Source organism: Saccharolobus solfataricus (genome assembly GCF_900079115.1).
In the GTDB taxonomy this organism is placed as follows: domain Archaea; phylum Thermoproteota; class Thermoprotei_A; order Sulfolobales; family Sulfolobaceae; genus Saccharolobus; species Saccharolobus solfataricus.
On the sequence record NZ_LT549890.1, the window covers coordinates 517,648 to 574,067 of the forward strand.

The 56,420-nt window shown below is 34.9% G+C and carries 70 protein-coding genes (2 of these 70 only partly in view); 38 read left to right on the forward strand and 32 right to left on the reverse strand.

The window, feature by feature from the left end; translation table 11 throughout:
- A protein-coding gene (locus SSOP1_RS02970) for an NAD(P)/FAD-dependent oxidoreductase (protein ID WP_009991100.1) crosses the window boundary here: on the reverse strand, positions 1–749 show its 5' portion. It extends 124 nt beyond the left edge of the window; only the first 749 of its 873 coding nucleotides appear in the window; its start codon is at positions 747–749; its stop codon lies beyond the left edge, outside the window.
- 44 nt (positions 750–793) lie between these two features.
- A complete protein-coding gene (gene speD / locus SSOP1_RS02975) occupies positions 794–1,165 on the reverse strand; it encodes an adenosylmethionine decarboxylase (protein WP_014511582.1) in 372 nt (123 codons plus the stop codon).
- A 114-nt stretch (positions 1,166–1,279) separates the two neighbouring features.
- On the opposite strand from speD, the gene SSOP1_RS02980 reads away from it, so the two are divergent.
- Together SSOP1_RS02980 and SSOP1_RS02985 are read left to right on the forward strand one after the other, a co-directional pair.
- Positions 1,280–1,567, forward strand: a complete 288-nt coding sequence (locus tag SSOP1_RS02980; protein ID WP_009991103.1) for a DUF211 domain-containing protein — start codon at positions 1,280–1,282, stop codon at positions 1,565–1,567.
- Positions 1,557–2,528, forward strand: coding sequence for a TIGR00269 family protein (locus tag SSOP1_RS02985; RefSeq protein WP_009991105.1), 972 nt, complete (start codon positions 1,557–1,559; stop codon positions 2,526–2,528). The genes SSOP1_RS02980 and SSOP1_RS02985 overlap by 11 nt, the downstream gene beginning before the upstream one ends.
- Here the strand turns inward: SSOP1_RS02985 and SSOP1_RS02990 are convergent.
- The gene (locus SSOP1_RS02990) at positions 2,504–3,028 is read right to left on the reverse strand and encodes a cob(I)yrinic acid a,c-diamide adenosyltransferase (protein ID WP_009991107.1); all 525 of its coding nucleotides are present in this window, start codon (positions 3,026–3,028) and stop codon (positions 2,504–2,506) included. The two genes, SSOP1_RS02985 and SSOP1_RS02990, sit on opposite strands and share 25 nt — an antisense overlap.
- An 82-nt stretch (positions 3,029–3,110) precedes the next feature.
- Here SSOP1_RS02990 and leuS point away from each other — a divergent pair, with 82 nt between their 5' ends.
- Positions 3,111–5,945 carry a leucine--tRNA ligase gene (gene leuS, locus SSOP1_RS02995; RefSeq protein WP_009991108.1) on the forward strand — a complete coding sequence of 945 codons (2,835 nt, stop codon included), beginning with the start codon at positions 3,111–3,113 and terminating at the stop codon, positions 5,943–5,945.
- Here leuS and SSOP1_RS03000 read toward each other — a convergent pair.
- Positions 5,929–6,528 (reverse strand): hypothetical protein, encoded by a 600-nt coding sequence (locus SSOP1_RS03000; RefSeq protein WP_009991109.1) that lies wholly within the window; start codon positions 6,526–6,528, stop codon positions 5,929–5,931. The genes leuS and SSOP1_RS03000 overlap by 17 nt on opposite strands.
- Before the next feature lies 1 nt (position 6,529).
- Here SSOP1_RS03000 and hisC point away from each other — a divergent pair, with 1 nt between their 5' ends.
- From hisC to serS, 11 genes are read left to right on the forward strand one after another with little or no spacing between them, the layout of a single operon-like run.
- Complete coding sequence (gene hisC, locus SSOP1_RS03005; protein WP_009991110.1) at positions 6,530–7,660, forward strand: histidinol-phosphate transaminase; 1,131 nt, start codon at positions 6,530–6,532, stop codon at positions 7,658–7,660.
- Positions 7,638–8,498, forward strand: coding sequence for an ATP phosphoribosyltransferase (hisG, locus tag SSOP1_RS03010; RefSeq protein WP_009991112.1), 861 nt, complete (start codon positions 7,638–7,640; stop codon positions 8,496–8,498). The genes hisC and hisG overlap by 23 nt, the downstream gene beginning before the upstream one ends.
- 1 nt (position 8,499) lies before the next feature.
- Positions 8,500–9,198 (forward strand): 1-(5-phosphoribosyl)-5-((5-phosphoribosylamino)methylideneamino)imidazole-4-carboxamide isomerase, encoded by a 699-nt coding sequence (gene hisA / locus SSOP1_RS03015; RefSeq protein WP_009991113.1) that lies wholly within the window; start codon positions 8,500–8,502, stop codon positions 9,196–9,198.
- Entirely contained in the window at positions 9,191–9,772 is a 582-nt protein-coding gene (gene hisBd / locus SSOP1_RS03020) for an imidazoleglycerol-phosphate dehydratase (RefSeq protein ID WP_009991115.1), read from the forward strand. Before hisA ends, hisBd begins: the two co-directional genes overlap by 8 nt.
- Complete coding sequence (gene hisF, locus SSOP1_RS03025) at positions 9,769–10,524, forward strand: imidazole glycerol phosphate synthase subunit HisF (protein ID WP_009991116.1); 756 nt, start codon at positions 9,769–9,771, stop codon at positions 10,522–10,524. Before hisBd ends, hisF begins: the two co-directional genes overlap by 4 nt.
- Positions 10,521–11,717: a histidinol dehydrogenase gene (gene hisD / locus SSOP1_RS03030; RefSeq protein WP_009991117.1), complete on the forward strand. Its 1,197-nt coding sequence runs from the start codon at positions 10,521–10,523 to the stop codon at positions 11,715–11,717. The genes hisF and hisD overlap by 4 nt, the downstream gene beginning before the upstream one ends.
- Positions 11,710–11,994 carry a phosphoribosyl-ATP diphosphatase gene (gene hisE / locus SSOP1_RS03035; RefSeq protein WP_009991118.1) on the forward strand — a complete coding sequence of 95 codons (285 nt, stop codon included), beginning with the start codon at positions 11,710–11,712 and terminating at the stop codon, positions 11,992–11,994. Before hisD ends, hisE begins: the two co-directional genes overlap by 8 nt.
- On the forward strand, positions 11,991–12,590 hold the full coding sequence (gene hisH / locus SSOP1_RS03040; protein ID WP_009991119.1) for an imidazole glycerol phosphate synthase subunit HisH: 600 nt from the start codon (positions 11,991–11,993) through the stop codon (positions 12,588–12,590). Before hisE ends, hisH begins: the two co-directional genes overlap by 4 nt.
- Before the next feature lie 2 nt (positions 12,591–12,592).
- Positions 12,593–12,955, forward strand: a complete 363-nt coding sequence (gene hisI, locus SSOP1_RS03045; protein ID WP_014511583.1) for a phosphoribosyl-AMP cyclohydrolase — start codon at positions 12,593–12,595, stop codon at positions 12,953–12,955.
- 26 nt (positions 12,956–12,981) lie between these two features.
- Positions 12,982–13,380: a metal-sulfur cluster assembly factor gene (locus SSOP1_RS03050; RefSeq protein WP_009991123.1), complete on the forward strand. Its 399-nt coding sequence runs from the start codon at positions 12,982–12,984 to the stop codon at positions 13,378–13,380.
- A 25-nt stretch (positions 13,381–13,405) separates the two neighbouring features.
- Positions 13,406–14,779, forward strand: coding sequence for a serine--tRNA ligase (gene serS, locus SSOP1_RS03055; RefSeq protein ID WP_009991125.1), 1,374 nt, complete (start codon positions 13,406–13,408; stop codon positions 14,777–14,779).
- A 2-nt stretch (positions 14,780–14,781) separates the two neighbouring features.
- Here serS and SSOP1_RS03060 read toward each other — a convergent pair whose 3' ends face one another.
- The 12 genes from SSOP1_RS03060 to pyrB form a co-directional block, all read right to left on the reverse strand.
- A complete protein-coding gene (locus tag SSOP1_RS03060) occupies positions 14,782–16,302 on the reverse strand; it encodes a B12-binding domain-containing radical SAM protein (RefSeq protein ID WP_009991127.1) in 1,521 nt (506 codons plus the stop codon).
- Positions 16,303–16,343: 41 nt separating this feature from the next.
- Positions 16,344–16,583, reverse strand: coding sequence for a hypothetical protein (locus SSOP1_RS03065; protein ID WP_009991129.1), 240 nt, complete (start codon positions 16,581–16,583; stop codon positions 16,344–16,346).
- Between the two features lie 189 nt (positions 16,584–16,772).
- Positions 16,773–17,123: an RPA12/RPB9/RPC11 RNA polymerase family protein gene (locus SSOP1_RS03070; protein WP_009991130.1), complete on the reverse strand. Its 351-nt coding sequence runs from the start codon at positions 17,121–17,123 to the stop codon at positions 16,773–16,775.
- Complete coding sequence (locus SSOP1_RS03075; RefSeq protein ID WP_009991131.1) at positions 17,123–17,596, reverse strand: Lrp/AsnC family transcriptional regulator; 474 nt, start codon at positions 17,594–17,596, stop codon at positions 17,123–17,125. The genes SSOP1_RS03070 and SSOP1_RS03075 overlap by 1 nt, the downstream gene beginning before the upstream one ends.
- 54 nt (positions 17,597–17,650) lie before the next feature.
- Complete coding sequence (locus SSOP1_RS03080; protein ID WP_009991132.1) at positions 17,651–18,259, reverse strand: MarC family protein; 609 nt, start codon at positions 18,257–18,259, stop codon at positions 17,651–17,653.
- Entirely contained in the window at positions 18,256–18,567 is a 312-nt protein-coding gene (locus SSOP1_RS03085) for a hypothetical protein (protein WP_009991133.1), read from the reverse strand. Before SSOP1_RS03085 ends, SSOP1_RS03080 begins: the two co-directional genes overlap by 4 nt.
- Positions 18,564–18,863 carry a hypothetical protein gene (locus SSOP1_RS03090; protein ID WP_009991135.1) on the reverse strand — a complete coding sequence of 100 codons (300 nt, stop codon included), beginning with the start codon at positions 18,861–18,863 and terminating at the stop codon, positions 18,564–18,566. Before SSOP1_RS03090 ends, SSOP1_RS03085 begins: the two co-directional genes overlap by 4 nt.
- A 1-nt stretch (position 18,864) precedes the next feature.
- Positions 18,865–19,737 (reverse strand): dihydroorotate dehydrogenase PyrD, encoded by an 873-nt coding sequence (pyrD, locus tag SSOP1_RS03095; RefSeq protein ID WP_009991136.1) that lies wholly within the window; start codon positions 19,735–19,737, stop codon positions 18,865–18,867.
- Positions 19,734–20,903 (reverse strand): dihydroorotase, encoded by a 1,170-nt coding sequence (pyrC, locus tag SSOP1_RS03100; protein ID WP_029552570.1) that lies wholly within the window; start codon positions 20,901–20,903, stop codon positions 19,734–19,736. Before pyrC ends, pyrD begins: the two co-directional genes overlap by 4 nt.
- A complete protein-coding gene (locus SSOP1_RS03105) occupies positions 20,866–21,492 on the reverse strand; it encodes a hypothetical protein (protein WP_009991141.1) in 627 nt (208 codons plus the stop codon). The genes pyrC and SSOP1_RS03105 overlap by 38 nt, the downstream gene beginning before the upstream one ends.
- Positions 21,489–21,968: an aspartate carbamoyltransferase regulatory subunit gene (gene pyrI, locus SSOP1_RS03110; RefSeq protein ID WP_009991142.1), complete on the reverse strand. Its 480-nt coding sequence runs from the start codon at positions 21,966–21,968 to the stop codon at positions 21,489–21,491. The genes SSOP1_RS03105 and pyrI overlap by 4 nt, the downstream gene beginning before the upstream one ends.
- Entirely contained in the window at positions 21,961–22,872 is a 912-nt protein-coding gene (gene pyrB / locus SSOP1_RS03115; RefSeq protein WP_009991143.1) for an aspartate carbamoyltransferase, read from the reverse strand. The genes pyrI and pyrB overlap by 8 nt, the downstream gene beginning before the upstream one ends.
- Before the next feature lie 63 nt (positions 22,873–22,935).
- Here pyrB and pyrE point away from each other — a divergent pair, with 63 nt between their 5' ends.
- The 3 genes from pyrE to SSOP1_RS03130 all read left to right on the forward strand — a co-directional run bounded on the left by pyrE (position 22,936) and on the right by SSOP1_RS03130 (position 24,812).
- The gene (pyrE, locus tag SSOP1_RS03120) at positions 22,936–23,523 is read left to right on the forward strand and encodes an orotate phosphoribosyltransferase (RefSeq protein ID WP_009991146.1); all 588 of its coding nucleotides are present in this window, start codon (positions 22,936–22,938) and stop codon (positions 23,521–23,523) included.
- On the forward strand, positions 23,510–24,178 hold the full coding sequence (locus SSOP1_RS03125) for an orotidine 5'-phosphate decarboxylase / HUMPS family protein (protein ID WP_009991148.1): 669 nt from the start codon (positions 23,510–23,512) through the stop codon (positions 24,176–24,178). The genes pyrE and SSOP1_RS03125 overlap by 14 nt, the downstream gene beginning before the upstream one ends.
- Positions 24,179–24,404: 226 nt before the next feature.
- Positions 24,405–24,812 (forward strand): hypothetical protein, encoded by a 408-nt coding sequence (locus SSOP1_RS03130; protein WP_029552571.1) that lies wholly within the window; start codon positions 24,405–24,407, stop codon positions 24,810–24,812.
- Here the strand turns inward: SSOP1_RS03130 and SSOP1_RS03135 are convergent.
- The 4 genes from SSOP1_RS03135 to SSOP1_RS03150 form a co-directional block, all read right to left on the reverse strand.
- On the reverse strand, positions 24,796–25,806 hold the full coding sequence (locus tag SSOP1_RS03135; RefSeq protein WP_009991151.1) for a PhoU domain-containing protein: 1,011 nt from the start codon (positions 25,804–25,806) through the stop codon (positions 24,796–24,798). The two genes, SSOP1_RS03130 and SSOP1_RS03135, sit on opposite strands and share 17 nt — an antisense overlap.
- A 17-nt stretch (positions 25,807–25,823) precedes the next feature.
- Positions 25,824–26,330 (reverse strand): cell division protein CdvB3, encoded by a 507-nt coding sequence (cdvB3, locus tag SSOP1_RS03140; RefSeq protein WP_009991153.1) that lies wholly within the window; start codon positions 26,328–26,330, stop codon positions 25,824–25,826.
- A 52-nt stretch (positions 26,331–26,382) separates the two neighbouring features.
- Positions 26,383–26,700, reverse strand: a complete 318-nt coding sequence (locus tag SSOP1_RS03145; protein ID WP_009991154.1) for a winged helix-turn-helix domain-containing protein — start codon at positions 26,698–26,700, stop codon at positions 26,383–26,385.
- Positions 26,701–26,777: 77 nt separating this feature from the next.
- Complete coding sequence (locus SSOP1_RS03150) at positions 26,778–27,170, reverse strand: hypothetical protein (protein ID WP_009991155.1); 393 nt, start codon at positions 27,168–27,170, stop codon at positions 26,778–26,780.
- Between the two features lie 35 nt (positions 27,171–27,205).
- Between SSOP1_RS03150 and SSOP1_RS03155 the strand changes: the two genes are divergently transcribed.
- Positions 27,206–27,835: a tRNA(Phe) 7-((3-amino-3-carboxypropyl)-4-demethylwyosine(37)-N(4))-methyltransferase gene (locus SSOP1_RS03155; protein ID WP_009991156.1), complete on the forward strand. Its 630-nt coding sequence runs from the start codon at positions 27,206–27,208 to the stop codon at positions 27,833–27,835.
- Here the strand turns inward: SSOP1_RS03155 and SSOP1_RS03160 are convergent.
- From SSOP1_RS03160 to metG, 3 genes are read right to left on the reverse strand one after another with little or no spacing between them, the layout of a single operon-like run.
- On the reverse strand, positions 27,773–28,399 hold the full coding sequence (locus tag SSOP1_RS03160; protein WP_009991157.1) for a 7-carboxy-7-deazaguanine synthase QueE: 627 nt from the start codon (positions 28,397–28,399) through the stop codon (positions 27,773–27,775). The two genes, SSOP1_RS03155 and SSOP1_RS03160, sit on opposite strands and share 63 nt — an antisense overlap.
- Positions 28,380–29,378, reverse strand: a complete 999-nt coding sequence (locus tag SSOP1_RS03165) for an NOG1 family protein (protein WP_009991160.1) — start codon at positions 29,376–29,378, stop codon at positions 28,380–28,382. Before SSOP1_RS03165 ends, SSOP1_RS03160 begins: the two co-directional genes overlap by 20 nt.
- The gene (metG, locus tag SSOP1_RS03170) at positions 29,372–29,728 is read right to left on the reverse strand and encodes a methionine--tRNA ligase subunit beta (protein ID WP_009991161.1); all 357 of its coding nucleotides are present in this window, start codon (positions 29,726–29,728) and stop codon (positions 29,372–29,374) included. Before metG ends, SSOP1_RS03165 begins: the two co-directional genes overlap by 7 nt.
- Before the next feature lie 97 nt (positions 29,729–29,825).
- Here metG and purC point away from each other — a divergent pair, with 97 nt between their 5' ends.
- The 15 genes from purC (at position 29,826) to lysX (ending at position 46,977) form a co-directional block, all read left to right on the forward strand.
- On the forward strand, positions 29,826–30,527 hold the full coding sequence (purC, locus tag SSOP1_RS03175; RefSeq protein ID WP_009991162.1) for a phosphoribosylaminoimidazolesuccinocarboxamide synthase: 702 nt from the start codon (positions 29,826–29,828) through the stop codon (positions 30,525–30,527).
- Between the two features lie 10 nt (positions 30,528–30,537).
- Entirely contained in the window at positions 30,538–30,792 is a 255-nt protein-coding gene (purS, locus tag SSOP1_RS03180; protein WP_009991163.1) for a phosphoribosylformylglycinamidine synthase subunit PurS, read from the forward strand.
- Positions 30,789–31,463 carry a phosphoribosylformylglycinamidine synthase I gene (gene purQ, locus SSOP1_RS03185; RefSeq protein ID WP_009991164.1) on the forward strand — a complete coding sequence of 225 codons (675 nt, stop codon included), beginning with the start codon at positions 30,789–30,791 and terminating at the stop codon, positions 31,461–31,463. Before purS ends, purQ begins: the two co-directional genes overlap by 4 nt.
- Positions 31,454–33,583, forward strand: a complete 2,130-nt coding sequence (gene purL, locus SSOP1_RS03190; protein ID WP_009991165.1) for a phosphoribosylformylglycinamidine synthase subunit PurL — start codon at positions 31,454–31,456, stop codon at positions 33,581–33,583. The genes purQ and purL overlap by 10 nt, the downstream gene beginning before the upstream one ends.
- Positions 33,576–34,928, forward strand: a complete 1,353-nt coding sequence (purF, locus tag SSOP1_RS03195; RefSeq protein ID WP_009991166.1) for an amidophosphoribosyltransferase — start codon at positions 33,576–33,578, stop codon at positions 34,926–34,928. Before purL ends, purF begins: the two co-directional genes overlap by 8 nt.
- A gap of 5 nt (positions 34,929–34,933) precedes the next feature.
- Positions 34,934–36,139, forward strand: a complete 1,206-nt coding sequence (locus SSOP1_RS03200) for an amidophosphoribosyltransferase (RefSeq protein ID WP_009991167.1) — start codon at positions 34,934–34,936, stop codon at positions 36,137–36,139.
- A gap of 5 nt (positions 36,140–36,144) precedes the next feature.
- Positions 36,145–37,584: a phosphoribosylamine--glycine ligase gene (purD, locus tag SSOP1_RS03205; RefSeq protein WP_009991168.1), complete on the forward strand. Its 1,440-nt coding sequence runs from the start codon at positions 36,145–36,147 to the stop codon at positions 37,582–37,584.
- On the forward strand, positions 37,578–38,549 hold the full coding sequence (gene purM / locus SSOP1_RS03210) for a phosphoribosylformylglycinamidine cyclo-ligase (RefSeq protein WP_009991170.1): 972 nt from the start codon (positions 37,578–37,580) through the stop codon (positions 38,547–38,549). Before purD ends, purM begins: the two co-directional genes overlap by 7 nt.
- Positions 38,550–38,605: 56 nt before the next feature.
- Positions 38,606–39,061: a hypothetical protein gene (locus SSOP1_RS03215; RefSeq protein ID WP_009991171.1), complete on the forward strand. Its 456-nt coding sequence runs from the start codon at positions 38,606–38,608 to the stop codon at positions 39,059–39,061.
- A 92-nt stretch (positions 39,062–39,153) separates the two neighbouring features.
- On the forward strand, positions 39,154–39,291 hold the full coding sequence (locus tag SSOP1_RS03220; RefSeq protein ID WP_009991172.1) for a ribbon-helix-helix domain-containing protein: 138 nt from the start codon (positions 39,154–39,156) through the stop codon (positions 39,289–39,291).
- Between the two features lie 88 nt (positions 39,292–39,379).
- A complete protein-coding gene (locus SSOP1_RS03225; protein WP_173645063.1) occupies positions 39,380–40,555 on the forward strand; it encodes an argininosuccinate synthase in 1,176 nt (391 codons plus the stop codon).
- Positions 40,555–41,889 (forward strand): argininosuccinate lyase, encoded by a 1,335-nt coding sequence (argH, locus tag SSOP1_RS03230; protein ID WP_014511588.1) that lies wholly within the window; start codon positions 40,555–40,557, stop codon positions 41,887–41,889. The genes SSOP1_RS03225 and argH overlap by 1 nt, the downstream gene beginning before the upstream one ends.
- Positions 41,873–42,976, forward strand: coding sequence for a glutamine-hydrolyzing carbamoyl-phosphate synthase small subunit (carA, locus tag SSOP1_RS03235; RefSeq protein ID WP_009991178.1), 1,104 nt, complete (start codon positions 41,873–41,875; stop codon positions 42,974–42,976). Before argH ends, carA begins: the two co-directional genes overlap by 17 nt.
- Complete coding sequence (gene carB, locus SSOP1_RS03240; RefSeq protein WP_009991180.1) at positions 42,973–46,128, forward strand: carbamoyl-phosphate synthase (glutamine-hydrolyzing) large subunit; 3,156 nt, start codon at positions 42,973–42,975, stop codon at positions 46,126–46,128. Before carA ends, carB begins: the two co-directional genes overlap by 4 nt.
- The gene (gene lysX / locus SSOP1_RS03245) at positions 46,129–46,977 is read left to right on the forward strand and encodes a lysine biosynthesis protein LysX (protein WP_009991181.1); all 849 of its coding nucleotides are present in this window, start codon (positions 46,129–46,131) and stop codon (positions 46,975–46,977) included.
- Here lysX and SSOP1_RS03250 read toward each other — a convergent pair.
- Positions 46,958–47,551, reverse strand: coding sequence for a translin family protein (locus SSOP1_RS03250; protein WP_009991182.1), 594 nt, complete (start codon positions 47,549–47,551; stop codon positions 46,958–46,960). The genes lysX and SSOP1_RS03250 overlap by 20 nt on opposite strands.
- A gap of 67 nt (positions 47,552–47,618) precedes the next feature.
- Between SSOP1_RS03250 and SSOP1_RS03255 the strand changes: the two genes are divergently transcribed.
- A complete protein-coding gene (locus SSOP1_RS03255; protein WP_009991183.1) occupies positions 47,619–48,593 on the forward strand; it encodes a 3-hydroxyacyl-CoA dehydrogenase family protein in 975 nt (324 codons plus the stop codon).
- 16 nt (positions 48,594–48,609) lie between these two features.
- On the opposite strand, the gene SSOP1_RS03260 is transcribed toward SSOP1_RS03255, so the two are convergent.
- Together SSOP1_RS03260 and SSOP1_RS03265 are read right to left on the reverse strand one after the other, a co-directional pair.
- The gene (locus SSOP1_RS03260; protein WP_009991185.1) at positions 48,610–49,146 is read right to left on the reverse strand and encodes a cupin domain-containing protein; all 537 of its coding nucleotides are present in this window, start codon (positions 49,144–49,146) and stop codon (positions 48,610–48,612) included.
- 101 nt (positions 49,147–49,247) lie between these two features.
- Positions 49,248–49,799: a VIT1/CCC1 transporter family protein gene (locus tag SSOP1_RS03265; RefSeq protein ID WP_009991186.1), complete on the reverse strand. Its 552-nt coding sequence runs from the start codon at positions 49,797–49,799 to the stop codon at positions 49,248–49,250.
- A 49-nt stretch (positions 49,800–49,848) separates the two neighbouring features.
- On the opposite strand from SSOP1_RS03265, the gene SSOP1_RS03270 reads away from it, so the two are divergent.
- Together SSOP1_RS03270 and SSOP1_RS03275 are read left to right on the forward strand one after the other, a co-directional pair.
- Positions 49,849–50,250, forward strand: a complete 402-nt coding sequence (locus tag SSOP1_RS03270; protein WP_009991187.1) for a hypothetical protein — start codon at positions 49,849–49,851, stop codon at positions 50,248–50,250.
- Positions 50,251–50,336: 86 nt separating this feature from the next.
- On the forward strand, positions 50,337–50,825 hold the full coding sequence (locus SSOP1_RS03275; RefSeq protein WP_009991188.1) for an adenosine-specific kinase: 489 nt from the start codon (positions 50,337–50,339) through the stop codon (positions 50,823–50,825).
- Here SSOP1_RS03275 and SSOP1_RS16130 read toward each other — a convergent pair.
- Positions 50,754–51,206, reverse strand: coding sequence for a DUF309 domain-containing protein (locus SSOP1_RS16130; RefSeq protein ID WP_009991190.1), 453 nt, complete (start codon positions 51,204–51,206; stop codon positions 50,754–50,756). The genes SSOP1_RS03275 and SSOP1_RS16130 overlap by 72 nt on opposite strands.
- A 61-nt stretch (positions 51,207–51,267) precedes the next feature.
- On the opposite strand from SSOP1_RS16130, the gene amrS reads away from it, so the two are divergent.
- Complete coding sequence (gene amrS / locus SSOP1_RS03280; protein WP_009991191.1) at positions 51,268–52,323, forward strand: AmmeMemoRadiSam system radical SAM enzyme; 1,056 nt, start codon at positions 51,268–51,270, stop codon at positions 52,321–52,323.
- On the opposite strand, the gene SSOP1_RS03285 is transcribed toward amrS, so the two are convergent.
- Complete coding sequence (locus tag SSOP1_RS03285; RefSeq protein ID WP_009991192.1) at positions 52,316–53,074, reverse strand: enoyl-CoA hydratase/isomerase family protein; 759 nt, start codon at positions 53,072–53,074, stop codon at positions 52,316–52,318. The genes amrS and SSOP1_RS03285 overlap by 8 nt on opposite strands.
- A gap of 72 nt (positions 53,075–53,146) precedes the next feature.
- On the opposite strand from SSOP1_RS03285, the gene SSOP1_RS03290 reads away from it, so the two are divergent.
- Positions 53,147–53,698 (forward strand): hypothetical protein, encoded by a 552-nt coding sequence (locus tag SSOP1_RS03290; protein WP_009991193.1) that lies wholly within the window; start codon positions 53,147–53,149, stop codon positions 53,696–53,698.
- On the opposite strand, the gene cyoE is transcribed toward SSOP1_RS03290, so the two are convergent.
- The 4 genes in view from cyoE to SSOP1_RS03310 are tightly spaced (at most 35 nt apart) and all read right to left on the reverse strand, a layout consistent with a single transcriptional unit that may run on beyond the window.
- A complete protein-coding gene (gene cyoE / locus SSOP1_RS03295; protein WP_009991195.1) occupies positions 53,690–54,547 on the reverse strand; it encodes a heme o synthase in 858 nt (285 codons plus the stop codon). The two genes, SSOP1_RS03290 and cyoE, sit on opposite strands and share 9 nt — an antisense overlap.
- A 35-nt stretch (positions 54,548–54,582) precedes the next feature.
- A complete protein-coding gene (locus tag SSOP1_RS03300; RefSeq protein ID WP_009991197.1) occupies positions 54,583–55,527 on the reverse strand; it encodes a homoserine dehydrogenase in 945 nt (314 codons plus the stop codon).
- Positions 55,524–56,198 (reverse strand): B3/B4 domain-containing protein, encoded by a 675-nt coding sequence (locus SSOP1_RS03305; RefSeq protein ID WP_009991198.1) that lies wholly within the window; start codon positions 56,196–56,198, stop codon positions 55,524–55,526. The genes SSOP1_RS03300 and SSOP1_RS03305 overlap by 4 nt, the downstream gene beginning before the upstream one ends.
- Positions 56,185–56,420: the 3' portion of a CopG family ribbon-helix-helix protein gene (locus SSOP1_RS03310; protein WP_009991200.1), read on the reverse strand. It continues 166 nt past the right edge of the window; the window shows 236 of its 402 coding nt (coding positions 167–402); its start codon lies beyond the right edge, outside the window; the stop codon is at positions 56,185–56,187. Before SSOP1_RS03310 ends, SSOP1_RS03305 begins: the two co-directional genes overlap by 14 nt.

Here is a 56,420-nt window from a genome sequence, read left to right on the forward strand (position 1 = left end):
GTTATGTAGTATTGTTTTCTCACCTCTTTAGCTAAAATTTTATACATAGAGTAATATTCACTAAATTTCCCATTACGTATTCCATTCACTAGTGGATATAATAAGCTTGCGATGCCAAACATACCTCCACCAGTAAATGTTTTTATAAGCCCGGTAGAATCACCAAACTTCAATGTTTTTATGCTAGATATAGGTAAAACACGTGGAATTGCTCCTCCATGAGTATCAAAGACTCTTTTATTTATATTAGGCAAGAACACTTTTGGGTCGTTATATGAGATTGCGCCAACTAAAGTACCATAAGGTAGCGGAACTATCCAACTAAACCCTCCAACGTTTTTAGAATCTATATAAACTATAATATTTTCCTCGTTCACCGGTTCCGTTAAATACTCAATTGCCTTAATCCATTTAGCGTTACCTTTCCAACCACTAGAATCTACTACTATTCCCTCATATTTTTCATTTCCGGATATCACAGTATTACCGTTAATTATCGCATCTCTCGGTCTCTTTGTCTTCACTTCGCTATCAAGCCATATTTCTAACTTTTCCCTATTCAATCTGATAACATCTGTACTTATATAAATTGTATATTTTCTATCATATCTTATTTCTATAGTTTTAAATTCTCTATCTATAAATTCCCTACTGACACCAAGCGTTAGAAATGTTCTGCGACTTATTATACCAGTACACTTCTTACCCGGAAAACGTCTTCTATCGAAAACTATTGGATCAAAATCCATTATATTATACGCTAATAATAGACCAGCTACTCCTCCACCTACTATTAGAACTCTGATGATCTATCAGCCTCATTTATAGTATATCTCTTAGCCCCTAATTTTTCAACTATATACCTAAATGCATTTAGGGGGCTAGTATGTGGACCACAAGAGTATACATCGACTGTTGCGAATCTATACTCCGGCCATGTATGTATAGTTATATGACTTTCTAATATAATCGCCACTACGCTTACTCCCTCCCCAATTTTCCATGACTTTATATCAAGAATGTTCATATTGCCTATATCTGCAGCCTCCTTTATTATTTGCTCCAACCTCTTAGTATCTTTTAAAACGTCCTCATCACACTCATATAAGCTTCCATATACTTGCTTTCCTACTACTTTAGGAAAAGCTAACTCTACCCCCATCATCAACCCCCCACTTAAACCCCTCTACTTTATTATTTATAAATTTATTTCTGCCTGATCACGGTTAAAAGTAAGTTTTTAATGCTAATTGATAAATACTAATGTATCTGATGAGCAGTGGCAATTAGAAGACTTGTTTTAGACGTTCTGAAGCCTATTAGGGGAACATCGATAGTTGACTTAGCTGAGAGAATCTCAAAATTGGATGGTGTCGAAGGCGTAAACATAAGTGTCACTGATATGGACGTTGAAACTATGGGATTAATGATAATAATTGAAGGAACCAGTCTCAATTTTGATGATATAAGAAAAATGCTAGAAGAAGAGGGATGTGCAATCCATAGCATTGATGAAGTAGTAAGTGGTAATAGAATAATTGAGGGAAAGATAAAGGATGATTTGTGATAATTGTAAGACGCGAGAAGCGGTAATTCTACAACCACATACTGGAAGAAAATTATGTAAAGAATGTTTTATAGAAGACATTAGAAAAAGGGTTGAAATGGAGGCTAGAAAGCAGGAGATAGTAAATTCCAATAAAATACTTTTAGCGGTCTCAGGCGGAAAGGATAGCTTAGTATTAGCTGATACCTTGTCTCAATTTATACATCCATCTAGACTAATAGCATTCAATATAAATGAGGGTATAAAGGGATACAATAGAAATGAATACGTGAAGAAGCTAGAAGAGTATCTGAAAGATCTAGGGATTGAACTAATAAAAAGTGGATTTAAAGAGGAAGTTGGATTTTCTTTAGATGAGATGCTAGAAGCTTCGTTAAAGAAAAAGCTTAATGTATCCGCTTGTACATTTTGTGGAGGATTCAGAAGGAAGTTAATTAATGAAGCTGGAATTAAAGTAGCCGCAGATTACGTGGCAACTGGACATAATTTAGACGATGAGGTACAAACTATAGTTATAAATTTGATAAGAGGTGACTTGTTAAGACTAATAAGGTTCGGGGATAAGCCATTAATGGTAAGTAGTAAGTTCGTAATGAGAGTTAAACCGTTGAGAAAAATCTATGAATGGGAGACAACGATGTATGCACATCTCAAAGGCTTCGAGTTTCAAGAAACCGAATGCCCATATATTTCTCAAAAGCCAACTCTAAGGGCTAAGGTAAGGGACCTATTGTACAAACTAGAGGAGAAGAAACCAGGGACATTACTTAGAATACTAGAACAGTTTGATGAGATTTCAGAGAAAATCAAAAAAGAGTATAGACTCACTAACGAATTACCTAATTGTGTAATTTGTGGAGAGCCCACCACACCAGGGAGAATGATATGTAAGAATTGTGAATTACTAATTAGATCTGGGTTAATGCCTCAAGAATATCAAAAATACTTACCTATATCGTAGATTCTCTCCTTTACGTTTTTCCTCTTATTTGCTACTATAGCCATTGAGAATAATAAAGAAGATAATCTGTTCAGATAAACTATTATCCATTTGTTGAAATTCAATTCCTTAGAGTAAGCTACCGCATTTCTTTCAACCCTTCTAGCAATACTCCTTACTACATGTAAATACGAAGCTTGCTCGGAACCACCTGGTATTACGAATAGCTTTACGGGACCACTTTCTTTCCTATATTCAACAGTTCTACTTTCTAGCCACTTTATAGTTTCCTCATTTATTCTACCCTTATCTTGAATAATTTCCTCACCTAATATAAATAACTCAGTTTGAACACGCATAAGATCGCTTTGCATATCTTCCCATTCAATTTTTGTTAAGGCTAACCCTATGAAGGAGTTAAGCTCATCTATATCTCCCAATAAGTTTACTACCGGAGAATCTTTTCCTACTCTTTTAGATATTACATTGGTATTTCCATCGTCTCCAGTTCTGGTGAACATTAGTTAATATTTAAAAAAGACCTAGCTATATCATTTTTGGTGAAGTAAAATAAGCTCACAGTATAGGGACTTTATTGACTTTTTGAATAACATTGCCTATAAGTGGCAGACGAGATGGGAGGAAGATAAAATTTACGAGTCTAATCCGAATCCCAGCAAACCTAAATTTTTCACTACAGTTGCATTTCCTTATCCTAATAGCCCTTGGCATATAGGGCATGGAAGAACATACGTTACTGGAGATATTTTAGCTAGATATAAACGAATGAGAGGGTATAACGTACTATTCCCCATGGCATTTCACTACACTGGAACGCCTATAATGGCAATGGCTGACGCAATTGCAAAAGGTGATAAAGAGCTCATAGAGACCTTTAAGGATATTTATGAAATATCACCGGACGTAATCCCTAGAATGTCTGATCCATTATTCATGGCGAATTATTTTAAAGAGGATATAAAGGCTTCAATGAGAGAGATAGGTTTAGGGATAGATTGGAGAAGGGAATTTACTACAATTGATCCTGAATTTTCATCATTTGTAACATGGCAGTTTCATAAATTACAGAGCAAGGGATATATAGTGAAAGATACTCACCCTGTAGGATGGTGCCCAGTTCATCATATACCAGTTGGTATGCACGATACTAAAGGAGATGTAGAACCAGAAATAGGCGAATTTGTATTAATATATTTCAATTCAGAAAAGGGTATATTTCCAGCAGCTACGCTCAGGCCAGAGACGATATTTGGTGCTACAGCATTATGGATAAACCCCTCTGAGATGTATGTAGTTGCTAGTATGTTAGGTAAAAAGATGATATTAAGCGAAAAAGCCGCTGCTAAATTGTCTTTTCAAATAGATGATATAGAAATAGAGGAGAAGATTAAGGGATCTAAACTAGTTGGGCTTAAGGTAGAAAATCCAATAACCGGAAAGCATATAGCAGTATTAGGAGCAGACTTCGTTGATGTTAGTTTAGGGACTGGCGTTGTTATGAGTGTACCAGCTCACGCTCCCTTTGACTATTATTATTCTAAGAAGACATTTAAGAATAACAATATTGAGATTATACCAGTAATTACAGTAGAAGGTTTAGGAAACGCACTGGCTAAAGACGTTGTCGAGAAGAACAACCCAAAGAGTGATGAGGATTTAAAAAAATTAACAGAATACGTCTACAGAACAGAATACAATAAGGGTGTGTTGAGGAGTGATCTTGGAAACTTAATTAGGGAAGAGTATAGAAATGAATTAAAGAGTTTAGGTGGACTTCCAGTTCCTAAGGGTAGAGAACTAATAACTAACTTCTTAATTTCTAAAGGCTTGGGTAGAAAAATATTTGAAGTGATGAATAAACCGGTCTATTGTAGGTGTGGCACAGAAATTGTAGTCAAGATACTTAAAGACCAATGGTTCTTGGATTATTCAAATAAAGAATGGAAAGAACTCGCGAGGAAATCTTTATCTAAAATTAATGTAATTCCAGAGGAATCCAGAAAGGATTTTGAATTCACTATAGAATGGTTGGAGAAAAGAGCTTGTGCTAGAACTAGAGGATTAGGTACTCCACTACCTTGGGATAAAAAATGGATAATAGAAAGCTTAAGTGATTCTACGATCTATATGGCGTATTATACTATTTCTCACAAAATTAAACAATATAAACTATCACCTTCCAAACTAACTCAAGAATTTTGGGATTACGTAATGCTGGGCATAGGTAATTTAGAAGAGATAAGCGAAAAAACTGGTATCCCCTCCAATATCATAAAAGAATTTAGAGAAGAATTCCTATATTGGTATCCTTTAGATATTAGACATAGCGGAAAGGACTTGATTCCAAATCATTTGACTTTCTTTATCTTTAATCACGCAGCGATCTTCCAGGAGAACTTATGGCCAAAAGCAATTGCTGTAAATGGTTTAGTCTTATATGAAGGAAAGAAGATGAGCAAGTCACTTAGGAACATTATACCGTTAAGAAAAGGTCTAAAAATGTATGGGGTTGACGTAATGCGAATTGCCGTTTCGTCTACAGCTGATATGGGATCAGATGTGAACTTCTCTGAATCTTTAGTAAAAACCGTAGGAGAAACCTTAAGAAAAATGTATGAACTTTTCAAGAGCTTAGATAATTATACTGGAGATATCTTGGGATTCCCAGAGAAATGGTTATTATCAAGAATATATGAGATCACAAGTAGTACAACCAGACATATGGAAGCGTTAGAACTGAGGGATGCAGTCAACGAGTTACTATTTGTATTCTCTTCAGATTTGGATGAGTATTTCGGCATGGTAAGTGCTGAGGGAAGAGAGGCGAATAATAAAGTTTTACGGGAAGTTTTAACAATATGGCTTAAGCTTATTACACCATTTGCTCCGCATTTAGCTGAGGAAATATGGCACGAAATCTTAAAACAAAAAACGTATATAGTAAATGAAGGTTGGCCAGAGGTTGAAGGTTCAAAGATGGACGAACTAACGCTATTGGAACATGAATACATGAAGAGAATTGTTGAAGATATAAGGTCAATCCTAAACATTTTTAAGGGAACACCGAAACTCATTAAAATTTACGCTTTGAACGATTCTAGATATATGGAATTGCTTAGGGATGCTATAGTAGCTAATGGACAAATGAAAAAGTTTATGGACATTCATAAACCTAAGAGTAGAGAAGATGCTAGAATTTTACAGAAAATCTTTAATGAATCCTTAGAAATTGACGATAAGATGAAGAAATTAGTTACAAACTATAATATTAATGAGGTAGATGTACTCAATAAATTATCAAAATATATTAGGAGAAAGTTAAATGTAGACATTCTTATAGAGCCTTATGATGAAGAAGTCAAAAAGACATATAATAAAGAAGCCATGCCCTTAAGACCTGCTATAATAATTGAGTAAGAATAACTTTTCGATCTTTAACTTCTATTATACCTAACTCTTTAAGAAATGCTAGTTCAACTCTAACATTATCTCTATTTGTCTCATATTTTTTTGAAATTATATTTACTAAATCTCTAATCTCAACTTCTCCTCCATATTCTCTTAAAAAATTAATAATATCTTCATGTATAGGTCTTAGTTTCCTATCGATAACTTTTCCATTAATTACACTAAATATAAACAGATCCCCAGCATTATTTTGAGCCTTATATAAATTTGTAGAAATCTTATCTATCCTTAAAATATCGTCAAAATCCTTATTTATTTTTACAAAACTTGTTACTAGATTGTATCTTATTGGTAGATCAGAGGCTTCCTCAGCTTCAAAAACTATCACGTATGATCCTTCTACACACCGCTGGTCTATCTCTCTTATAGATAATTTTAAGAATTTTTCATAATTAATTATACATACACTAATATTTTCCTTATACAATCTTTGTGTAATATTATAAATTAAAACAATTTTAGCGTTAATATGATACGACTGCAAAAGTATTTTTCTATTTCTCAAGGACATTAGATAATCTAACAAATTCACGATGAGATTTTCATTAAAGCTTATTTATTTATTTTACGTTGCTTATCTAGGGTTTTATATTGCACCAACCAAGTTAGTTAGAAATAAGATAAAATCTTGGCTATTAAATGCAAGCGAATATGATTTTACAGATATAAAAGAAGGAATAAGATTACATCTTAATGAATCCCCATTTGAGCCTCCACAATTTATAATAGATGCGGTTAAGATGTATTTAAGTAAGGGAAACAGATATCAACATCCAGATCTTTTAGAAAAATATAGGGAATTGGCTGCTGAATATTCGAAGGTGGAACCAGAAAACATTTATCCATCTGTAGGTGCGGATGGGTCAATCAGAGCAATATTTTATAACCTTGTAGAGCCGGGTGATACAATACTAACGAATTACCCGTCTTATAGTATGTATTCTGTTTACTCTTCAGTAAGAGGAACTAAGGTAATTAAAGTAAATCTTAAAGAGGATAATGAATGGTGGAAAGAAAACACTGATGATTTACTTGCTCAAGCAGAAAAAGTTGAGTTAGTCATAATTGATGATCCTAATAATCCTACAGGATCGCCAATGCTAAATGGGAAAAAGGAACTAATAGGTCAATTAGCAGAAAACACAAAAGGGTTTGTTGTAATTGATGAGGCATACTACGAATTTGGAGGATATACAGTTTCACCTTATATTTACGACTATCCTAACGTTTTGGTGGTTAGGACTCTGAGTAAGGCATTTTCATTAGCTTCCTATAGATTAGGTTATACGATAGCTAATGAGGAGATAGTAAAGGCTCTTATGAAATCATCAACACCTTTTGATATACCTTTACCTTCACTCATTGCCGGAATTACAGCATTAGAAAACCCGTCATATATAAAAGATGTCGTAAACATAGTTAATAGGAATAGGGAAATATTATATCAAGGGCTTAAGAATCTAAATCTGAAAGTTTACAAGTCGATAACCAATTTCCTTTTAATAAAAGATAACAGAAACTTGCAGGAAATGCTTATGAGACACGGGATTGCAATAAGAAAGTTATATGACAACTTTTATAGAATAACAATAGGGACTGAAGATCAGTGCAAGATGGTTATAGATAAACTTGGTGAGGAACTTGAAAATAGCAATTCCAAATAAAGGAAGACTCCAGCAACCTACGCTACAATTTTTACAGTCAGTAGGCATAAAACCGTTGGCCAGTGACGATAGAGCGTTAATAGTACCGACAAGTTGGGAGGGAGTGCAGCTAGTCATGATCAGAACCGAGGACATACCTAATATTGTGGAAACCGGTGCTACAGAATTAGGAATTACTGGTCATGATTATGTTATAGAAAGTAGTGCAGATGTTGAAGAGCTAATCAAACTAGACTTTGGAAGATCAAAAATAGTTCTAGCAGTACCTCAAACTTGGAGAGAAAATTCTGTGGACGAATTGAAAGGAAAGGAATTTAGAGTAGCTACTAAATACTATAACATCGCAAAGGAATACGTAAGGAGAAGAGAACTAAATGCAAAGGTAGTAAAAATAAGCGGAGCTGCTGAGGTAATGCCATCACTGGGTGCTGCTGAGGCAATAATCGACGTAATGAGTACTGGGACTACACTAAAACTACATGGGTTAAAAGCAATAGACGTTATAATGGACTCCTATGCTGTAGTTATAGGAAATAGAAACTGGATAAAAAACGATGAGGCTGATAGGATTAATTTACTTCTTACAATGATGAAAGGGGCAATAGCAGCTAAGGGTAAGAAAATGATATTCATGAATGTACCCGATAATAAACTAGATGGAGTAATAAATTCGCTGCCTGCAATGTTAGCCCCAGCAATAACTAGATTAAGCAGATCAGACATATGGGAAGTAATTACGGTAGCAGAGGAGGATATACTACCAGAAGTTATAGCCAAAGTGAAAGCTGCTGGAGCTAGGGATATCGTTGTAATTGATATAGAGAAAGTGGTGAAATAGATTGAATGAAATAATTCCAAGTATTGATATAAGCTTTGGAAAAGCGGTAAAACGAATTAGAGGAGTTAGGGGAACTGGTCTAGTTTTAGGTAATCCAATAGAACTAGCAAATAAACTCTATAATGAAGGATACTCAAGAATACACGTAGTTGATTTAGATGCTGCAGAAGGGGTTGGTAACAACGAGATGTACATCAAAGAAATATGTAAAATAGGATTTGATTGGATTCAAGTAGGCGGGGGTATAAGGGACGTTGAAAAAGCTAAAAGATTAATCTCATTAGATGTTAATGCCCTAATTTTCTCCACAATAGTATTTACTAATTTCAATCTATTTTACAATATTGTAAGAGAAATCGGAAATAATAGAGTAATAGTATCTATAGATTATGACGATACGAAAAGAGTTCTAATAAGCGGATGGAAAGAGAGATCAATGGAAATAATAGATGGTATTAAGAAGGTAAATGAACTTGAATTATTAGGGATTATACTAACCTATGTCACCAATGAAGGTACCGTTAAAGGAATCGATTATAGTGTGAAAGATTATGCAAAACTAATACGAGGGGTAAAAGAATATGCTGGCGGTGTTTCAAGTGATTCAGATATTACGTTTTTAAAAAACGTTGGATTTGATTACATAATAGTTGGAATGGCTTTTTACCTAAATAAAATAAGGGGGACTAACGTTGTCTAGAAGCGCAAATATAACTAGAGAAACAAAGGAGACTAAAATAGAGGTACTCTTAGACATAGATAGAAAAGGCGAAGTTAAGGTTTCCACTCCAATTCCATTTTTTAACCACATGCTTATAACATTACTAACCTACATGAACTCTACTGCAATAGTGTCTGCTACAGATAAACTACCCTATGACGATCATCATATTGTGGAAGATGTCGCAATAACGCTTGGTTTGGCAATAAAGACCGCACTAGGCGATAAGAGAGGAATAAAAAGATTCTCCCACCAAATTATACCAATGGATGATGCTTTGGTTTTAGTTTCACTAGATATTTCAAATAGAGGAATGGCCTTCGTTAATCTTAATTTGAAAAGAAGTGAAATTGGTGGATTAGCTACGGAAAATGTTCCACATTTCTTCCAATCCTTTGCTTACAATAGTGGAATCACTTTACATATTTCTCAATTGAGTGGATATAATACACACCATATCATAGAGGCTAGTTTTAAGGCCTTAGGATTAGCACTATACGAAGCAACGAGAATAGTAGACAATGAAATAAGAAGCACGAAGGGGATAATATGACAACGAAAAGAATAATAGCTTGCCTCGATGTAAAGGACGGTAACGTAGTTAAAGGAGTAAATTTCCTTAATCTCCAATTGAAAGGAGATCCGGTTAGCCTAGCCAGTCTATATGAAGAAGAAGGCGCTGATGAGATAGTCTTCTTAGATATAACTGCAACGATAGAAGCTAGAAAAGCATTATATAATGTCATTAAGGATACTGCGAGCGTATTGTCCATTCCCTTAACAGTTGGTGGTGGTATTAGAACACCTGACGACGTGTCAATGGCGTTAAGATCTGGAGCAGATAAGGTTAGTATAAATACTGCTGCAGTTGAAAGTAGCCAAATAGTGAAAAAATCTGCAGAAGAGTTTGGATCACAAGCAGTAGTAGTAGCCATAGATGTTAAGAAGGTAAGCGGAAATTGGATAGTCTTCACAAAATCCGGAACTTACAATACCAGACTTGATGCTATAAAGTGGGCTAAAAAGGTGGAAGAACTTGGTGCAGGTGAAATATTGCTAACGAGTATTGATAGAGATGGTACTAGACTTGGTTATGACTTAGAATTAACTAGGAAAATAGTTGATTCTGTCAATATCCCAGTAATAGCTAGTGGGGGAGCTGGAAAAATGGAACATTTTTATGAGGTTTTTTCCCTCGCGAAGGCCGACGCAGCGTTAGCTGCTGGCATATTCCATGATGGAATAATTAAAATAAAAGACTTGAAGTCGTATTTAAGCCAGAAAGGCATCGAGGTGAGAATGTGATTTCCTATAGTCTGCCAAATGAGAGACCGAACGATTTTAGCAGAGTAATCCCAGTAGTCAAGGATATTATTGAGTCTGTTAAGACCAAGGGAGATAACGCGTTATATGAGCTAACTGAGAAATTAGATAAAGTTAAGATAGATAACATCAAGGCAAGGGAAGAGGAACTAAAAACACAAGCTTCTAAGTTGGATCCCAAAGTTAAGCAAGCTATAGATACAGCCTATGAACAATTAAAGGCATTCCATGAAATGCTAGTTCCGCCTAATATCGGAGGGGGCTATCAAGGTATATCCTTTGGAGTAATTTGGAGAAGTATAGAGAAGATCGGAATATATGTCCCTTCCGGTAAATATTCCTATCCATCGACCTTACTAATGGCTGGAATACCAGCAAAAGTAGCTAAGGTAAAGGAAATTTACGTAGCCTCTCCTCCTACTCAAGAAGGAACCGTAAATCCAGCTTTAGCTTATGTTGCAATTAAGCTAGGAGTAAATGAGGTTTATAAGATTGGTGGTGCACAAGCAATAGCTGCTTTAGCTTTTGGTACTGAGAGTGTAAAGAAAGTTTACAAGATTGTAGGACCAGGAAATGTCTATGTTCAAGCCGCTAAGTACCTAGTGAGTAGCGTTGTTGGAATTGATGGAATTGAGGGACCAACTGAATTAGTTATAATAGCAGATGAGACTGCAAAGGCCGAGTATGTGGCTCTAGATATGAAGGCACAAGCTGAACATGGTCCAGATACGTATATAGTGCTCTTATCTAATGATGATGAACTGATTAGGAGAGTCGAAGAGAAAATAAAGAATGATAAAAAAATATATTATATAATAAAAACTAAAAATTTAGATGAAGCTATAGAAATTGCAAACAAAATTGCCCCAGAACATCTATCTTTATATGTTAAAGACGCATATACCTTAATGGATAAAATAGTAAATGCAGGCGCGATAAGCCTAGGAAACACACCTCCAGCAATAATAGATTATGTAGCTGGTCCTAATCACATTTTACCTACTAATGGTTGGGCTAAAATTAGGGGAGGCATTACTGTTTACGATTTTATAAAACCAACAATGTACGCTAATGTCCGTGATATAAATAAACAGCTACTTGAAGCATCTATTTCCTTAGCAAACTATGAGGGATTCATAATTCATGGTAAAAGTATAGGTGCACGATATGAGTAATGAAATAGTAGATGAATTATACAAAATCATACTTGATAGGATAGAAAAGAGGCCGACTGGTAGTTACACTGCTGAGATTGTAAATAAGGGAAAACCATACGTAGCGAGGAAGGTTGGCGAAGAATCTGTAGAAACAATAGTAGCATCTCTAGCAGAAAATAAGGAGAGATTTATAAGTGAGGTCGCTGATCTAATCTATCATTTATTAGTATTAATGGCATTAGAAGGCGTAACACCAGAGGATATTTATAGAGAGTTAGAGAGGAGGAGAAAATGAAGGCATTAGTAATTAATTATGGTGTAGGTAATTTATATAGTATCTCATCTGCTCTAAAAAGAGTAGGATTTGAAGTAACAATAGATAATAAACCAAGGAATGATTACGATCTAATTGTATTTCCTGGTGTCGGAGCATTTTCAGCTGTAGCCGAATTTATCTTACGATATAGGGAACTTTTCAATGATCTAAGAAGGAGTGGGACTAATTTTTTAGGAGTTTGTCTAGGCATGCAGATAATGTTTGAAAAGGGAACCGAGGGAAAAGAGAGTAATGGCTTAGGATGGTTTAAGGGTATAGTGGATAAGATAAATGCTAATGTGAAACTTCCTCACATAGGCTGGGATTTAGTATTTGAAGTGAAAGATTCTTGTGAATTAACTTACGGATTAGACAAGAAATATGTTTACTATGTACATAGCTATGTAGCTTATCCTACTAGTGGAGATTATGTTTACATGAAAAGTCAGTATGGGATAGAATATCCTGCATTGGTATGTGATAAGAACGTTGTAGGAACTCAGTTTCACCCGGAGAAAAGTTCAAATACTGGTAAAATATTTCTCGAGAATCTTAAGGGGTGGATTAAACGTTAAAACTGAATGAAATAGAAGCACAGAAGATCGCCTCTTTATTAAATTTTAAACATGAGGAAAATACAGTAATTGCCGTAATTCAAGACTATAAGAGTAAAGAGATATTAATGGTGGGAAATATGAATAGAGAAGCGTTATTTAAAACATTAACAACTGGTTACCTCCATTTTTGGTCTTTAAGTAGAAAGAAATTATGGTTGAAGGGGGAAACTAGTGGAAATTTTCAAATAATTGAAGAATTTAAAGTGGATTGTGATGCAGACGCTGTACTTTTTAAAGTAACATCATTAGGACCTATTTGTCACACTGGTAACTACACTTGTTTTTATAGAAGTTATGATGAGCTTGTTAATAGTAAGAGTTAAAATTTACTTTAACATAGTTAAAGAATATGAGTTCGCAACAACAAAAAGTAGACAAGGAAGAATGGAAGAAAAAAATAATGGAAGCGTTAAAAGACGTTTATGATCCAGAAATTCCAGTTGATATAGTAAATTTAGGACTTATTTATGATCTGAAAATAAATGATGATGGTGATGTTTACCTTAGATTAGGATTAACAGCACCAGGATGTCCAGTTGTTGATGATTTGATATACACTGTAGAGCAAGTAATAAAAGAAAGCGTACCAGCTAAGAGTGTGGAAGTTGACATAGATTTAGATACACAATGGACGCCATTAAAAATGACAGCTGAGGGTAGAGAGAAGTTTAAACAGTTATATGGTTACGATATAGTTGAGATGTGGGTACAGACTTATGGACTACCTGCTGATGAACAGAAGTCATAAAATTGTCTAATAATTATGTTATTCAATGTCGTGGAGTATCCTAGAGCTTTTGCGAAAAAATCCGGAGGATTTGAAAAATAATTTGAAAAGACGGGCTATAGATGTTTCTTTAGTAGATAAAGCAGTAGAATTGGACAAAAAATGGAGACAAGTATTACAAGAAGTTGAAAAATTAAGGCATCAACATAATGTTTTAAGTTCACAGATTTCTAAGCTCTCTGGAGAAGAGAGAAAAAAGAAAATTGAGGAAAGCAAAAACTTATTGAAAATCCTAGAAGAAAAAGAAAAAGAACTAGAAGAAATAGAGAATGAAAGAGATAGATTACTATCATCTCTACCGAACCTTGTAGCTGACGACGTCCCAAACGGTCCGGACGATAGCTATAACGTTCCTATTAAGTTTTGGGGGAAGTTTAAAGTATATGAGGGAGACGTTCAAGAATTTCTAAAGCAGATCAAGGATGCTAAAGTAAACTATGAAGTAATTAAATGGAAACCGAAAGGGCATGCGGAAATGCTAGAAGATGTATTACATTTAGGAAATACGCTGAAAGCAGCTGAAATTGCGGGTTCTAGATTTTACTATTTATTTAATGATATAGTTTGGCTAGACTTCTCTCTACTACTTTTCGCAATCGATTACATTACTCAGCAAGGGTATACTTTAGTTCTCCCTCCTTATATGCTAAGGGGAGAGGTTATACAATCAGTAATAGACCTAGACACGTTTAAGGATGCTATATATAAGATAGAAAACGAGGATTTATATCTGATTGCAACCGCAGAACACCCTATAGCAGCTATGTTCTTTAAAGAAGAAATTGAGAAAGATAAATTACCCTTAAAATTCGCCGGAATTAGTCCAGCTTTTAGAAAAGAAGCAAGTGCTGCAAATAAGGATTTAAAGGGAATTTTCAGAGTTCATCAATTTCATAAAGTTGAACAGTTTATATTTTCAACTCCAGAAGATAGTTGGAAATATCATAGTGAATTGATAACGAATGCTGAAAGTATATTTCAGCAACTCGAATTGCCATACAGAATTGTAAATATAGCGTCAGGTGATTTAGGTGCATGCGCTGCAAAGAAATTCGATTTAGAGGTATGGATGCCAGCTCAGGCCAAATTTAGAGAAATGGTAAGTTGTAGCAATTGTACGGATTGGCAAGCTTTCAGAATGAAGATAAGATATGTGGATAGAAAAAATAATAGAAGGGGCTACGTACATACATTAAATAGTACTGCAATAGCTAGCACAAGAACTATAACAGCTATTCTAGAAAATTATCAGAGAGAAGATGGTGTTGTCGAGGTACCAAAAGTACTAAGAAAATATCTTGAGGCGTTTCCGAAGGCTCCTAAAGATTATATATACCCGCTAAAAAATAAGATAATTTAGTTTTATGCTTTTAATTGATTCTCCAACCATTTTTCTACTTCTCTCATTTTCTTCTTTGCGAATCTTAAGAATAGCTTCAGTGCGAATCTTACTGGCATATACACTGGTCCTTTCATGTAGAAGGAATTTATAATATCCTCAGCCCAATATACGTCGTGCCAGAATACTTTTCTGTATAACTCTATATGGGCCTCACTTAACTTAACTCTAGTGAACCAATCTCTATTTTTGAAAAAGCCCATAGGTACAAAGAACATAGGAACTAATATACTTCTATATGGTCTCAAATTATCTACTAATTCTATTGTTCTGTACACATCATCTTCTGTCTCTTCCGGTAAACCTACTATCATTGTGCCTGCAGGAATTATCTTGTTTTCATGCATTATCTTAAACGCTTCTTCTACGATCTCTGGATATTCTTCTGGCTTATATGGTGCAGATTTAGCTGGCATTATCTCTTTAGCTAACTTGACAGAACCAGTTTCTATCCCTACCTCAACACCTAGATATCTTTGTTCATCATCAAATATTATCTCACCTAGCTTACTAATTAAACCATATTTCTCCTCAGAGTATCTTATTGCCGCTAAACTTGCATGACTCCACGCTATTGTTTTATAATATTTCTTAACTAGCGTATGAAGTTTTATTAATGGTTCGGGTCTAGGATATATTCCTACTGCACCGTAAAATAGAACGTCATCACTATGTACAACGCCATGTCTTACCCCTGCTCTAACATTAGTTTGCAATTCCTTTTCGATTTTTTCTAATGGATAATACCTAGTAGGTCTTATAGTAACTGAACAGAATCTGCAAGATCTTGCACATCCTCTCATTATTTCTATCATGCCATTGACGCTTGCTCCTTTAATCTCTGAAATATCGTCTATATCTGGCACATCGTCTCCGCTAACGTAAACGTACTTAGGCAATGGCTCATTATCTAGTATCATTTGTGCTAATTTGACTACTACCTTCTCTCCTTCACCATCTACTAACGTGTCTACGCCAACTTTTTCTATCATATCTTCTCTCCATAACCATTGCCATGTCGAAGGACCACCTACTAATATCTTCATTCCTCTCTTTTTAGCCTCTTGAATCTCCGGTTTGCTTATCAGAGCTTGGAAACTCTTGTAGTTTATTGGCTCCTTTTTAGTTATGCCCCACCAAGTTGATGATGGTGGACCAAAAGCGAAGTAATCATGGTGCGAAAACATTAGGGCCTTAGCATATTTCAAGTGTCTATCTAAATGATCTGGATCTATTATTGCTGCCTTAAATCCTTCATCTATTAATTTAGCTTCGACTTTTCTCATTCCATATGGGGCTTGTTCTGGTCTTCCTAAATCGTCAACTTTCATTTTAGGGCATGCTAACCATTTCCAGACAGCTTCTGGAACTCCTACAGCAGGTCCAGTACCTAAAAATCCAAGGAATTCTTTTCCATGATGATTCGTCATCAGACATCTATCTGTAGTTAATATGAAATCAAATGTCTGCTCCAAAAAACTCACCTATTTATTCTCACTCTTATAATCGTATATAAAAACCCTTTTTATAAAAGTTGTACTACTTTTCTAAAATTCTTCTTTAAGTCTTCTGTCGCATTGTTTCTATCTAAATCCTTTGCATCATCATCTTTAGGCTTCCATTTTTCTCCGTTAGGTAAACTAACTCCTTTTATGGATGTGAAAATGTATATTAACTCTCCCTTCTCATTTTTTGCCTCTTCTACAATTATTTCATTACTACCTATCTTAGCCTTGTACTTAGCTGCTGTTCCAGTTACCTTCATACCTTAAAACTACTGCACATAATTATAAAAGATTTCCTACTGTGATGCTTAGTTGATCCATTGAATGTTTTACACTAGACGCCATATTATCTTCATCTTAATTAATGTAAAGGCCTACAGCTTAGCTTTGCGAAGATTCTTAAATGACCGCAAAAATTCAACAAGTTTACAAATCACTACTAGAATGCTCTAATCTTCTCTACTTTCTTCCTCTTCATTTCCCTCGAATTCCTCTCTTAGTAACTCCAACCCTATTTCCTTATAATACTCTTCCCTTTCATGCTCTAGCTCCTCGCTTAAATTTCTTCCCTCTTTGTCACTAACTATTGATGTTGTTAACACTTTACTACTCTTATCCTTGCTCTCCTTTACACTATATTCTTTCTTCTCTTTTTCACTTAACATCATCTCATAGCCACATTTACTACATTTCAAGATTTCTTTCCCGTCTTTCTTTGATGGAACCATTAATCCTCCGCACTTAGGACAAAACTTCATAAGTGTAAATAAAGTGAGGGAATAGTATAAAAACTTTTGCATTAAAATATTCGTATTCTTGGATCTTCTTTGACAACATTTAAAACTATACTTGTATATGTTCTTTCAATCTTAGGATTTTTAAGCAACTGTTTTAAGAAGCTATCCAGTTCTTCTACACTTCTAAACTTAGCGATTATTACAACATCATATTCCCCTACCACATCATAAACAGCTGTAACGTTATCAGCGTTTGCTATCTCTTTTTCGAATTCAACAAGATGTTTTCCATCCACTTTCGCCATAATTATGCCAGTTAGAGCGAAACCCAATTTAGAGTAATCTAGCAAAGCTACGAAGCTTTTTATCATTCCTTCTTGTACCATTCTAGTCATTCTGTTATGAAGCGTAGCTGGAGATACGTTCATCTCTTCTGCAAGTCTTCTTAGACTTGTTCTCGCATCTCTAGTGAGTTCTATTAATAATCTTCTATCTATTGCGTCCAAATCTACCGTACGTTTTTTACTATCTGACATACTAATAAACTTATAGAGATCATGTTAAAAAATTTTCATCTTAAACAGAGTTCTTCATATCAACTTTATTTGTGATATACCATCTATTATAAGCTGAACACCAAATGCTGCTATTATAATTGCCATAAATCTACCTACTGCTACTGTGCCTGTATTACCTAATATTCTAATTATGATGGGACCTAATAGTAAAGATAGATAAACTAGTAGTGCAGCTAGTAAACTACCAAGAATTAAAATTATTAAATTATTACTAACTGACAATGTAATTAATCCAGTCATTGTACCTGGACCTACGATAAGGGGGGTAGCAATAGGTGTAATTATGGCCTCCTCTATCCTGCTTGATAAAAACTTTAACTGTTGGAATCCTCCAAGTGTGTCTACGCCTAGGTAAACTAATATTATACCTCCACCTATCTCAAGTGCTGAAACACTTATTCCTAAGAAAGCTAAAAGGGGTCCGCCTAGTATTGAGAAAAATAAAAGTAAGACAGTAACTGCTATAGACAATTTGTTTACCAAAAATCTCCAGCTTATTTTATTTTGAGAATTGCGATTGAATTCCTCGTACAATGCAATAAGATAAGGAAGGATCGATAGTGGATCCATAATTGCATATAGCTTAAAGGCTATTTCTGGGATTGAAACTAACTCACTCATTCTAGCAGACTAAGAACTTCTTTAAGATTTTTAATCTTCTCATCATTATCGTTTGTGGTTAATGCTATTAGTAACTTGCCGAGAATAAAATAAATTTTAGAAATTTCTTTTTTACAGTTATTGTTTGACTTATTTAATTCCTCTACCTTACTCTGGAGGCTCTGAACATTTAAATATATTTCACCTATTAATTCTTCAACGCTGTGTTCATGTTCATGCTCATGGGGATGGGATTCTTCTATTTCTCTTTGTATTTCCTCTATATCTTGTTCATTCTTAGGTATTTTATCAATTCTAAATTTACTCATTCTTCCTTTTCCTCCTCTTCCGCCTGTGTATCTACATTAGCTACATTTCTCATATCAGTTTGCGTTATGATATAATTTCCTACACCTAACCTAATATAATGCTTAAGCACTGTAGAGATCTTACCTGCAGCTCTCAATGGTATACACTCCGTCTCTACTTCCTCTTTGGTATCAGTGATCCCTATTACTTTAGCCATCTTCTTTTCTTCGTCACAATACTCTACTTTTACCTCCTTTAATCGCCCTAGGAATACTAATGTTTCTAAATCTCTTCCTTTCATTACTGGCCTAACCATTTTATTTTCTCACTGAAATACCTATAATATCTTCAAATTTTAAACCCTTTTCAAGTAAATAGGACTGCAAACCCTTCCGAATTTCCTCAATTACACTAAATCCTTTCTCGATTAATACAGTACCCAGGCCTACCAATTTAGCACCAGCTGCCAACATACCAATTACATCAGTCCAATCATACACACCCCCAACTCCTATAATGTCAACTCCATACTCTTCGTAAACATCTTTAATTATCCTAAGAGCAATAGGATAAAGGCATCTGCCAGAAACGCCTCCTGTACCATAATAGAGAATTGGCTTGAAAGTCTCTACATCAATAATTAGTCCCTTTATAGTATTTATAAGGGTAAGTCCATCAGCACCTTTCTCTAAAGCTTTCCCTGCAAGCTCAATAACGTTATCCCAAGGACCTAATTTAACAAATACTGGTAATTTAGTCACACTTTTGACACTTTCAATTATATCCCCAATTAACTTAGATAATGATTCCCCGTAACCCTTTCTGTTAGGACTACTCACGTTTATTTCTATTATCTTCGCCTTACTCTGAACAACTTCAACCACTTCTTTTATCTCGTTTATGGAGGAACCACCAACGCTTACTATAAGGGGACATAAAACGCCAATTTCATTTATTGCCTTAGCACCGGGATTTCCTAAACCTATAGCGTTCATATAGATACCATCGTGAAGTTTGATGACTGTAGGAGGCTTATGAGGTTCTAAGGGGTTAAGTGTTACTGTCTTCGTGGTAATTGCAGAGGGTTTATATTTTTCGCAAATTGTCTCCACATAATTTGGAACATCTGGTATGATTCCAGAGGCTATTATTAAAGGGTCGTTTAGTGTGATATTTTTTATCGTAATCATTTATTCTCACCAAACGGATTTATTCCCTTCACTGGAAATACCTCTCCCTCCAAACTACCTACCTTACCTTGAATGATAGTCATGTAAATCGAAGCTCTTAGCGGAAATCCATCTAGAGGAGTTTCAATAACCTTAGAATATTTAGTCGAATATCTCCAATCTTTAAATTGAATAATAGTAAAATTAGCATAGTTATTCTCCTTAATCTCGCCGTAGGGGATATTTAATATCCTAGCTGGATTTGTAGAAATGAGTTCTACTGCTCTATCAATACTAATTATACCTTTGCTAACTAACGTTAATATAAAAGGAACTGTAAATGAAAGAGCAGCTATGCCAGGTGGACATATCTCGTAAGGTTGCTGTTTTTCAAAACTCGCATGAGGAGCATGATCGCTTACAACTGTATCTACTTCATTTATAGCTTGCAATAGCCAAAGCCTTTCATTTGTATCTCTTATTGGTGGATTCACTTTGGTTAGACATTCCTTTTCTCTATCTACTAACAAGTGATGTGGCGTTATATCTACAGTAAAACCCAGCTCCTTAGCTAATCTTACAGTACGTATATTAGTTGCATGCGTTATGTGAACATTTTGATACCCTTTTACATAATATAATGCTCCTATCTCATACCATATATTCAATCTTAACTTTCTATTACCCCTTAATGCTAACGGAACTTCAGGGTGAAGGATTTTCAGTTTCATAGATTTTAAAACCTCTAACGTCTCTTCTTTCTCTAAATCTTCTGGGAATATCTTATAACCAGCTATAGGGAATTTATCAACTTTCTTTAAATCCTTAGTAACACCAGAGTACACGAAATAGTCAACCCTAGAGTAATATTCAAACTCTCTTAACTTGGCAGTTATTGTCTCCATCGTGTTTACGAAAGGCACACTATTTGGCATATCTCCTATTAATGTAATCCCACCGTAAGAGGCTTCACTGGTACCTGATACTACATCTTCCTTATAAGCCAATTTCAATCCTCTTATGTGAGTGTGAAGATCTATTGCCCCAGGCAATATTAATGTACCTTTTGGTAATGCAATATCTGGTTTACAAATTGATTTAATTTCCTTTATTCTCCTATCGAAATTTATACAAACATCCCTAATCTCCTTACTTAAGTACGCCTTTCCCATAATCCACAAGATCATCAAACCTCATGAAAGGACCATCTATACAAGTTAATTTACCTTTAACTTCACATAACCCACACACTCCTAGATTACAATTCATTTTAACCCATCTATTATAGACTAAGGTTTTCTCTCCGGGGATCTTTAATTCATATAGGAGTTGTAACGGTGCCGAAACTAAAATTAGATCAGCATCTTCAATATTTTTAGGCTCTTCATAATTTAATTTGCAATCTATACACTTTGCAAAAGTTTCTATCTTACTCCTATAAGCGACCTTTAAAGGATATAATAAGTCATGGTAAAGTTTGCCATAAGCTATACCAACAATAATCCTTACGTTAGTAAAGTCTAGGGGTTTACCTAAAGGACCCTTTAATATTACTCTTTTACCTATCTCGTTAGCTAATTTTTCTGACTCAACATAAAGTCTAAGTTCATTATTATCTTCATCATAGTCTCCGACACCTAAGGGTATTTCAGCCTTGCTAGGCAGTATTAAGCTCACGTATTGTCCTGCTTTTGGTTTAACGCTAAAGTTAGCTATTTTTATTTCATACACATTATCTACGTTTTTCCTTTTCTCGATAACTTCATAATATATCATAGTATCTGCCTTATGACATCATCTTCAGTAATATACATCTCACAATACTTACACTTTAGCTTAAGAGGTTTAATTGAAATCGTTATAAATCTACTTTCCGCTTCAACATCATTATTTGTTATACATTGGGGATTAGGACATTTTATTAATCCTCTAATCTGTTTTGGAACTTCTAAATGTCTTTTCTCTGTCACCACGTAATCTCTTATAATGTTTATGGTAGCAGACGGCGCTATTAGTGTTATTAGACTAGCTTCTTTCTCATCAATCACTCTGTCCTCAATTTTCACTATATCTTTCCTTCCTATTTTTTTACTTTCCACATTCATAACTAGAGCTACTCTATAGCCCTCACTTCCTCTTATCCCTAGAATTCTCAATACTGCCAATGCTCTACCAGCTGGAATGTGATCAATTACTGTACCATTCCTTATTTTACTTACAATTAATTCATCCCTTTTTGAAGAGCTAATCATCTTCCCTATCACCCAAAACTTCGTAAAATAGAGCCATTCTAACTGGTACAGCTAATGACGCTTGATAGAAGTATTTAGCGTTTACAGTTTTATCAACTCTCCTGTCTATTTCGGTAACCCTAGGTAATGGATGCAATATGATTCCATCTTTCTTCATCATATTAACTAACTTGAGATCGACCACATAACTCTCCTTAACTTTCTCGTATTCTACTTCATCAACAAATCTTTCTTTTTGAATTCTAGTCACATATAATACGTCAATCTCTTGGATCACATCATAGGGATTTTCAGTTTCTATAACTGGATAATTTAATTCATCTAATATTTCTCTTCTAACCTTTAATTGAGAAGGAGAAATTAGAAATACCTTCTTTGGTTTGAATCTAGTTAACGCTCTTAGCAAACTATTCACAGTTCTTGCGTATTTCAGATCTCCTAATAATGCAAAAGTCCTCCCATCTATTTCACCAAACGCCTTATATACAGTATATAAATCTATAACTGCTTGTGTAGGATGCTCATGCTTTCCATCTCCAGCATTAATTATAGGTATATCGCTTATCTCACTTGCGAATAATGCTGCCCCATCAAACTTATGTCTCATTACAATACAGTTTGAATAGTTGTTTAGCATCCTAATGGTATCAGCCAAATTTTCACCTTTTGCTATCGAAGTAGACTCCTCGGATGCAAATCCTATCACATCAGCACCTAATTTTATTGCTGCAGTATGAAAGCTTTGAGCAGTTCTAGTACTTGGCTCAAAGAATGCTAATGAAACTACTTTCCCTGATAGATAATTTAGTTTTTTTACATCATAGAACTTGTCTGCAAGTTCGAATATTCTAAAGTAGTCATCTCTGGTCAAGTCAAGCGACGAAACTACGTGTCTTAATCTCACAAAGCCCTTATAACTGGTTATGATAGAAGTATATTTAAATTCTTTTTCACAGAGTCTCTACGTATGAATTTCGCAGAAGTCTTACTCGAAAGGAAATTATTATTAATAGGAAGTTTCGTTTTAACATCAGGTAAGGTTAGTCCATATTACTTAGACTTAAGACCTTTACCAAATTATCCAGAATTTTACGATATAGTTAATCAAGCTATAAAGAAAGCAAAAGATATACCCCATGATATAATAGTAGGAATAGCCACTGGAGGAGTTCCCTTATCGGCATTCATAGCTTGTAACCTTAAAGAGCCTATGGGATATATTAGAATAGAAAAGAAAGGTCATGGAACTAATCGTACATTAGAACTCGATGTAAAAGGAAAAAGAGTATTGTTAGTAGATGACGTTGCAACTACAGGAGTATCCATAGAGAAAGCAACATTGGAGATTCTTAACGGTGGAGGTAAAGTTTCAGACGCACTAGTAATCATAGATAGACAAGAAGGGGCTTCACAAAGATTGGAAAAACTAGGAGTCAAATTACACTCTCTATTTAAAATTTCAGAAATTCTAGATGAATTGTTGAAGAGTGATAAACTTAAGGATAATGAAAAGAAGTCAATTCTAGATTATTTGGTGAAGAATGTTGAAAAGTAGAGTAATATTAGCAATGGATAAACCTCTCTCATATCAAGTTCTTAAAGAGATGGAAAATGAGTTATATGGGATAAAAGTTGGTTTACCTTTAGTTTTAGATCTAGGAGTGGATAAAACTAGAGAGCTCTTAATTGGTTTAGACGTGGAGGAAATTATTGTTGATTTTAAGCTTGCAGATATCGGATACATAATGAAAAGCATAGTTGAAAGATTATCTTTCGCCAACTCGTTCATAGCACATTCCTTTATAGGCGTTAAGGGATCTCTAGATGAATTAAAAAGATATCTTGATGCAAACTCTAAAAATTTATACTTAGTTGCCGTAATGTCACATGAAGGATGGAGTACGTTATTCGCAGACTATATTAAAAACGTTATAAGAGAGATAAGCCCAAAAGGAATAGTAGTTGGAGGGACTAAATTAGATCATATAACGCAGTATAGGAGAGACTTCGAAAAAATGACCATAGTCTCTCCGGGTATGGGTAGTCAAGGTGGAAGTTATGGCGATGCAGTATGTGCTGGAGCGGATTATGAAATCATTGGAAGAAGTATTTATAATGCAGGGAATCCATTAACAGCATTAAGAACTATAAATAAGATTATCGAGGATAAGGTGATGAAATGTAAAGGAGCAATTTTTAGGAAAAAATGAAATTAGTGAAAAAATAGCCGGTCTTTATAAACTAACATTAATAGGGGAAAATCTACACGAGGAATATGGCGTAATTCCAACAACAGATTTAACTTATATTTATATAGATAGAGATTATGAATTTGATCTCGAAAACGATTTAGTCAAAAAGGGTAGAAGTGTGTATGAGTATTTTGTAATTTATGATGAGATATTGAGGATTTATATGAATTTCTTACAAAACCTTATGTTAAACTACGCCAGTAGGACTATCAATTCAGATGTGGAGTTTATGAACATAGTACTTAGCGATGGATCATACATAATACTTGAGGGAGATGAGAAAAGAGTTTCTATACCATTTCCAAAGGGTATAGCCACTACACATACGCACCCGGGAATTTGTTTGTTTTCTCACAAAGATTTGGAAACAGCTGATCACTTATTTAGTATTGGTTATGCAGTAGTTTCAGTAATGAATACCAAATGCATTTCCTCTTTATATAGACGTGGTGTATATACATTAGATGATAAACTAGCTTTAAAAAATTTGGTAGGCAAGATTAAAAAGGCCAAAAATTTGGAGGAAGTGATTAATATATACAGAAATCTAGCTTTTCCTAATTATCTAAAATTTATCACTTATTCGATTTAGCCAGTATATCTATTGTAGCTTCAGCTATATCAGCGGAATATCTTGCAACCCTCCTTAAAGATTCAACTGTCATCGAAGTTGAAGTTATAATCTTTGGATTGTCATTACTTTTAATTGCTATTTCTTGTAATTCTCGTAATTTTTCAAATATTTCAATATTTGAAATTAGACTATGTGCAATGTCCTTCTTTTCGTTTAAAAACGCATTCATGGCCGACTTATAACTTTCCAAAATCGTAAGACCTAAATTCACTAGATCTTCTTTATTACTAAACTTACTTACATCCTCTACTAGACTGGCTATTCTGTTTGCGTGATCACCTACTCTTTCAATTGTTTTGGCTACTGAATATATATCGACCATTTGTGTGAGATTATACCCCTCAGAATCCAGTACGTTTATAGCTTTTACTGAAATAGTTAATTGCCTAGCAATATAGAAGAAAAACCTATCCACCTCATCGTCTCTTCCCGATATTTCTTTAGCCAGCTCGATATCAGCCTTACTTATAGCCTCCAAGGAATCTCTAAGCATGTTATATGATATTGTAAATGCTCTTGATATCGCCTTTTTGATTGATAACTCTTTTTCGTCAACAAGAAATTGGATAGAAATTGTACTAACATCCTCTTCTATTACCTCAGCCCCCAGCAATCTTCTCCTTACTACATCCTTAATATAAGCCCTTGTAGAGCTAGACATCCTAGGACATGTTATTGATACAGAAGAGAATCCAGCTATGTAATATGCTATAAATTCCCTGATGATGGCTTCTGACGTCACGTTATCGCAATGTATAATCTTCTTGATTTCTTTCTGATCTGTTGTATTCGCAGATTTGGGAACTATAAGTAGCTTCATATCAGTATCTTGATAGATCTCAACTTCATCGCCGGCAGATAATGATAATGCTTTTATCCATTCCTTTGGTAAAGAGACTATATAGGTAGATCCTCCAGTTAACTGTATTTTCCTTGTTATTGATTTGCTCAATCTAGATCTATATAGATCTATGTATTAACTTGATAATAAGTTTCACTTTTTCTCTTCTCGGCGATTTTCTCCGCATCCAACAATACGCTTCTCGCTTCTTCTTTTACATTAATCTTTATCTCTTTGGGTAGATCGACATTAACGTAGAAATTACTATATATATCGTCAAGCAATAGTGAGATATCTGGCGTTAAATTGAAACTTTCTTTAAGCAGCTTTATAGCTTCAACTACTGATGCAGCGCTAGTAACTATATTGCCTATATAGATAATAGTCTCAATTTTTATCTCAAGTATCTCTAAAATTACCTCTAGTGTCAACAAATGGTCCATCACATTCTCGAGAAGCTCAGATTCTCTAGCGACCATTTTTGATAAATGAGGGAATGAAGCTACATTTCTCATAAAGATATGATTATAAGTACCTATCTTATTCTGCATTCTATTAATTATGTTTTGCACCTTATTTCTTGCAATCCTTACGTCTATTAGTAGCTCCGCTAAGCTCTTTCCTTTCTTCTTCACGGAAATAGATATTAACTAGAAAGGTTTAAAAGGCAAAGGTTAAGTTGGTTTATTAGCTTTTATTAGCTTTTTGCCTAATTTCTCTTTCTAATTCATCTAGAACGTCCTTATAAGTCTTATAAAAAGTTGTAAGCTTATAAGGCAAACCGTATCCATCGGCCTCCCTATATACTATATTATTCTCCATTAGAACTTCTAAGTGATGCATTACAGTTTTATAATCAAGTTTTAACGTTGAAGCTATTTGGTTGGGATTCAAGGGTTTCTCCTCTAGTACTCTTACTATTTTTAGCCTAGTTATTCCTCCCCTTGAAGTGAAAAAAAGAAACCTGAAAAATTTTTTAACTTGCTTTCGTTCCTTTTCGTTCATTATACATTTAGAGATATAATTATAACTTGCTAAAATGTTTCATCACTATATATACAAACAGAATATCCTCTAGTCTGTCATCTGGTAGTGCCTCTTTTCTCTGTTGTAGATTTAACCTTTAATAAAACACATTTCAAATCCAAATCATTAACCAACCCAGCACAGTCTTCTTGAATAGCAAGATATTCTAATTCTGTATAGACGTTATATTTGGTATATATGTCTCTTAACGTAAATTTCATGTTTAGATAATCCCTAATAAAATCCAAGTGTCCACATTTAGCGATAATTTGTAATAATCCCAAATCCACTAATCTCCTCCTTCTATTTTTACCGATAATTATTATTCTTAGTCCTATACTTATCTCATCAATACTGCTGAATTCTTCCGCACTTATGTCATTCTCATTTATTTCTATAATAGGTTCTTCACTTAACAGATATCTTAATATCACATCACTAAGTGTCATAAACTTTTATTGAGCATAGGGGATTAATTAAATATATGTTGGTGTGGGAGGAACTAAGAGAGAAAGCGCTTAATAAAATATACCATGATAAAGAAATAGGTTACTTAGATCCAGATATTCTTGGCTTCTTACTAGCATTCTATAGAAACAGAAACGATGTTTATACCCAAAGTAGTTGTAGTGGGAGAATAACTATTGTTGATGCGGAAATGCCTTGGGATAGGAAAAACTCAACTATCATATTCAAAAATCATTTGAGAATTACGGAACAGGATCTAGAGGACGTTTTAAGCAAAAATCAAGTTAGGCGACTATGGTTAATAGTACAAGGACCCATTATACATATTTATGCTAAAAACATTGAAACTGGCTGGGATATCTTGAAAATCGCTAGAGAAGCTGGTTTTAAACATAGTGGGATTTTAGCTACAAACCAAAAGGGAGTCTTAGTTGAATTAAGAACGGGAATAAGAATGGTTCATCTCTTAAGGGAGTCAAACACAGAGAGAGTTGACAAGGATAAAATAAAAACATTAGTAAATGTATGTAATGAAGTGTTAGCAAGAGGAAAACAAAAGATGAATCTATTAAAAGACCTATTATCATCTAGCTCCAATAATTCTATGGAGCTGGGGAAGAACTCTAAATTGAAGACCCCTATCTAACACAATTTGCACTATTTCATTTATTGCATTTATATAATCGCTTCTATTTCCATCTGGTTGTAGGATAACTTTGCGTGGATTAATACTCTGAGACTCGACGAATTTTACAACCTCATCTATATCCTTATTTGGATAGACTATAACAAACTTATAATATGTAGCCCAATCATCTGCGAAGTCGTATTTTAGCTTATGCCCAGAATTACTAAGCTTAGGAGAAACCGAAAAGATATCAATGATTTTCCTTAATTCCTCTGAAGGCTTTATTGTACCGTTTGTCTCAACCACAATCTTATGCCCTATACTCTTAAGTTCCTTAGCAAGTGGTAATATGTTTTGGAGTAAAGGTTCGCCCCCAGTTATCGTGGTAGTTTTAATTTTCTTATCAAGTTTTGCAATAATCTCATCTATACTCATCTCAGTGCCAATTTCCCACGAATATTTCGTATCACACCATACACATCTTAAGTTGCACGTAGCAAGTCTAATGAAATTTGAAGGGATCCCGATAACCTCCCCTTCACCTTGGATAGAGGTAAAGATTTCAATCACGCGATACTTCATTTGTACCACTACTTTTTACCAAGTTAAAAAGTTCCTCTTTTAACTTATCTATACCGATTCCCTTTTCAGCGCTTATTTCGTGCCATTCGTTTCCTTCACTTAAAAGAAAATCTACAATCTTTTTATAATATTCTTCATATTTCTCATCAATCTTATTAATTACAGGTATGACAATCTTTTTTAATAATTTCACCTCCCTAAATAATTCTATTTGACCTTCTACAGATAGAACTGAGGAAATCGAGGAATCAAACATGAATACGATTATGCCATTTAAGTTTCTTATCGCGTTAGTAGCCTTTCTCTCTATTCTATTTCTCTCAGCTTCTGGCCTATCCAAAATGCCTGGCGTATCAATAACCTGAATACGAAAGTCGTCTAAAATTACATGACCTACATGAACTTCTTTTGTAGTAAAGGGATAACTGGCAATTTCTGGTTTAGCTGTAGAGATTTTCGAAACTAAAGTGGATTTGCCTACGTTTGGAGGGCCAGCTACTACGATAGTCGGCAATGTTGGATCTATACCTTGGATTTTCTTTAATTCTTTCGCTACGTCTATTACTCTATCTATACATTCACTGGATTTTCTTAATACGGAACTTACTCTTCCAAACGCTTGACGCATTATTCGATTAGATTCATTTTCCGGACTTTTCCTTATCTGGTTGATGTATTTTTTCAATATCTTCATAGATATTACGCTGGTTTTCTTGGTAACTGATAAACATATCCTCAGTTTATTAATATCAGTCATAATTCTAGTTGCCTCTAAATAAAAAGGATGTAGTTCGTCAATTTTAGGGAATTGTTCCACAAAGTCGTAGTATTTCTTAATTCTCTCATAATATTCCTTTAATCTTCTTATCTCTCTATCCCTAACTGTAGTACCACCTATCTTTGGCAGCCTTTTTAGCATGGTATCAATAGTTTGATTGGCTTTTGGCGGGATCTGTAACTTCTCAAATGGATTTAACATATCTTAGTTCCTGGAGGAACTTCTCCGTCTACAGTTAGTATTCTGGGTTTTATTCCTTTCGCTTCATCCTCTTTACATCCAGCGGCCAATAACATACCTTGGCTCTCAAAACCTCTTATCACTCTAGGCTTTAAATTGGCTATAACTATTATCCTCTTGTTCAATAACTCCTCTGGGGTATAATATTCTCCTAAACCCGCAATTATTTGCCTTTGTTCTGAACCCAAGTCAATCAATAGTTTTAGTAATCTTGTTCCTTCAATCCTTTCAGCTTGTCTCACAATTCCAACCTTAAGGTCTAATTTTGCAAAATCGTCTATTGTAATTTGATTACTCATGATGTTAAGCATTGGTGAAGAATTATAAGGATTTTGATTTACATAATGAAGTAAAAGTTTATACTTATTTGAAGCTAACTTTTTATATCGGTTATGTAAAATTGTCGTAATGGAAGTTAACAAGATTTCTGAGGGAAAGACCAAGATAGTTTATGATTTTGATAAAGATCACGTATTACTCGAGTTTAAGGATGACATAACCGCGGGTGATGGTCAAAAAAGAGATATATTGGAGGGTAAGGGCGTTTTAAACGCTCAAACATCAGCATTCTTCTTCAGATTACTAGAAAGAAATGGTATAGAAACACACTACGTAGGGATGAAGGATGAAAGAACGATGATAGTAAAGAAATTAAAGATGATACCAGTAGAAGTTGTATTAAGAAACATTGCTACAGGTAGTATAGTTAAGCGATTACCAATTAAAGAAGGTGAAGTCTTTGAATCGCCAATAGTGGAATTTTTCTTAAAGGATGACTTACGTCATGATCCCCTACTTAACTATTACCATATGGAACATCTTAAATTAATGAATAGGAAAGAGGCTCAGCATATAGAAGATATAATGATGAAGGTGAACGATGTACTATTCAATTTTATTAAAAGCAAAGGATTTATATTATATGACTTTAAACTAGAATTTGGCCGTTTGGGCGATAAACTAGTAATTGGAGATGAAATATCGTTAGATAGTATGAGAATTAGAGATGGTAATTCCAGAATTTATGATAAGGATTTATATAGGAAGGGTTACGATTTAAAAACAGTAAAATCCTCGTATGAGGAATTTCTAAAAAGAATTACCTCATGAGGGCCCCTTTATGAAATACTATGTAGAATTGATAATAATAAATAAAGACTCAGTTAGAGATCCAGAAGGAGAAACAATACAAAAATATGTAATTGAGAAATACACAAACAACATAATTGAAACGAGAGTAGGAAAGTACATCCAGTTCAAAATTGAGGCCAATAATGAAGAGGATGCAAAGAATTTAATTGAAAAAATTGCCAATGAGGGAAGATTATACAATCCGATAATTCATAAAATACTCGTTAGAGTGAGAAGAGAATGATTGCAATAATTAAGTTCCCAGGGACTACTTGCGAAACTGATGTCTATAAGGCATTAATAGAGGCTGGAGTTCCCACAGTGATAGTAAAGTACAAGGACTTCGATCCAGATAGATATAATGGAGTAATTTTACCAGGGGGATTTAGCTTTGGAGACTATCTAAGGGCTGGAAGTATCGCAGCTAGTACGGAAACTATGAAAAAAGTCAAGCAAATGGCAGAGGATGGAAAAATAGTAATTGGAATATGTAATGGTTTCCAGATCCTTGTGGAAAGCGGGCTTTTAAAAGGAGCATTGCTTCCTAATTTAAAATTAAGATTTATCTCGAAGTGGGTTTACCTTAAGGTAATTAGGGCTGACACAATTCTAACCAAAGGATTAGATAAGAAAATAATAAGAATGCCCATAGCACATGCGGAAGGTCGATATTATGTGGATGATATAGATTATGCAAAGACACATATGGTTCTCCAATACTGTGATGAGAATGGAAATATTAGTGAAGATGTCAATCCAAATGGATCATTACTTAATATAGCCTCAATAGCTAACGAGGAAGGGAATGTAATAGGAATGATGCCACATCCAGAAAGGGCTTCCTTTAAACTGACTTCAATTGACGGAACTGTTGACGGGTTAATTCTTTTGAGGAGGTTAGGAGAATGGGCATAAATCTTCTCCCTATAGAGATGGACGAGATTCGAAAAAGACTAGGTAGAGAACCTAATGAGACCGAATGGAGAGTTATTGATGCAGTATGGTCAGAGCATTGCTCTTATAAATCATCTAAAATCTTCTTAAAGAGCTTTTCCATAGATAGTCCTAATGTTATAATGGGCATAAAAGACTGGCAAGATGCTGGAGCGGTAGATATAGGAGATGGATGGGCAGTAGTAATAAAGGTTGAAAGCCATAACCATCCTTCTGCCATTGATCCATTCAATGGTGCTGCAACTGGTGTAGGAGGAATAATAAGGGACATTATTAGCAAGGGGGCAAAGCCAATTGCACTTATGGACATGATAAGGGTTGGAAATCTGAAAATAAAGAAAAACGTATGGTTGCTTAAGAACATAATTGCAGGGATTGCGGCTTATGGCAATAGTATTGGAGTCCCGGTAGTTGGTGGAGAATTATCATTCGATGATACATATAATGATAATCCGCTAGTAGATGTAGCAGCGATCGGAATAGTTAGAAAAGACAAGATAAAACCAAGTATTGTAGATAAAGCGGGACTTAAATTAGTGTTAGCTGGACTAACCGGAGTTGATGGTTTAGGCGGAGCTTCATTTGCGTCTAGAAAGTTAAGTGGTGAAGACGAAATTGGAGCAGTACAGATAGCTGATCCTTTTGCTGGGAAAATTATATTGGATGTAACCTTAGAAATCGCTGATAAAGTAGAGGCTATTAAAGACTTAGGTGGTGGAGGGCTAGCAGTTGCTGTAACTGAGATAACAAACGGACTTGGTGCTACAGTAGATATAGAGAAAATTCCATTACGTGTAAAAAATATGAATCCGTCAGATGTAATCATATCTGAAACACAAGAGAGAATGTTATATGCAGTGGAGGAGAAAAACGTTAAGGAAGTTTGCGAAGCTTTTGAAGAATACGAATACCCTTGCAGTGTAATAGGTGAGATAACTAATGAACCAGTAATTAAGTTTAGATATATTGGTAAAGATCTCGTCTCCCTACCCACAAACGTATTATTAAACCCGCCGAGGTTTTTATGGCCAATAAAAAACACTAAGAAAAATGTTGAAGAGAAAATTGTTGATTTACCGTTAGAAAGTGCAATTTATACTGTATTAACACATCCAGATTTAGTAAGTAAAGGATGGGCCTATTCACAGTTTGATTATGAAGTAAATACCTCAACAGTAGTTAAACCCGGTGATGCTGATAGTGCAGTAGTCTCGCTTCCTAATGGTAAGTTATTGGCGATAAAAGCGGATGCAAATCCTGACATGTGCGCTGAGGATGGATATGAGTGCGGAAAAGGAATAGTAGCAGAGGCCTATAGGAATTTAGCTACAGTAGGGGCTAGAGGAATGGTAGCAGTTGATCATTTACAGTTTGGGGATCCAAAGAAGGCAGAAGTTTACTATACTTTCGTAGAAGCAATAAGAGGTATAGGAGAGGCTACTAGATTCTTTAACATACCTATTGTTGGTGGGAAAGTTTCATTTTATAATGAAAATAATCAAGGAAGACCAATAAAGCCAACACCTTTAATAGTTATGGCAGGGTTAGTTCAAGATAAATTACTTAAAAATAGAGTGGAAGACAACTTATACGTTGTATCAGTAGGGTATACGCGAAAAGAATTAGGGGGATCATTATTATCAAAGATATTTAAGATACCTAGTCAAGCTCCTAAAGTAAGATTACAAGAGGATCTGTTATCTTCTGAGGTAGTAATTGATTCTATAAATGAGGGGAAAATTACATTTGCGAAAGATGTAAGTAGAGGTGGCCTAGCGGCATCTCTTTTTAGCATACTAGTTCATGGATATGGAGTAGAAATCAGTACTAAGAGTATTTTAAGCGATACTGACAATGTTATAGAGAATCTATTCTCTGAAAGTAGTGGACGTTTCATAGTCTTAACTAATGAACCAGAATGGATAGTTGAAAAGAGTAAGAGTAAAGGTATTGTAGCATCTATAATAGGAAGGGTCAATAAAAAAACTAATATTTTAACTATTGATAATATAGATTATAATCTTAAAAATATAGTTGATAATTACTTTAATTTTCTAGAAGAGGTAATGGGTAATGGATAGCATACGTGATAAATGTGGAGTCTTTGCTGTATCTAGCCCTAAAGAAGTAAATATTCAACTGGTAGTAGAGGGAATTAGACTACTTCAGCATAGGGGTCAAGAATCTGCAGGAATCGCATATGCTGAGAATGGGGAAATATTGACGATTAAGGGATCTGGACTTGTAGACGAAGTATTTAAGGAAAATCTTAATAAATTTATAAAAAATGGAATAGGTCATGTAAGATATTCAACAAGTGGAAAAAGCTCAATTGAAGAAGCACAGCCTTTAGGCGACTCAAAAATAGTCGTGGCGTTCAATGGGACAATAAGCAACTATTACCAGTTTGGATCATTTAGGGTAGATACTGAATTTATATATAAGTTCTTTAAGCAAAAATTGGCCTTTCGCTCTATCCCTGATACTGTAAAGGAATTTATGAAAGTTGTCGATGGTGGATACTCTGTAGCTATTCTTTTGAATGATGAAGAGATTGTAGTATTTAGAGATCCTAAAGGATTTCATCCAGTTGTATTAGGATTTTTAGAAGGATCATTAATAGTTTCCTCGGAGGATTCCGTTATTAGACAACTAGGTGGGAGCGTTTTGAAACATATTCTACCAAGCGAAATGATAATTATGAAAAATGGCAAAATATTATATGACAAAGTAATCTATGAGGAGAAAAATTACGCTACTTGTTCCTTCGAATATATATACTTTGCAAGACCAGATTCCAATATAGATGGGCATTCAGTTTACTTAGCTAGGATAAGGTTAGGTGAATTATTAGCAGAAAAACACCCAGCTAACGGAGATATTGTAGTTCCAGTGCCGGACTCATCAAGGCCAATAGCGCTGGGCTTTTCTAGAAAAAGTCACATACCTTTAGAGGAACCTCTAGTTAGAACAATTTCCTCTGTAAGGTCCTTCATAATGCCAACTCAAGATAAGAGAAATGAGGTATTAGAAGAGAAATTTGGAGTGGTTGCAGATGCAGTAAGGGGGAAAAGAATAGTTTTAATAGACGACTCAATAGTTAGGGGAAATACTATGAAGAGAATAATAACTATGTTACGTAAAGCCGGCGCCAAAGAAATTCATGTACGTATAGGATCACCTATGATAAAATACCCTTGTTATATGGGAATAGACTTTCCTAAAAGAGAAGAGTTGATTGCGCATAATAAATCTGAAAAAGAAATAGGAAATGAGCTGAACGCTGATTCTATTGAATTTCTAAGTGTCGAAGAGATGTTACAAGGAATAGGTAGAAGAGACTTATGCAATGCATGCTTTTCTGGGATTTATCCTCTCAAATTTAACTATAATTCTACAGAGTTAGAAAGAATATTTGGGAAGTGATATTAATGGCTGGAATACTAGGTATATTAGCGTTCGATGATGTATGGAATGTATCTAGATTTTTATATTATGGTCTAATAGGCTTGCAACATAGAGGATATTCTAAAAGTGGAATAGCAATATTGAACAAGCAGAGGAATATATTTACTAAACTAGAGAACGTAGCGCCTGAGGATTTAGAAATTAAAGACTTGAATGGATGGGCTGGAATAGGTTATGCTGGAATCAGAAATAGTTATCCCATAACAATAGATAATGGTGCTATAGTCGTTGATGGGATGATAGATGATAACAATGTTCTTAACCATGTCATAAGAGAGCCAGAAAATGCAATAGATGATATTAAAAAGCCGATCTCGTTCATAGCCATTAGTAAAGACGGCCAGTTAATAGCCTATAGAGACGAACTAGGACTTAAGCCGTTAAGCATAGGTGGATTTGGATTCGATTTAGCAGTTATTTCCTCCGAACCAACGTCAATGTTTGTAATAGGGGCTGAGTTCAAAAGGGAAATTAATCCGGGAGAGTTAGTGATCGTTGACAAATATCATATTGAATCCAAACAGGTGAGAATACCTAGAAAATCGTATTGTACTATAGAGTACGTATACCAAGCTAGAATAGACAGTATGATCAACGAAAGAGAAATCTATGACCTAAGAGTGAAAATAGGGGAAGAATTAGCCTTAGAATATCCAATAAATGCTGATTCAGTAATAGGAGTTCCAGAAACCGCATTACCTTTCGCAATAGGCTATTCCAAGAAATTAAATATACCATTAGACTTAGGCTTTACGAGGACAGGGAGCCCAATAAGGACAATGTTATCTTCTGATGCTTTCCTAAAAATAGTTGGGGTCCAACTTAAGCTAAACCCAATAAAAAGTGCAGTAAAAGGAAAGAGAATAATTCTAATAGATGATTCTATGGTCACCGGAACTACCCTTAAAAACACTATATTTAACTTGAGAAAATTGGGCGCAAAGGAAATCCACGTGCTGATAGGAAGCCCTAAATTAGTCTCACAATGTCCGTACGGAGTTGAAGTCCCCGACGAAAAAGAATTGATCTCAGCTAATCTTAACGACGAAACTATAGCGAGGGTTTTAGGTGCAGACTCTATACACTGGTTAAGCATAGAAGGATTGTTCAAAGCCATTGGGCATAGGGATCTCTGCTTAGGATGTATGACTAAAAAATATCCATGGTGAGAAAAATGAAAGTATTACTCGTTGGAGATGGAGCTAGAGAAAACGTTCTAGCCTATTCGTTGGCAAGATCATCTAAAGGTTACAAGATTTACGCACTATCGTCATATATAAATCCCGGGATTAATTCAATAGTGAAAACCACTGGTGCAGAGTATTTTATAGGTAACGTAAACTCCCCAGAAGTTATTAAGGAGGTAATTAAGAAAGTAAACCCAGATTTAGGCGTAATTGGACCAGAAGATCCCTTATTCAACGGAATTGCGGACATTTTTAGAAAAGAGGGAATATCGGTATTCGGGGCTAGCAAAAAGTGTGCAAGGATAGAGGAGTCTAAGGCATGGGCAAGAGAGTTAATGTGGAAACATTCTATTCCAGGAAGATTAAGATATAAGGTATTTTACACAATAGAAGATACTGCAAAGTTCATATTAGAATATGGCGGATCAGTCGCAATAAAACCTGCTGGGCAAGCTGGAGGAAAAGGGGTTAAGGTAATAGCTGATCTAGAGGCTTATTTAACCCATGATAAGAGAGAGGCACTGACAAAAAGCGTGAATGAAATAGGGAGTCTATACAATAAGGAAGGTGAGCCGAGAATTATAATAGAGGAGAAAGTTGATGGACCAGAATACACACTTCATGTTTTAAGTGATGGGAAAACAACTATCTCCTTACCTTTGGCTCAAGATTATAAGAACGCGTATCAAGACGGAATAGGTCCAGAGACTGGAGGAATGGGATCAATTTCTGGACCTAACGAATTGCTTCCATTTATCAGCAATGAAGAGTATCAAACAACTTATGATATAGTTAAAAGGACTATGGATGCGATATACAAGGAGACTGGAGAGAGATACGTAGGAGTTATTGCAGGACAAATGATGTTAACTGAACTTTGGGGACCTACAGTAATTGAGTATTATTCAAGATTTGGTGATCCAGAAGCTTCCGCCATAATTCCAAGATTAGAATCTGATTTTGGAGAGACAATTGAGCTCACAGCTACTGGACATTTGAATAAAGCTAGTATAAAAATAAACGAGAAACCTTCTATAGTCAGAGCTGTTGCTACATTAGGATACCCTATCTCAAAACAAATGGCATCTGGGCATAAGATTGTAGTAGATTTAGAAAAGATGAAAGAGCGCGGATGCGTGGTATTTTTTGGATCTGTAGCATTAGAGGGAATGCAACTTATAACTAAAGGCTCTAGAGCTTTAGAAATAGTTGCAATAGGAGATTTCGAAGAAGCTGCTGAGAACTTAGACAGATGTATGCAATATATTAGCAGTGATACTAAATTGATATATAGGACTGATATTGGGAGGACAGTTAAATCTCAAATTGAAAAGGCTGAAATCATAAGATATTCTTATAAAAATAGAGAAAAAAGAGGGATTCTTGGAGTTTCTGCAGATTGGTCTCCTAATGGTGGGTTATGGTGAGTGAGGAGTATAAAAAAGCAGGAGTTGATTTAGAAAAATTACGTAATTATCATAATATGATTTCTCAAATAATCTCATCTACTTATAAAAATACTATTATAGGAGCGGGACATTATTCTGGAGTAATAAAAATAGGTAGTCTTAACATAGCGATGCATACTGATGGCGTAGGAACAAAGACTTTTCTAGCATTGCAAACTAGAATAATAAAGCCCGTAGGAATAGACTGCGTTGCCATGAATGTTAATGATCTGATATGTGTTGGAGCAAAACCAGTTGCCTTAGTGGATTATATTGCGTTAGAAAGGCCGATGGATAATGTGGTAAATGAGATCATTGATGGTATTGTTCAGGGTGCTAAAGAGGCTGATGTTGAGGTTATTGGTGGAGAGACTGCTATTATGCCTGATGTGATTAGAGGATTTGATCTTTCTTGTACTGCAATAGGGGTTGTAGATAAACTGAAAACGGGCGCTGAAATAAGGCCAGGAGATTATGTATTGGGACTAGAAAGCAGTGGTATACATGCTAACGGTTATTCCCTAGTTAGAAAATTAATAGAAGAAGGTAAGCTTTCGCTAGATGAATATAAAAATGAATTGTTAAAACCAACTAAAATTTATGTCAAACCAATTTTGGAAGTTATGAATATGATAAAGGGAGCGGCTCACGTAACTGGAGGTGCATTTAGTAAGCTTAAAAGACTTACTAGTTATAAGATTGTCTTAAATATGCCAGATCCACCACAGATTTTTAAGACTATCGAAAAAGCAGGGGTCGCTCACGAGGAGATGTATAAAGTTTTCAATATGGGTATAGGAATTGTCTTATTTGTTTCAGAAGAACTTATGAAGGAAGTAAAAACAAAACTAGAAGGATATGGAACTGTATATGAACTTGGCAGAGTATATAATGGAAATGGAATCACTATAAAGACTTATAAGAACGAAATTCTCAGATTATAGAATTATGTATATACCTTTTAAACTCTAAAGAATATAGAGGGTTCCAGTGGCTCTATATGAAACAAACTGATATAAAGTCTTTAGTAAATTATGTAGCTTTAAAGATACTAGGTGGAAGCGACTATCTAATAGAAGCATTAGAAGAGTACTTAGTGAAAGGAGAAGGACCTGCTACAGTAGCCTATAAATATAATATTTCAAAACATCAACTCCGTGGCTATGCCCAGAGGATTATCGAAAAAAGCGGAAGTGAAGGAAAGGCTAAGAAACTCGTACCAATACTTAAAGCTATCTCAGAGGGAATCACACCAATAGTCAAAAAGGAAAATGACGGATCATATGAGTGTTCACTGTGTAATATTATCATAGCTAAAGAAGATAGTGAAGAGCATATTAGAAAGTACCACAAAGAGATTCTCAATGAAAATATAAATATTATGATGCAAAGACTAGAGAAAATAAAGAAGGATCTGCAACAAAATAAAGCCGTAATATTTACTTCTGCAAGTTAATGATTTTTTACGTACTATTCGACCTCTTTTTAACAGTTTCCTATTAAGAATTATCACTTAGGTTTTTAAAAACCGGTAACATTCTATTATATATGCGAAAAGTCGTAAGTGTAAGACTAAGGGAAGATATACTGAGGGATGTCGATATGTATACTAGAAAACTTGGCCTAAATAGTAGAACTGAGTTCATAAAACAAGCAATAGAATTCTATATAAAGAATAAGGGCTAAAGGAAACCTTTAACATGCTATTTATCAAGAATCCCTTGTTTTCATGATATCAATTGTTTTTAAGCTTCTTCTTTACCCTTTTTGTGAAATGAAAATAGTCCTTGCATACTCTGGTGGACTTGATACTACAGTATCGATTAGATGGCTAAAGGAAACCTTTAAGGCTGAGATTATAACAGTTACTGTAGATGTTGGTCAAAAGGACGATTTTAAGAAAATAGAAGAAAGAGCGTATATAGCCGGCGCCTCAAAGCATTATACAATAGACGCTGTTAGGCAATTTGCCAACAATTACATAGCATATGCGATAAAATTAAATGGATTATATGAAGGAGTCTATCCGTTGTCAACGGCATTGGCAAGACCATTAATAGCAGAAAAAGTAGTTGAAGTTGCAAAAAAGGAAGGAGCTGAAGCCGTAGCTCACGGTTCTACATCTAAGGGAAATGATCAAGTGAGATTTGACCTTGCAGTTAAGGCATTATACCCTGACGTTAAGATAATAGCACCAGCTAGAATATGGAATATGACTAGAGAAGACGAAATAAAATACGCTAAAGAGAAAGGAATACCTATCAAGGTTGAAAGTGACAAATACAGCATAGATGAGAATCTTTGGGGAAGAAGTATAGAAGGAGACATAATCTCTGATCCTTCTCTTGAAGTCCCAGAAGATGCCTTTGAATGGACTAAACAGATCTACAATAAAAAGGAAATAGTCTCTATAGAATTTAGTAATGGAGTTCCTACAGCTGTGAACGGAGAAAAAATGGAATTAAATAAGTTAGTAGATTTTCTAAATTTAAAATTCGGAAGCCATGGATTTGGAAGGGTAGAACATATAGAAAATAGAGTTGTTGGATTTAAGTCTAGAGAGGTATATGAAGTACCAGCTGCTCTAGGTCTAATTTACGCTCATATTGACTTAGAAAAAACTATCTATACTCCAATGGAATTAAGATTCAAAAGACACATAGATCAGTTATGGTCTGATCTAGTATATCAAGGATTATGGTTTGAGCCACTAAGAGAGACATTACATAAAGTTGCTGATGAAATGAATAAATGGATTAGCGGAGAAGCGAAGGTTGAAGTTAGTAATGGTTCGTTCAGAATAGTAGGTAGAGAATCAGAATATTCTCCATATTCTGAAAAAATTGCTAGTTATAACAAAGGATGGTATCCAAGCGACGAAATGGCTAGGGGATTTATAGAGATTTGGGGAATGCACTCACTAATAGCGAGAAGAGTAAGGGGACTTTGATGTTATATAGAAAATGGGGATCTGAAAAAGACGAAGTAGTTAACTATACCTCATCCGTGGATAGCGATAGAGAGATTATTGAAGAAGTGAAATTAACTATGAAGGCACACGTAATTAGTCTTTATTTGACTGGATACCTTGGGAAGGAAACCGCTAGAAAGATCCTTGTTGCATTAAACGAGTTTAAAGAAATTGGCCAAGGATATGAGGATATTCATGAAGCATTAGAGGATTTCTTAATAAAGAAAGTAGGGGAGGATGCCGGATGGATAGGGTTAGGTAGGAGTAGAAATGATCACGTTGCCACAGCTTTAAGACTGAGATTAAGAAATAAGCTAATAGAACTTTTAACTGACATTAATAGCTTGAGAAAAATACTATTGGATAAAGCAAAAGAGCATATAACAACAATATTTCCCTCATATACACATTTACAATTAGCACAACCCACAACATTTGCCCACTACCTAACTTACATTGAAGAGGAGTTAGCTTCGAGGTGGGAAATAATATTTTCCACGTTAAAACAAGTTAATAAATCGCCATTAGGCTCTGGAGCAATAGTAGGGACAAACGTTAAGATTGATAGAGAAAAAGAAGCCGAACTATTAGGATTTGACAGTATAATATACAATACATTATCAGCTACTTCATCGAGAGCGGATATTCTCAGCACGATCTCGGAATTAACTGTATTAATGGTAGTACTAAGCAGAATAGCTGAGGATTTAATTTTCTTTTCGTCAAATAAATTAATTAAATTACCAGACTCTCATGTTAGCACTAGCAGTTTGATGCCCCAAAAGAGAAATCCAGTTACAATGGAGATACTACGAGCAAAGGCAGCGGAGTCTATAGGTATGCTAACTAGTTTGCTTTCCATTTACAAAGGTTTACCTACTGGATACAATCTTGATTTACAAGAGATGAATAAATATTATTGGCTTGTAATAAACTATACTAAATCTTCAATAGGAGTTTTAAGCTCACTCTTTAGTCAAATACAAGTAAATAAAATAAACATTGATGAATCTAGTTTGGCCACTGATGACGCTGAATTACTTTCCATAAGTAAGAAAGTACCTTATAGATCGACCTACTTTGAGATAGCTAAAAAAGTTAGGGAAGGTTCTTATAAGTCAACTTTAAAAATAGAGGATTCTATTAATATGAAGGCAGTAATCGGGTCTCCTAATTTTGATTTAATGGCTAATTTGATAAAAATTAGAGAAACTAAATTGAAAGAAGATGAAAAGGAAATCGAGGAGTATAAGTTAAAAATAATCTCCAAATTAGGAGAATTACAAGTGATCGAAAATGAAATTGGAGAATAAGAAGGGTTATTTATATCTAGAGGACGGAACGTTTATTGAAGGATATAGTTTTGGAGCTAAAGGAATCAAGGTAGGAGAGGTAGTGTTTACAACTTCTATGAATGGATACGTGGAGAGTTTAACAGATCCTTCATATAAGGGTCAAATACTAATTATTACGCATCCATTAGTTGGAAATTATGGTGTACCCGAAAAGAAGTATGAACAAGGTATTCTAACCAACTTCGAGTCAGAAAGAATACAAGTTGAAGGCTTAATAGTAGCTGAGCATACATATCCTAGTAAATGGAACTCAGCGCTGACATTAGATGAGTGGCTGAAATCAGAGAACGTACCAGGAGTTTTTGATGTCGATACGAGAATGATTGTAAAAAAGATTAGAACCTATGGCACGATGATGGGAATTATAGCTTCTGAATTAGAAATAGACGATCCTAGAAAATATTTAGAAAAAAAGTACGATGAAATAGATTTCACACAATTTACATCACCCAAGTCACCAATCTTTCATCCAAATACTGGAGATATGATCGTAGTAGTGGATTGTGGAATAAAACATGGAATTTTGTACGGACTTTATAAGAGAGGATTCTCAATTGTTAGAGTCCCTTGCAGTTTTAGTGCTAGTAAGATAATTGAGTATAATCCTAAGGGAATTGTATTTAGTAATGGTCCAGGTAATCCCAATTTGCTAGAAAATCAAATCAAGACGTTCTCTGAATTAGTGGAGTATAAGATTCCAATCTTAGGTATTTGCTTAGGGCATCAAATAGCAACTCTAGCACTGGGAGGTAAAATTAAGAAAATGAAATTCGGACATAGGGCAATAAACAAACCAGTAATTGAAAGCAATTCAAATAAATGCTATATATCCACTCATAATCATGGATATGGTATAATATCTAAAAACGATATCCCGCCTAATACTAAAATTTGGTTCTATAATCCAGACGATTATACAATAGAAGGCTTAATCCATGAAAAATTACCAATTATCACTACACAATTTCATCCTGAAGCTAGACCAGGTCCTTGGGATACAACTTGGGTATTTGATAAATTTAGAACTATGGTGACTGGAAAATGAGAGAAACTCCAAAAAAGGTTCTGGTTATTGGATCTGGACCTATAAAAATAGCTGAAGCTGCAGAGTTTGATTACAGTGGAAGTCAAGCGTTAAAGGCATTAAAAGAGGAAGGAATAGAGACAGTATTAGTAAATTCTAACGTGGCAACAGTACAGACTAGCAAGAAATTTGCTGATAAATTATACATGTTACCAGTAGTCTGGTGGGCTGTAGAGAAGGTTATAGAGAAGGAGAGACCAGATGGTATAATGATAGGGTTTGGAGGACAAACTGCGTTGAATGTTGGAGTAGACTTGCATAAAAAGGGAGTATTACAGAAATATAATGTCAAAGTATTAGGAACGCAAATTGATGGAATAGAGAAAGCACTGAGCAGAGAAAAGTTTAGAGAAACAATGATAGAGAACAATTTACCAGTACCCCCAAGTTTATCTGCAAGGAGTGAAGAAGAGGCGATAAAGAACGCAAAAATCGTGGGATATCCAGTAATGGTGAGAGTAAGCTTTAATCTAGGCGGAAGAGGCTCTATGGTAGCGTGGACTGAAGAAGACTTGAAGAAAAATATTAGGAGAGCGTTATCCCAAAGTTACATAGGAGAAGTTCTGCTTGAGAAATATCTTTACCATTGGATAGAATTAGAATATGAGGTAATGAGAGACAAAAAGGGCAATTCTGCTGTAATAGCATGTATTGAAAATCTAGATCCGATGGGAGTCCACACTGGAGAGTCAACAGTAGTTGCTCCTTGCCAGACTTTAGATAATCTTGAATATCAAAATATGAGAACCTATACAATAGAAGTTGCAAGATCAATTAATCTAATCGGGGAGTGCAATGTACAATTTGCGCTTAACCCTAGAGGCTACGAATATTACATTATAGAAACTAACCCGAGAATGTCTAGATCAAGTGCTTTAGCTAGTAAGGCTACTGGTTATCCACTAGCATATGTTTCTGCTAAACTAGCACTAGGATACGAACTCCATGAAGTTATAAATAAAGTCTCTGGAAGGACTTGTGCATGTTTTGAACCAAGTTTAGACTATATAGTAACTAAAATCCCAAGATGGGATCTAAGCAAGTTTGAGAACGTCGATCAATCGTTAGCAACTGAGATGATGAGCGTGGGAGAGGTCATGAGTATAGGAAGATCGTTTGAGGAGAGTTTGCAGAAAGCTATAAGGATGCTAGATATTGGTGAACCTGGGGTCGTAGGTGGAAAGGTATATGAGTCCAATATGAGTAAAGAAGAAGCGCTAAAGTACCTCAAAGAAAGAAGACCATACTGGTTCTTATACGCAGCTAAAGCCTTCAAAGAGGGAGCAACAATTAATGAAGTATATGAGGTTACTGGAATTAACGAGTTCTTTTTAAATAAAATCAAAGGATTAGTAGATTTCTACGAAACTCTCAGAAAATTGAAAGAGATCGATAAGGAAACATTAAAACTCGCTAAGAAATTGGGATTTAGCGATGAGCAGATATCTAAAGCGCTAAATAAGTCTACTGAATACGTGAGAAAAATTAGATACGAAACCAACACAATACCAGTGGTAAAGCTTATAGACACGTTAGCTGGCGAATGGCCTGCAGTTACTAATTACATGTATTTAACATATAATGGTACGGAAGATGATATAGAATTCTCACAGGGGAACAAATTACTAATAATTGGTGCAGGAGGTTTTAGAATAGGAGTTTCAGTTGAGTTTGATTGGAGTGTTGTATCTCTAATGGAAGCAGGATCAAAGTACTTTGATGAAGTAGCAGTACTTAATTATAATCCGGAAACTGTCTCAACTGATTGGGATATTGCGAGGAAGCTTTATTTTGACGAAATTAGCGTGGAAAGAGTATTGGATTTAATTAAGAAGGAGAAGTTTAGATATGTTGCCACGTTTTCAGGTGGACAAATAGGCAATTCAATAGCTAAAGAGTTGGAGGAAAATGGAGTAAGGTTATTAGGAACATCGGGTAGCAGTGTAGATATCGCAGAAAATAGGGAAAAGTTCTCAAAACTATTAGATAAGTTAGGTATTTCGCAGCCGGATTGGATATCTGCAACTTCATTAGGCGAAATTAAGAAGTTTGCCAATGAAGTAGGATTTCCAGTTCTTGTAAGACCTAGTTATGTTCTAAGTGGATCGTCAATGAAAATAGCTTATTCAGAAGAGGAGCTTTATGAATATGTAAGAAGAGCTACTGAGATTTCTCCTAAATATCCAGTAGTGATTTCAAAGTACATCGAGAACGCTATAGAAGCTGAGATTGATGGAGTTTCAGATGGAAATAAGGTATTAGGAATAACATTAGAGCATATAGAAGAGGCTGGAGTCCATAGCGGAGATGCAACCATGTCAATTCCCTTTAGAAAATTGTCTGAAAATAATGTGAATAGAATGAGAGAAAATGTGTTAAATATAGCTAGAGAACTGAATATTAAAGGGCCATTCAACGTACAATTTGTGGTAAAAGAAAATACTCCATATATAATCGAATTAAATCTTAGAGCAAGTAGATCAATGCCATTTAGTAGCAAAGCAAAGGGTATAAATCTAATAAATGAGTCAATGAAAGCGATATTTGATGGTCTAGATTTCTCCGAGGATTATTATGAACCACCATCCAAGTACTGGGCGGTGAAGAGTGCTCAATTCTCTTGGTCTCAATTAAGAGGAGCTTACCCATTCTTGGGACCAGAAATGAAAAGTACTGGAGAGGCTGCATCATTTGGAGTGACATTTTATGACGCATTACTAAAGAGTTGGCTTTCGTCTATGCCTAATAGGATACCAAATAAAAATGGAATAGCGTTAGTTTATGGGAATAAAAATTTGGATTACTTAAAGGATACTGCAGATAATTTAACTAGGTTTGGACTAACGGTCTATAGTATATCTGAGCTTCCATTACAAGATATAGAAACAATAGACAAAATGAAGGCAGAGGAGCTGGTAAGAGCCAAGAAGGTAGAGATAATAGTAACGGATGGTTATCTAAAGAAATTTGATTATAACATTAGAAGAACAGCTGTTGATTATAATATTCCGATAATTCTTAACGGTAGATTAGGTTATGAGGTGAGTAAGGCTTTCCTAAATTATGACTCACTTACTTTTTTTGAAATATCTGAGTATGGAGGAGGAATATGATTGAAGATAGCCTTAGTAGTAGATATAATTAGACAAGAGGAGAAGTTAATAATAAAGGCATTAAATGAAAGACAAATAGACTATGACGTAATTAACGTAGGCCAAGAACCTATCCCATTCAATAAAGCACTAAGCAAGTACGATGTTGGTATAATCAGACCAGTAAGTATGTATAGGGCTCTTTACTCATCTGCGATACTAGAGGCCGCCGGTGTACATACGATAAATTCAACAGACGCTATTGGCACTTGCGGAGATAAGATACTTACATATTCTAAACTATTTAAACATGGAATTCCAATACCGGACTCAATAATAGCAGCATCTCCAGATGCAGCTATGAAAGCATATGAGCAAATGGGATTCCCACTGATAGATAAACCGCCTATCGGAAGTTGGGGAAGGATGGTATCTTTGATAAGAGATGTATATGAGGGAAAGACAATTATAGAGCATAGAGAAATGCTTAATAATTCAGCGCTAAAAGTACATATTATTCAAGAATATATCAAATACAAAGAAAGAGATATAAGATGTATAGTAATAGGTGATGAGCTATTGGGATGCTATGCAAGAAATATTCCACCTAATGAGTGGAGAGCAAATGTAGCATTGGGAGGAAATCCTACACCTATTCAGTTAGATGATAACATAAGAGAATTAGCTGTAAAGTCTGTAAAGTTAGTAAAAGGCGAATTCGTATCTATAGACATATTAGAGCACAAATCAAAAGGATATGTTATAAATGAGCTAAATGATGTTCCAGAATTTAAAGGATTTATGCTAGCTACTGGTATCAATGTTGCCGAAAAGCTAGTAGATCACATCGTTAAGACCTACCGAGCTTAGCCAGAAAAATATCGTGATTAGTCTCCTCTAATAGTCTTCTTATGGTATCAATCTTTTGTCTTAGTCCAGGGACCAAGGATTTAGGGTACTCGAAACTCCATAGAAGTTCATATAACTCTTCCATTATATTATATGTATTTTCGGCTTCATCTATTTTATTTTTCTTAAGTAACTCCAATACTCTTCTTCTCATCTCACCTATCGCGTCTGCTATTCCACTTATATAGTATATGTCTGGAATACCGAGTTCCTTAGAGAGCTTTAACTCAACATCAAAGTACAATGAAATCACTATAGAAGCCTCAGCTAGTTCTTGATACGCAGTTCCTACATCGCCATATAAAAGTTCTGGGAAACTATCTATAATCTTTTGAATTTCAGATACTTTAGAAATTGCAATCTGATACTTTTTTAATGCCTCTTCTTTTTTACCCTTGTGAGATAATGAAATTGTCTCCCCGCAATATCTTATTAATTCTCTAGCTAGCATCAATACTCTTTCTCTATTCTCAAATCTTTCTTGAAGTACACCACTAATTGAATTAAGATAACCTTTAATTTTCTCAACAAGCATAGTAATTCCACTATATCCGCACTTTTAACTCTATCCATTAATAGAAATTTACTTATACTTCTTAAACATGTTTATACATATGAAATCAATTAATAAGGTAGCCGTAATAGGAGCCGGGGTAATAGGCGTAGGGTGGACCACTCTTTTACTAGCGAAAGGTTATAAAGTAAATTTGTATACGGAAAAGAAAGAAACCTTAGAAAAAGCTTTAGCAAAAGTATCAGCTTATTTAGTTAATCTGAAAAATCTTGGAATGATAAATGAAGAACCAGAATCCTACATAACAAATCTAACTGGAATCACGAAAATTGATGACGCAATCCATAATGTGGATTTTGTAATAGAAGCTATAATTGAGGATTATACTGCTAAGAAGAATTTATTCAAACTACTTGATACTCAATTGCCTCAAGACATAATAATTGCGAGTAGCACTTCTGGTTTATTAATGACTGAAATCCAAAAAGCTATGATAAGACATCCAGAAAGAGGAGTAATTGCTCATCCGTGGAATCCCCCACATCTATTGCCTTTAGTTGAAATAGTACCGGGCGAGAAAACGTCAAAGGAGACAGTAGATTTGACTAGAGAATTTATGGAAAAGTTAGATAGGGTAGTAGTGCTACTGAGGAAGGAAGTCCCCGGGTTTATAGGAAATAGATTGGCCTTCGCTTTATTTAGAGAAGCGGTGAATTTAGTTGATGAAGGAGTAGCCACAGTTGAAGATATAGATAAAGTAATGACAGCTGCCATAGGTCTAAGATGGGCATTTATGGGGCCATTCTTAACTTATCATTTAGGTGGAGGTGAAGGAGGAATCGAATACTTCTTTAGTAAAGGATTCGGATATGGTGCAAATGAATGGATGCACACTTTGGCAAAGTGGGACAAATTCCCATATACTGCGGTCAAAAAGGTATTGGAGCAAATGAAAGAATACGAATTTATAAAAGGAAAGAGCTTTCAAGATCTATCTAGATGGAGAGACGAGAAGCTAGTAACAATTTATAAGGCAGTATATAAGGAAAAATGTAATTCATAATATTACCAATTTTAACTTACTCTCTAAATTCTAAGATTCCTAAACTCTCAAGTAAACCAGAATCCGTTACATCAAATAGAATACAATCATCGTCTCCAGTATTTACATGGTAATGAATTTCATTTGCGGGCACTACGAAAACATCACCTGCCTTCCACTCTATCTTCTCCTTTCCGATAACCGAGTATCCTCGACCCCTAAAAACAAGATATATTGACGCCATATTATGAGAATGGGGTTTAGTCGCAATTCCAGGTTTAATTAACTGGAACCCTGCCATCATCGTAGGCGTTAGTCCCCTATTTCTGCAAGTTGAAGGGGAGAAGAACATTATTTTCGCTACACCATTCTGTATCTTCCCAGACTCTGCAATTCTCTCTAATAGAGGCAACACTTTCTCAAATTTTATTAATTTTGGTTTAACCTTCTCAGGGGGATTAGTGTACTCCATAAAAGTTACTACTTTTAGATCATCTTGTTCAATTTGTTTCACTAATTCTTCTACTTCTCCTTTTAATACATCTTGTTTGTCAACTCTTTTTAAAACTTCCATATGATGATTATGTTTAAACTGCTTAAAAAGATGACTATTATAAAATAGACATTATAAAATAATTATAAGATTTGAATGGAAGCGAGAGATAGAAATGTGTTTTATTTTATAACTAGCAGTGTAATTAAAGCAGTAATAATTCCCGCTACTATTAGCTGAACCATTGTGCTAATCTTAGCTTTAATTCCCTCACCATAAAGCAACCCTAAAACTGCTAAACTTGATATCCCTACACCTAAGGATAGCATAGTACTATGAGAATATTCATATGCGTAAAGTACTAGCAAGCCTAAGAATGGAGAAATGCCATGGGCAATAGCAGCTAAGGCTGCAGCTATCCTTGCACTATAGTCATATATAGTACCTTTTAGACTCTTTAGAACTTGCTTTTCTATTTTCTCTAATTCAGTTTTTTTCTCCCCCAGCTCTACTACTAGCGCATTCCATGTGGATGAAATTGCAGTAGCTATTATCCCACTATATATCGATAAGGAAATACTGGTTAGGCCAATATGTGAGATCACGCCTGCCAACAAAATCGATAAGGTCAATAAAATACCATCGAATGCACCTAACACTATATAGCGTCTAATCGAAGATTTTAATTCATATTTTACCACGTATTTTAACGCTTCATATAACTTATTTGCCACATTCCAAATTAGGATTGAACTTTTATATTAGATTAATGCAGTGCTTTTGATGAATAGACAGATTCTCTTAGCGTTAGCACTACTAGTAATAGTAGTAATGGCCATAGGAGTTTACGAGGGAAATAAATATAGAACAGAAATTAGTACAGTAGCGTTAGGTAGTCAGCAGACAGATGGAATGTATATGTTGAAGGTTAACGTGATAATGAATTATGGACCATTTGGTGGAAAGTCTCCTCTATCCAATGCGGTGATTTGGGTCTATAAATATAATGGAACTACATATTCATTCTATACTTATAATTTCACTAACTCACAAGGGATAGCATCTTTTAATTTACCAGCAGGACAGTATAAGATCTTGGTAACACAGTTACGTTTAACCTATATAGTTAACTTAAATCAAAACGAAGAAGTTATAATTAACTATGCCTATTTAAACAGTGGATGAGGATTACGGGAGTACAACTGAGGAGAATGATGTAGTGGTCCTTCACTGATAAAAATTTATTTTAATTCCCTTCTTTTATATTATTGATGAGCATAAAAATAGATGTTGTAAGAATAGATATACCAGAAGGAACTAATGTAATTATAGGGCAGTCTCATTTTATTAAGACAGTTGAAGACTTGTATGAGACCTTATCGTCAAGTAGCCCGAATCTAAAGTTCGGCATAGCATTCAACGAAGCTAGCAGTAAAAGACTTATAAGGTATGATGGAAACGATCAAGAGCTGATTAAGCTTGCAATTGAGAACGCAAAGAAAATAGGCGCAGGCCACGTTTTTGTGATCTACCTAAAGAACGGTTATCCAATTAATGTCTTGAATAGAATAAAAAACGTAGAGGAAGTTGTTAGAATATTCGTAGCTACAGCTAACCCATTACAAGTTATAGTAGCTGAAACAGATCAAGGAAGAGGTGTAATTGGTGTAGTAGATGGGTACGCCCCATTAGGTGTTGAGTCCGAGGCTGATATACAAGAGAGGAAGGAGTTCTTGAGGAAGATCGGATATAAGAGATAAGGCTTTTTCCATCAACATATCAGAAACCTCAATTTCCCCTTTTAGATACTTAATTAAAGAGGCACAGAGCAAAATTATTGCTTGCAAAAATTTTTTGTCGTCCTTATTTTTTACCTCTCTCCATTTTTCCTCTATAATCTCATGACATTCCCAAAATCTCATTTCATAAAATAACGGTTTAAATGTACCACTGATCTCGGTAACCATAAATAATGGTTCGCCAATTAAGGATATAACCTTTCTAGGATCGTCCATTATATCTACTTCAACATATTTCCCTATCCTAACGTCTATTACATTGATGTTTTTACTCCTTAGAAATTTCTTTAGATCATCGTTAAATATTCCCTTCTTATAGAATAATAAAACCCTACCCAACATTTACATTACACTCTATCTAATACAAAATATTTTTTACCCTTTAAGAGAAATAGCATAACATATGACTAAAGAAGCAGTACTGTATAAAAAAGAGGATGGTAGAATTCGTTGTTTGGCTTGTGCTAGAAAATGTCTAATAGGAGAGGGACAAGTAGGGTTTTGTGGTGTGAGATCAGTTAGAAATGGAAAACTATACCTTGATGTTTATGGGAAAATAGCAGCTGCTCATATAGACCCTATTGAGAAGAAACCTCTAGTACACTTTAACCCAGGTTCAAAGGTTTTCTCATTTTCAACATATGGATGTAATTGGATGTGTATGTATTGTCAAAATTATGATATAAGCCAAAGGCGTAAAGCTGAGGGAGTAGAACTATCACCAGAAGAGATTGTTGAACTGGCAATGGGGTACGATGTGGATGGAATGACATATACTTATAATGAACCGGCAATATTCTCTGAATTTGCACATGACGTTGGTATTGTAGCAAAAAGGTATGGCCTATTTAATACTATGGTATCAAATGGGTATTGGACGCCAAATCTCGTGGACTATGTAAAGGACTTTCTGGATGCTGTTACAATAGACTTTAAGGGAAATGGGGAACAGAAGTTTTTAAGAAGATATACTGGCGCTACATCTGCGGAGCCCATTATCGAGACTGCGAGTGAGTTATCGAAAAAAGGGATTCATGTGGAAATTACAGACTTAATAATACCGCAAATAGGCGATGATCTACAAGCAGCAAAACAACTTTTAACTAAACTGTACGATCAACTAGGCGCAGATATACCGATTCATTTCTTAAGATTTCACCCTGATTATAAATTAAATTATATACCGTGGACTCCAGTTGAGACACTGGAGAGGCATTATAAATTAGCAAAGGAACTAGGTTTCAAATTTGTTTATGTAGGAAATGTCCCTGGACATCCTTATGAGAATACATATTGCCCAAACTGCGGTAATTTAGTAATAAGAAGATATAGCTTCGATATTTTGGAATGGCACCTCACTGAGGATATGAGGTGTAAGTTCTGTGGATATAAGTTACCTATAAGAGGAAAGTTATCTAGACACGCATTCAAGGAAAGATTCGAGCCAGTATTTATTTAGACCTCCTTGAAAGGAACTCATTAACTCTTTTCTTCTCTTCCTCCGTTGCAAATGCGATACCCCATCCTAAACTTTCTAACGTTAAACCACTCAGTATTGGAGCGTCGTTACCATAATTTACTACAGTCTTTATTAATCTTATAGCTATTTGTGGCTTTTCGGCAAGTTTCAAAGCCAATTCCCTTACCTCTTTTTCAAGAGATGAAGGTTCTACAACTCTATTTACAAGGCCTATTCTCTCCGCATAATCGGCTTTTATTATATCACCTAACATGATAATTTCCATCGCTCTCCCTTTTCCAATTAGCCTAACCAATCTCTGAGTACCGCCGAATCCGGGATAAATTCCCAAATTAATTTCTGGTAATCCTAGTTCTGCAATTTGGGAAGCAATTCTAAGGTCACAACTCAATGCTAGCTCTAAACCTCCACCTAGCGCATATCCATTTATCATGGCTATGGTAGGCTTAGGATACCTTTCAATATAATCCATTAGTTCTCTTCCCTTTATAGCAAATTCCCAAGCTTTAACTGGGTCTAAATCTTTAAACTGAGAAATATCAGCTCCAGCTGAAAAGGCCTTTCCAGAACCCGTAAATATAACAACCTTAATTTTATCATTGTCTACAATTTGCCTTAAAATATCTCCAATTTCCCTTATCATAATCGAGTTAATTGAATTTAATTTGTCTGGTCTATTTAATACTATCCATTCTATTGGGGGTTCTTCTTTTGTAACTATTGTCTCCATTGATAGAAACCCTCAAAGAATATGATGCACCGCAATATTTATCTTTTTAAGCTTTAAGTAGTAATAGTACATGTGACTAGGAGAGATATAATAATATCAATAATATCAGCACTGCCACCGATAATAGGAACTACTATTACATCGTTTATTATGAGTAGAAGATATGGAGATCTAAAAGAAGTAATTAAGTATGTAATAATAGGCTTACCAGTTACCTTAGCTATTACCTATTACTTGATTCTAAACATATTTCCAAAATACGTAGATTACTTAATAGCAATTCCCGCGCTTTTACCATTACCAATCTCATTTCTCTTAACTAGAAATAACATTTCAATCAACTATAGTGAAGACTATATTGAGATAAAGTTTAAAATACCAATTAATATGACCTCCCATGATCCACATGAATTGTTTAATTATGTATTTAATAAGGCATTAGGTAAAATTAGAAACCCTTATTACCATTATAAATTGTCTGCAGCTGCAAACTGCTCTGGACTAAAGGTATCTTATCAAAATGAGGATAAGTTAGTAATAAGAAGAAAATGCGGAGATATAGATATTAGAATTATAATCTCCTCTAAGAAAATAGCTGATATGGTAATAGATATCTCATATTAATTTAATTATTATTATACTTAAAAGTATTAACATTAGGTAAATATTTGAAAATATGAAGGATTTCATTGCTTCTTCCTTGGTTGGATTAAGTATTAACCTATAAGAAAGAAACAATAATAATGCACTTAAAACAGAAAACACTATAAGCGCTATAAGGCTAATGTAGTATCCCATCAAAAGTACAATAGGAATCATTAAGGCATTAGAAGTTGCTATTGCCCTTGCAGAAGTAGTTATACCGACCACAGCAGGTAACATTGGATAATGAGCGTTAATGTAATCCTCTCTATATTTTAGTGCCAACGACCAGAAATGGCCTGGAGTCCACATAAATATTAGAAAACCTAAAAGAAATGCTTCTAAAGTTAAAGAATTAGTTAAAGACGTATAACCAGCCCAAGCTGCAGCACTACCAGCAAATCCACCTATTACTATGTTTAGCCATGTCCTAGGTTTCAATAGGATCGTATATACGAATACATATATTATTACCCCTAGTGCTATAAAGAAAGCAGTTAAAGCGTTATCTATAAAACCTAATGCTGTACCTAAAACTGCTAGAAGTGAGCCCACTACTATAACTTCTTTCCTACTGACATAGCCAACTACTGTAGGTCTATTTGATGTTCTAGACATTACTTTGTCTCTATTTATTTCTATTCCACTATTAATTATCATTGCACCCATTGACGCTAATGTACCTCCAATAAGCATAGGAATGATTGGTAAAAGTGAAATGCCGTGTTTGTACGCCAGAAAAGCCCCAGCAATTGCTGCCAAATCAAGAAGACTTACCACACCAAGTTTACCTAATTTTAAATAAGCCTTTATTTTCTGCTGTAAGCTCATCAAGTTACAATTGTATTATAAGAATAAAAAAATTGTCATAAACATCCTTCCAATAATAACACTAAATCTGAAAGGGCACCGTATGCAGCATTTATCGGACCTGCACCTGGACCTCTAATGATAATCCTCTGTATTTCATTTTGAATTTCTAGTGCATTTTCAACTCCATCTATATAGTATAAGGGATCTTGAGGCCCTATAATTTGAGGAGAAACTTGAACTACATAGTTATCTGCATAGGCTATTAGTTTTATTTTCTTACCTTCGCTTTTAGCCCTTCTAATCTCCTCATTAGTAATCTCAGTTATTCCCTTGAATTTGAAATCACCTAATTTTAGACTTCTGTTCATAATAAAGTTGGATAAAATTGTCAGTTTTGCTGCTGCATCGAATCCATTAAGATCTAAAGTTGGGTCTTCCTCTGCATAGCCTTTCTCTTTTGCCTCTTTCAAAGCTTCATTAAAACTTAATCCTTCATAAATTCTGGTTAAAATGTAATTTGTAGTACCATTAAGAATTCCCCTAATCCTAGAGACTTCAGCCACTGGTTGAATCCTAAAAAGATTAATAGAAGGAGTACCACTCATTACAGTTCCTTGAAATCCAATTTTGGCACCAGTTTTCTCAGCAACTTCAAATATCTCTCTAAACTTTAGGGCTAGCGGTGCTTTATTGACTGTTATTACGTGAATTTTTCTTGATAATGCCTTTATATAAGCACTAACAGATGGCTCACCGTCTTTATAATTAGGTACTGACATATCGACTATTACATCAGGGTTTATATAATCAATCGCCTCTAAGACAGTCAATTGCTTATCTGGAGAAAAATTCTCCTTATCTCCGACCATTAGTCCTTGCCTAGTTATTATTCCTGCAATCTCAACACCTTGCAATATTGGATAGTTATCTTTCTTTTCATGTAATAGCCTTCTAAATGCCTTTCCAACATTACCATATCCAATTAAAAGTAACTTCATCTAATCACCATAGTATTATATTCTCTCTTTCCATTACACACTTTTTCTAATAAATCTGCTACACGATCTACTGCATACTTGACCAGATTTTCATCAATATTAGGGACTCCAGCTCCAATTATAACAACGTTTTTAACGTTTAAGGTTATACTAGTCAAGACTGAATCTCTATGAGGATATATGTGAAGAACCTTACCTTCATCATCAACTAGTATTGGTATTCCCTTGTCTAGTTTTTCCTTTTTTTTACCTAACCCTAAAAACTCTTCATTACCCTTAGACATGACCAAATGCAAATCACCTACGATCTTATCCCTATCATATAAACCTATGGGAACTAAAGTTTCGGCACTCACTATGTTTCCTATGTCAACAACTATATTAATTCTAGGAAGTTTATTCCCTCTAGCTAATCTCCTTCTAAGAGCCTCACCACTAGGCCTAGTTTTAGTTGGATCTATCCCTATCCTCCAATAGAAGTCCCTATAAGCCCTAACTACTGGGTCATTTCTTAAGGACTCTACATCTTGAGAAGCATACTTTTCTTCAAGATTTCTAATTATATCATCCAACGTATCTAGAGGTCTTTTAGCGTCTACATTACTCACTTCAGTCATTGCTACAAAAACCCCTAGCCTTCTAACATCCTCAGAAATACTAAGTCTTTTCATAAGGAAAAGATATTAATAGCCTGGCTTTAAGGATTCCCCTAATTTGGCCTAATTTATTGTTTAACTCAACAAGCTTCCTTTTCTCTCCCTTTACAGCTATGGCCTCTATACATATCTTTTCACTAACGTGTAAGTGCAATGTAGAAATTATACTATCGTTATATTCATGCTGAATTTCAGTTAACGCTTCAGATGCTTCCTCATGATCATATACCAGATTTA

Bases quoted from the DNA above. Each gene is read 5' to 3' on its own strand.
- SSOP1_RS03270 (WP_009991187.1), top strand. From the start codon at position 49,849: ATGAATAGACAGATTCTCTTAGCGTTAGCACTACTAGTAATAGTAGTA.
- hisF (WP_009991116.1), top strand. From the start codon at position 9,769: ATGACAACGAAAAGAATAATAGCTTGCCTCGATGTAAAGGACGGTAAC.
- cyoE (WP_009991195.1), bottom strand. From the start codon at position 54,547: ATGAGCTTACAGCAGAAAATAAAGGCTTATTTAAAATTAGGTAAACTT.
- SSOP1_RS03255 (WP_009991183.1), top strand. From the start codon at position 47,619: ATGTTTATACATATGAAATCAATTAATAAGGTAGCCGTAATAGGAGCC.
- purD (WP_009991168.1), top strand. From the start codon at position 36,145: ATGAAAGTATTACTCGTTGGAGATGGAGCTAGAGAAAACGTTCTAGCC.
- SSOP1_RS03130 (WP_029552571.1), top strand. From the start codon at position 24,405: ATGTTAAACTACGCCAGTAGGACTATCAATTCAGATGTGGAGTTTATG.
- SSOP1_RS03220 (WP_009991172.1), top strand. From the start codon at position 39,154: ATGCGAAAAGTCGTAAGTGTAAGACTAAGGGAAGATATACTGAGGGAT.
- SSOP1_RS02990 (WP_009991107.1), bottom strand. From the start codon at position 3,028: ATGTTCACCAGAACTGGAGACGATGGAAATACCAATGTAATATCTAAA.
- SSOP1_RS16130 (WP_009991190.1), bottom strand. From the start codon at position 51,206: ATGTTGGGTAGGGTTTTATTATTCTATAAGAAGGGAATATTTAACGAT.
- argH (WP_014511588.1), top strand. From the start codon at position 40,555: ATGTTATATAGAAAATGGGGATCTGAAAAAGACGAAGTAGTTAACTAT.
- purF (WP_009991166.1), top strand. From the start codon at position 33,576: ATGGATAGCATACGTGATAAATGTGGAGTCTTTGCTGTATCTAGCCCT.
- SSOP1_RS03105 (WP_009991141.1), bottom strand. From the start codon at position 21,492: ATGATATATTATGAAGTTATCGAGAAAAGGAAAAACGTAGATAATGTG.
- pyrI (WP_009991142.1), bottom strand. From the start codon at position 21,968: ATGATTAGCTCTTCAAAAAGGGATGAATTAATTGTAAGTAAAATAAGG.
- SSOP1_RS03155 (WP_009991156.1), top strand. From the start codon at position 27,206: ATGTTGGTGTGGGAGGAACTAAGAGAGAAAGCGCTTAATAAAATATAC.
- SSOP1_RS03285 (WP_009991192.1), bottom strand. From the start codon at position 53,074: ATGGAGACAATAGTTACAAAAGAAGAACCCCCAATAGAATGGATAGTA.
- SSOP1_RS03165 (WP_009991160.1), bottom strand. From the start codon at position 29,378: ATGTTAAATCCATTTGAGAAGTTACAGATCCCGCCAAAAGCCAATCAA.
- pyrE (WP_009991146.1), top strand. From the start codon at position 22,936: ATGAATTTCGCAGAAGTCTTACTCGAAAGGAAATTATTATTAATAGGA.
- purQ (WP_009991164.1), top strand. From the start codon at position 30,789: ATGATTGCAATAATTAAGTTCCCAGGGACTACTTGCGAAACTGATGTC.
- SSOP1_RS03150 (WP_009991155.1), bottom strand. From the start codon at position 27,170: ATGACACTTAGTGATGTGATATTAAGATATCTGTTAAGTGAAGAACCT.
- SSOP1_RS03125 (WP_009991148.1), top strand. From the start codon at position 23,510: ATGTTGAAAAGTAGAGTAATATTAGCAATGGATAAACCTCTCTCATAT.
- SSOP1_RS03065 (WP_009991129.1), bottom strand. From the start codon at position 16,583: ATGAAGGTAACTGGAACAGCAGCTAAGTACAAGGCTAAGATAGGTAGT.
- SSOP1_RS03215 (WP_009991171.1), top strand. From the start codon at position 38,606: ATGAAACAAACTGATATAAAGTCTTTAGTAAATTATGTAGCTTTAAAG.
- carB (WP_009991180.1), top strand. From the start codon at position 42,973: ATGAGAGAAACTCCAAAAAAGGTTCTGGTTATTGGATCTGGACCTATA.
- amrS (WP_009991191.1), top strand. From the start codon at position 51,268: ATGACTAAAGAAGCAGTACTGTATAAAAAAGAGGATGGTAGAATTCGT.
- metG (WP_009991161.1), bottom strand. From the start codon at position 29,728: ATGCTTAACATCATGAGTAATCAAATTACAATAGACGATTTTGCAAAA.
- SSOP1_RS03275 (WP_009991188.1), top strand. From the start codon at position 50,337: ATGAGCATAAAAATAGATGTTGTAAGAATAGATATACCAGAAGGAACT.
- purC (WP_009991162.1), top strand. From the start codon at position 29,826: ATGGAAGTTAACAAGATTTCTGAGGGAAAGACCAAGATAGTTTATGAT.
- SSOP1_RS03075 (WP_009991131.1), bottom strand. From the start codon at position 17,596: ATGTCAGATAGTAAAAAACGTACGGTAGATTTGGACGCAATAGATAGA.
- speD (WP_014511582.1), bottom strand. From the start codon at position 1,165: ATGATGGGGGTAGAGTTAGCTTTTCCTAAAGTAGTAGGAAAGCAAGTA.
- purS (WP_009991163.1), top strand. From the start codon at position 30,538: ATGAAATACTATGTAGAATTGATAATAATAAATAAAGACTCAGTTAGA.
- SSOP1_RS03070 (WP_009991130.1), bottom strand. From the start codon at position 17,123: ATGCAAAAGTTTTTATACTATTCCCTCACTTTATTTACACTTATGAAG.
- serS (WP_009991125.1), top strand. From the start codon at position 13,406: ATGTCGTGGAGTATCCTAGAGCTTTTGCGAAAAAATCCGGAGGATTTG.
- SSOP1_RS03305 (WP_009991198.1), bottom strand. From the start codon at position 56,198: ATGAAAAGACTTAGTATTTCTGAGGATGTTAGAAGGCTAGGGGTTTTT.
- purM (WP_009991170.1), top strand. From the start codon at position 37,578: ATGGTGAGTGAGGAGTATAAAAAAGCAGGAGTTGATTTAGAAAAATTA.
- hisH (WP_009991119.1), top strand. From the start codon at position 11,991: ATGAAGGCATTAGTAATTAATTATGGTGTAGGTAATTTATATAGTATC.
- hisE (WP_009991118.1), top strand. From the start codon at position 11,710: ATGAGTAATGAAATAGTAGATGAATTATACAAAATCATACTTGATAGG.
- SSOP1_RS03145 (WP_009991154.1), bottom strand. From the start codon at position 26,700: ATGAACGAAAAGGAACGAAAGCAAGTTAAAAAATTTTTCAGGTTTCTT.
- carA (WP_009991178.1), top strand. From the start codon at position 41,873: ATGAAATTGGAGAATAAGAAGGGTTATTTATATCTAGAGGACGGAACG.
- SSOP1_RS03080 (WP_009991132.1), bottom strand. From the start codon at position 18,259: ATGAGTGAGTTAGTTTCAATCCCAGAAATAGCCTTTAAGCTATATGCA.
- SSOP1_RS03085 (WP_009991133.1), bottom strand. From the start codon at position 18,567: ATGAGTAAATTTAGAATTGATAAAATACCTAAGAATGAACAAGATATA.
- pyrD (WP_009991136.1), bottom strand. From the start codon at position 19,737: ATGATTACGATAAAAAATATCACACTAAACGACCCTTTAATAATAGCC.
- SSOP1_RS03250 (WP_009991182.1), bottom strand. From the start codon at position 47,551: ATGCTTGTTGAGAAAATTAAAGGTTATCTTAATTCAATTAGTGGTGTA.
- SSOP1_RS03090 (WP_009991135.1), bottom strand. From the start codon at position 18,863: ATGGTTAGGCCAGTAATGAAAGGAAGAGATTTAGAAACATTAGTATTC.
- hisC (WP_009991110.1), top strand. From the start codon at position 6,530: ATGAGATTTTCATTAAAGCTTATTTATTTATTTTACGTTGCTTATCTA.
- SSOP1_RS02985 (WP_009991105.1), top strand. From the start codon at position 1,557: ATGATTTGTGATAATTGTAAGACGCGAGAAGCGGTAATTCTACAACCA.
- purL (WP_009991165.1), top strand. From the start codon at position 31,454: ATGGGCATAAATCTTCTCCCTATAGAGATGGACGAGATTCGAAAAAGA.
- pyrC (WP_029552570.1), bottom strand. From the start codon at position 20,903: ATGATCTTGTGGATTATGGGAAAGGCGTACTTAAGTAAGGAGATTAGG.
- SSOP1_RS03300 (WP_009991197.1), bottom strand. From the start codon at position 55,527: ATGAAGTTACTTTTAATTGGATATGGTAATGTTGGAAAGGCATTTAGA.
- SSOP1_RS03260 (WP_009991185.1), bottom strand. From the start codon at position 49,146: ATGGAAGTTTTAAAAAGAGTTGACAAACAAGATGTATTAAAAGGAGAA.
- SSOP1_RS03050 (WP_009991123.1), top strand. From the start codon at position 12,982: ATGAGTTCGCAACAACAAAAAGTAGACAAGGAAGAATGGAAGAAAAAA.
- SSOP1_RS03200 (WP_009991167.1), top strand. From the start codon at position 34,934: ATGGCTGGAATACTAGGTATATTAGCGTTCGATGATGTATGGAATGTA.
- SSOP1_RS03225 (WP_173645063.1), top strand. From the start codon at position 39,380: ATGAAAATAGTCCTTGCATACTCTGGTGGACTTGATACTACAGTATCG.
- SSOP1_RS03160 (WP_009991157.1), bottom strand. From the start codon at position 28,399: ATGAAGTATCGCGTGATTGAAATCTTTACCTCTATCCAAGGTGAAGGG.